At 54.2% G+C, this 57,671-nt stretch carries 53 protein-coding genes, 1 pseudogene and 1 riboswitch; of the genes and pseudogenes, 29 read left to right on the plus strand and 25 right to left on the minus strand.

Annotated features, from left to right (window positions below):
* Window positions 1-351: 351 nt before the first annotated feature.
* On the plus strand, window positions 352-1,590 hold the full coding sequence (locus tag ACW14G_RS09315) for an alginate lyase family protein (RefSeq protein ID WP_249023116.1): 1,239 nt from the start codon (window positions 352-354) through the stop codon (window positions 1,588-1,590).
* On the plus strand, window positions 1,590-3,587 hold the full coding sequence (locus ACW14G_RS09320) for a heparinase II/III domain-containing protein (protein ID WP_249023115.1): 1,998 nt from the start codon (window positions 1,590-1,592) through the stop codon (window positions 3,585-3,587). The genes ACW14G_RS09315 and ACW14G_RS09320 overlap by 1 nt, the downstream gene beginning before the upstream one ends.
* A gap of 30 nt (window positions 3,588-3,617) precedes the next feature.
* Here ACW14G_RS09320 and ACW14G_RS09325 read toward each other — a convergent pair whose 3' ends face one another.
* Together ACW14G_RS09325 and ACW14G_RS09330 are read right to left on the minus strand one after the other, a co-directional pair.
* On the minus strand, window positions 3,618-4,340 hold the full coding sequence (locus ACW14G_RS09325) for a phosphodiester glycosidase family protein (RefSeq protein ID WP_167575595.1): 723 nt from the start codon (window positions 4,338-4,340) through the stop codon (window positions 3,618-3,620).
* A 3-nt stretch (window positions 4,341-4,343) separates the two neighbouring features.
* Entirely contained in the window at window positions 4,344-4,523 is a 180-nt protein-coding gene (locus ACW14G_RS09330; RefSeq protein ID WP_163449278.1) for a YoaH family protein, read from the minus strand.
* A 91-nt stretch (window positions 4,524-4,614) separates the two neighbouring features.
* Here ACW14G_RS09330 and pabB point away from each other — a divergent pair, with 91 nt between their 5' ends.
* The 4 genes from pabB to ACW14G_RS09350 all read left to right on the plus strand — a co-directional run bounded on the left by pabB (window position 4,615) and on the right by ACW14G_RS09350 (window position 9,773).
* A complete protein-coding gene (gene pabB, locus ACW14G_RS09335) occupies window positions 4,615-5,970 on the plus strand; it encodes an aminodeoxychorismate synthase component 1 (RefSeq protein WP_249023114.1) in 1,356 nt (451 codons plus the stop codon).
* 2 nt (window positions 5,971-5,972) lie between these two features.
* Window positions 5,973-6,551: a CoA pyrophosphatase gene (locus ACW14G_RS09340; protein ID WP_163449280.1), complete on the plus strand. Its 579-nt coding sequence runs from the start codon at window positions 5,973-5,975 to the stop codon at window positions 6,549-6,551.
* 164 nt (window positions 6,552-6,715) lie between these two features.
* Window positions 6,716-8,080 carry an L-serine ammonia-lyase gene (gene sdaA, locus ACW14G_RS09345; RefSeq protein ID WP_064544793.1) on the plus strand — a complete coding sequence of 455 codons (1,365 nt, stop codon included), beginning with the start codon at window positions 6,716-6,718 and terminating at the stop codon, window positions 8,078-8,080.
* 136 nt (window positions 8,081-8,216) lie between these two features.
* Window positions 8,217-9,773 carry an EAL domain-containing protein gene (locus ACW14G_RS09350; RefSeq protein ID WP_249023113.1) on the plus strand — a complete coding sequence of 519 codons (1,557 nt, stop codon included), beginning with the start codon at window positions 8,217-8,219 and terminating at the stop codon, window positions 9,771-9,773.
* Between the two features lie 34 nt (window positions 9,774-9,807).
* Here ACW14G_RS09350 and yoaE read toward each other — a convergent pair whose 3' ends face one another.
* The gene (gene yoaE, locus ACW14G_RS09355) at window positions 9,808-11,367 is read right to left on the minus strand and encodes a CNNM family cation transport protein YoaE (protein WP_249023112.1); all 1,560 of its coding nucleotides are present in this window, start codon (window positions 11,365-11,367) and stop codon (window positions 9,808-9,810) included.
* Between the two features lie 455 nt (window positions 11,368-11,822).
* Between yoaE and manX the strand changes: the two genes are divergently transcribed.
* The 5 genes from manX (at window position 11,823) to mntP (ending at window position 15,981) form a co-directional block, all read left to right on the plus strand.
* A complete protein-coding gene (gene manX, locus ACW14G_RS09360; RefSeq protein WP_163449283.1) occupies window positions 11,823-12,791 on the plus strand; it encodes a PTS mannose transporter subunit IIAB in 969 nt (322 codons plus the stop codon).
* Between the two features lie 61 nt (window positions 12,792-12,852).
* A complete protein-coding gene (gene manY, locus ACW14G_RS09365) occupies window positions 12,853-13,653 on the plus strand; it encodes a PTS mannose transporter subunit IIC (protein WP_064544786.1) in 801 nt (266 codons plus the stop codon).
* Between the two features lie 12 nt (window positions 13,654-13,665).
* Complete coding sequence (locus ACW14G_RS09370) at window positions 13,666-14,517, plus strand: PTS mannose transporter subunit IID (protein WP_064544784.1); 852 nt, start codon at window positions 13,666-13,668, stop codon at window positions 14,515-14,517.
* A gap of 54 nt (window positions 14,518-14,571) precedes the next feature.
* Window positions 14,572-15,030, plus strand: a complete 459-nt coding sequence (locus ACW14G_RS09375) for a DUF986 family protein (protein WP_065356793.1) — start codon at window positions 14,572-14,574, stop codon at window positions 15,028-15,030.
* A 198-nt stretch (window positions 15,031-15,228) separates the two neighbouring features.
* A riboswitch (yybP-ykoY riboswitch) is annotated at window positions 15,229-15,391 on the plus strand.
* 17 nt (window positions 15,392-15,408) lie between these two features.
* On the plus strand, window positions 15,409-15,981 hold the full coding sequence (mntP, locus tag ACW14G_RS09380; protein WP_223802813.1) for a manganese efflux pump MntP: 573 nt from the start codon (window positions 15,409-15,411) through the stop codon (window positions 15,979-15,981).
* Here the strand turns inward: mntP and rlmA are convergent.
* The 5 genes and pseudogenes from rlmA to mgrB form a co-directional block, all read right to left on the minus strand.
* A complete protein-coding gene (gene rlmA, locus ACW14G_RS09385) occupies window positions 15,978-16,775 on the minus strand; it encodes a 23S rRNA (guanine(745)-N(1))-methyltransferase (RefSeq protein WP_163448007.1) in 798 nt (265 codons plus the stop codon). The genes mntP and rlmA overlap by 4 nt on opposite strands.
* A gap of 171 nt (window positions 16,776-16,946) precedes the next feature.
* A complete protein-coding gene (gene cspE, locus ACW14G_RS09390) occupies window positions 16,947-17,156 on the minus strand; it encodes a transcription antiterminator/RNA stability regulator CspE (protein ID WP_001062678.1) in 210 nt (69 codons plus the stop codon).
* A 12-nt stretch (window positions 17,157-17,168) separates the two neighbouring features.
* Window positions 17,169-17,313 (minus strand): annotated as a pseudogene (locus ACW14G_RS09395) (DUF2627 domain-containing protein).
* A 756-nt stretch (window positions 17,314-18,069) separates the two neighbouring features.
* A complete protein-coding gene (locus ACW14G_RS09400; protein ID WP_163448006.1) occupies window positions 18,070-18,363 on the minus strand; it encodes a YebO family protein in 294 nt (97 codons plus the stop codon).
* 72 nt (window positions 18,364-18,435) lie between these two features.
* Window positions 18,436-18,579, minus strand: coding sequence for a PhoP/PhoQ regulator MgrB (mgrB, locus tag ACW14G_RS09405; RefSeq protein WP_163448005.1), 144 nt, complete (start codon window positions 18,577-18,579; stop codon window positions 18,436-18,438).
* A 168-nt stretch (window positions 18,580-18,747) separates the two neighbouring features.
* Here mgrB and ACW14G_RS09410 point away from each other — a divergent pair, with 168 nt between their 5' ends.
* Window positions 18,748-18,987, plus strand: a complete 240-nt coding sequence (locus tag ACW14G_RS09410) for a YobH family protein (RefSeq protein WP_064544772.1) — start codon at window positions 18,748-18,750, stop codon at window positions 18,985-18,987.
* 50 nt (window positions 18,988-19,037) lie between these two features.
* Here ACW14G_RS09410 and kdgR read toward each other — a convergent pair whose 3' ends face one another.
* Window positions 19,038-19,829 (minus strand): DNA-binding transcriptional regulator KdgR, encoded by a 792-nt coding sequence (gene kdgR, locus ACW14G_RS09415; RefSeq protein ID WP_064544768.1) that lies wholly within the window; start codon window positions 19,827-19,829, stop codon window positions 19,038-19,040.
* A gap of 176 nt (window positions 19,830-20,005) precedes the next feature.
* Here kdgR and ACW14G_RS09420 point away from each other — a divergent pair, with 176 nt between their 5' ends.
* Complete coding sequence (locus ACW14G_RS09420; protein ID WP_249023111.1) at window positions 20,006-21,379, plus strand: MFS transporter; 1,374 nt, start codon at window positions 20,006-20,008, stop codon at window positions 21,377-21,379.
* On the opposite strand, the gene ACW14G_RS09425 is transcribed toward ACW14G_RS09420, so the two are convergent.
* On the minus strand, window positions 21,376-21,993 hold the full coding sequence (locus ACW14G_RS09425) for a helix-turn-helix transcriptional regulator (protein WP_167575588.1): 618 nt from the start codon (window positions 21,991-21,993) through the stop codon (window positions 21,376-21,378). The genes ACW14G_RS09420 and ACW14G_RS09425 overlap by 4 nt on opposite strands.
* Before the next feature lie 615 nt (window positions 21,994-22,608).
* Between ACW14G_RS09425 and pgaA the strand changes: the two genes are divergently transcribed.
* From pgaA to pgaD, 4 genes are read left to right on the plus strand one after another with little or no spacing between them, the layout of a single operon-like run.
* Complete coding sequence (gene pgaA / locus ACW14G_RS09430; RefSeq protein ID WP_249023110.1) at window positions 22,609-25,056, plus strand: poly-beta-1,6 N-acetyl-D-glucosamine export porin PgaA; 2,448 nt, start codon at window positions 22,609-22,611, stop codon at window positions 25,054-25,056.
* 8 nt (window positions 25,057-25,064) lie between these two features.
* Window positions 25,065-27,080 carry a poly-beta-1,6-N-acetyl-D-glucosamine N-deacetylase PgaB gene (gene pgaB / locus ACW14G_RS09435; RefSeq protein WP_249023109.1) on the plus strand — a complete coding sequence of 672 codons (2,016 nt, stop codon included), beginning with the start codon at window positions 25,065-25,067 and terminating at the stop codon, window positions 27,078-27,080.
* Window positions 27,073-28,401 (plus strand): poly-beta-1,6-N-acetyl-D-glucosamine synthase, encoded by a 1,329-nt coding sequence (gene pgaC, locus ACW14G_RS09440; protein ID WP_347290365.1) that lies wholly within the window; start codon window positions 27,073-27,075, stop codon window positions 28,399-28,401. The genes pgaB and pgaC overlap by 8 nt, the downstream gene beginning before the upstream one ends.
* A complete protein-coding gene (gene pgaD / locus ACW14G_RS09445) occupies window positions 28,401-28,829 on the plus strand; it encodes a poly-beta-1,6-N-acetyl-D-glucosamine biosynthesis protein PgaD (protein WP_223802817.1) in 429 nt (142 codons plus the stop codon). The genes pgaC and pgaD overlap by 1 nt, the downstream gene beginning before the upstream one ends.
* A 51-nt stretch (window positions 28,830-28,880) precedes the next feature.
* On the opposite strand, the gene htpX is transcribed toward pgaD, so the two are convergent.
* The 4 genes from htpX to ACW14G_RS09465 form a co-directional block, all read right to left on the minus strand.
* Window positions 28,881-29,765: a protease HtpX gene (htpX, locus tag ACW14G_RS09450; protein WP_163447998.1), complete on the minus strand. Its 885-nt coding sequence runs from the start codon at window positions 29,763-29,765 to the stop codon at window positions 28,881-28,883.
* Window positions 29,766-29,957: 192 nt separating this feature from the next.
* A complete protein-coding gene (prc, locus tag ACW14G_RS09455) occupies window positions 29,958-32,006 on the minus strand; it encodes a carboxy terminal-processing peptidase (protein WP_455648568.1) in 2,049 nt (682 codons plus the stop codon).
* 19 nt (window positions 32,007-32,025) lie between these two features.
* Window positions 32,026-32,718 (minus strand): RNA chaperone ProQ, encoded by a 693-nt coding sequence (gene proQ / locus ACW14G_RS09460; protein ID WP_249023106.1) that lies wholly within the window; start codon window positions 32,716-32,718, stop codon window positions 32,026-32,028.
* A gap of 97 nt (window positions 32,719-32,815) precedes the next feature.
* Window positions 32,816-33,313, minus strand: a complete 498-nt coding sequence (locus tag ACW14G_RS09465; protein WP_167575585.1) for a GAF domain-containing protein — start codon at window positions 33,311-33,313, stop codon at window positions 32,816-32,818.
* Window positions 33,314-33,456: 143 nt separating this feature from the next.
* Here ACW14G_RS09465 and yebS point away from each other — a divergent pair, with 143 nt between their 5' ends.
* The 4 genes from yebS (at window position 33,457) to ACW14G_RS09485 (ending at window position 39,218) form a co-directional block, all read left to right on the plus strand.
* Window positions 33,457-34,740 (plus strand): membrane integrity lipid transport subunit YebS, encoded by a 1,284-nt coding sequence (gene yebS, locus ACW14G_RS09470; protein ID WP_163447994.1) that lies wholly within the window; start codon window positions 33,457-33,459, stop codon window positions 34,738-34,740.
* Window positions 34,709-37,342 (plus strand): PqiB family protein, encoded by a 2,634-nt coding sequence (locus tag ACW14G_RS09475; protein ID WP_223802818.1) that lies wholly within the window; start codon window positions 34,709-34,711, stop codon window positions 37,340-37,342. Before yebS ends, ACW14G_RS09475 begins: the two co-directional genes overlap by 32 nt.
* Before the next feature lie 84 nt (window positions 37,343-37,426).
* Window positions 37,427-38,866, plus strand: a complete 1,440-nt coding sequence (gene rsmF / locus ACW14G_RS09480; RefSeq protein ID WP_163447992.1) for a 16S rRNA (cytosine(1407)-C(5))-methyltransferase RsmF — start codon at window positions 37,427-37,429, stop codon at window positions 38,864-38,866.
* A 112-nt stretch (window positions 38,867-38,978) separates the two neighbouring features.
* Window positions 38,979-39,218 (plus strand): YebV family protein, encoded by a 240-nt coding sequence (locus tag ACW14G_RS09485; RefSeq protein WP_163447991.1) that lies wholly within the window; start codon window positions 38,979-38,981, stop codon window positions 39,216-39,218.
* Window positions 39,219-39,249: 31 nt separating this feature from the next.
* On the opposite strand, the gene lpxP is transcribed toward ACW14G_RS09485, so the two are convergent.
* Window positions 39,250-40,185, minus strand: a complete 936-nt coding sequence (gene lpxP, locus ACW14G_RS09490; protein ID WP_163447990.1) for a kdo(2)-lipid IV(A) palmitoleoyltransferase — start codon at window positions 40,183-40,185, stop codon at window positions 39,250-39,252.
* A gap of 555 nt (window positions 40,186-40,740) precedes the next feature.
* Between lpxP and ACW14G_RS09495 the strand changes: the two genes are divergently transcribed.
* Entirely contained in the window at window positions 40,741-40,953 is a 213-nt protein-coding gene (locus ACW14G_RS09495) for a KTSC domain-containing protein (protein WP_167575581.1), read from the plus strand.
* Between the two features lie 102 nt (window positions 40,954-41,055).
* On the opposite strand, the gene uraH is transcribed toward ACW14G_RS09495, so the two are convergent.
* Together uraH and ymcF are read right to left on the minus strand one after the other, a co-directional pair.
* A complete protein-coding gene (uraH, locus tag ACW14G_RS09500) occupies window positions 41,056-41,466 on the minus strand; it encodes a hydroxyisourate hydrolase (RefSeq protein ID WP_167575580.1) in 411 nt (136 codons plus the stop codon).
* A gap of 125 nt (window positions 41,467-41,591) precedes the next feature.
* Window positions 41,592-41,774, minus strand: a complete 183-nt coding sequence (ymcF, locus tag ACW14G_RS09505; protein WP_249023105.1) for a cold shock small protein YmcF — start codon at window positions 41,772-41,774, stop codon at window positions 41,592-41,594.
* A gap of 481 nt (window positions 41,775-42,255) precedes the next feature.
* On the opposite strand from ymcF, the gene cspF reads away from it, so the two are divergent.
* Window positions 42,256-42,468 (plus strand): cold shock-like protein CspF, encoded by a 213-nt coding sequence (gene cspF / locus ACW14G_RS09510; protein WP_223802821.1) that lies wholly within the window; start codon window positions 42,256-42,258, stop codon window positions 42,466-42,468.
* Window positions 42,469-42,961: 493 nt separating this feature from the next.
* Here the strand turns inward: cspF and ACW14G_RS09515 are convergent, their stop codons facing one another.
* The 3 genes from ACW14G_RS09515 to yobA are packed head-to-tail and all read right to left on the minus strand — an operon-like array spanning window position 42,962 to window position 44,559.
* Entirely contained in the window at window positions 42,962-43,300 is a 339-nt protein-coding gene (locus ACW14G_RS09515) for a YebY family protein (RefSeq protein WP_163448017.1), read from the minus strand.
* Window positions 43,301-43,312: 12 nt separating this feature from the next.
* Window positions 43,313-44,182: a copper homeostasis membrane protein CopD gene (gene copD, locus ACW14G_RS09520; RefSeq protein WP_249023104.1), complete on the minus strand. Its 870-nt coding sequence runs from the start codon at window positions 44,180-44,182 to the stop codon at window positions 43,313-43,315.
* A gap of 2 nt (window positions 44,183-44,184) precedes the next feature.
* Window positions 44,185-44,559: a CopC domain-containing protein YobA gene (yobA, locus tag ACW14G_RS09525; RefSeq protein WP_167575576.1), complete on the minus strand. Its 375-nt coding sequence runs from the start codon at window positions 44,557-44,559 to the stop codon at window positions 44,185-44,187.
* 137 nt (window positions 44,560-44,696) lie between these two features.
* Here yobA and ACW14G_RS09530 point away from each other — a divergent pair, with 137 nt between their 5' ends.
* The 3 genes from ACW14G_RS09530 to exoX all read left to right on the plus strand — a co-directional run bounded on the left by ACW14G_RS09530 (window position 44,697) and on the right by exoX (window position 46,366).
* A complete protein-coding gene (locus ACW14G_RS09530; protein WP_064544733.1) occupies window positions 44,697-44,927 on the plus strand; it encodes a DNA polymerase III subunit theta in 231 nt (76 codons plus the stop codon).
* A gap of 88 nt (window positions 44,928-45,015) precedes the next feature.
* On the plus strand, window positions 45,016-45,684 hold the full coding sequence (locus ACW14G_RS09535) for a carbon-nitrogen hydrolase family protein (RefSeq protein WP_163447984.1): 669 nt from the start codon (window positions 45,016-45,018) through the stop codon (window positions 45,682-45,684).
* A gap of 22 nt (window positions 45,685-45,706) precedes the next feature.
* Window positions 45,707-46,366, plus strand: coding sequence for an exodeoxyribonuclease X (exoX, locus tag ACW14G_RS09540; protein WP_163447983.1), 660 nt, complete (start codon window positions 45,707-45,709; stop codon window positions 46,364-46,366).
* Here the strand turns inward: exoX and ptrB are convergent, their stop codons facing one another.
* Window positions 46,367-48,418 carry an oligopeptidase B gene (ptrB, locus tag ACW14G_RS09545; RefSeq protein WP_249023103.1) on the minus strand — a complete coding sequence of 684 codons (2,052 nt, stop codon included), beginning with the start codon at window positions 48,416-48,418 and terminating at the stop codon, window positions 46,367-46,369. It lies immediately after the preceding gene.
* Window positions 48,419-48,501: 83 nt separating this feature from the next.
* A complete protein-coding gene (locus ACW14G_RS09550) occupies window positions 48,502-49,143 on the minus strand; it encodes a tellurite resistance TerB family protein (protein ID WP_163447981.1) in 642 nt (213 codons plus the stop codon).
* Between the two features lie 183 nt (window positions 49,144-49,326).
* Here ACW14G_RS09550 and purT point away from each other — a divergent pair, with 183 nt between their 5' ends.
* Window positions 49,327-50,505 (plus strand): formate-dependent phosphoribosylglycinamide formyltransferase, encoded by a 1,179-nt coding sequence (purT, locus tag ACW14G_RS09555; protein ID WP_249023102.1) that lies wholly within the window; start codon window positions 49,327-49,329, stop codon window positions 50,503-50,505.
* A gap of 76 nt (window positions 50,506-50,581) precedes the next feature.
* Here the strand turns inward: purT and ACW14G_RS09560 are convergent, their stop codons facing one another.
* The 3 genes from ACW14G_RS09560 to zwf form a co-directional block, all read right to left on the minus strand.
* Entirely contained in the window at window positions 50,582-51,223 is a 642-nt protein-coding gene (locus tag ACW14G_RS09560) for a bifunctional 4-hydroxy-2-oxoglutarate aldolase/2-dehydro-3-deoxy-phosphogluconate aldolase (protein ID WP_064544721.1), read from the minus strand.
* Between the two features lie 39 nt (window positions 51,224-51,262).
* Window positions 51,263-53,074, minus strand: coding sequence for a phosphogluconate dehydratase (gene edd, locus ACW14G_RS09565; protein ID WP_249023101.1), 1,812 nt, complete (start codon window positions 53,072-53,074; stop codon window positions 51,263-51,265).
* Between the two features lie 234 nt (window positions 53,075-53,308).
* Complete coding sequence (gene zwf, locus ACW14G_RS09570) at window positions 53,309-54,784, minus strand: glucose-6-phosphate dehydrogenase (RefSeq protein WP_064544716.1); 1,476 nt, start codon at window positions 54,782-54,784, stop codon at window positions 53,309-53,311.
* Between the two features lie 397 nt (window positions 54,785-55,181).
* Here zwf and ACW14G_RS09575 point away from each other — a divergent pair, with 397 nt between their 5' ends.
* On the plus strand, window positions 55,182-56,051 hold the full coding sequence (locus ACW14G_RS09575) for a MurR/RpiR family transcriptional regulator (RefSeq protein WP_064544714.1): 870 nt from the start codon (window positions 55,182-55,184) through the stop codon (window positions 56,049-56,051).
* 110 nt (window positions 56,052-56,161) lie between these two features.
* Window positions 56,162-57,604 (plus strand): pyruvate kinase, encoded by a 1,443-nt coding sequence (gene pyk, locus ACW14G_RS09580; protein ID WP_064544712.1) that lies wholly within the window; start codon window positions 56,162-56,164, stop codon window positions 57,602-57,604.
* Window positions 57,605-57,671: the final 67 nt, after the last annotated feature.

Consider the following 57,671-nt stretch of genomic DNA (forward strand, 5'->3'; position numbering starts at 1 on the left):
AACGTAAAAAGTGAATCAGATCACACACAGAAGTGACAGAATAAGTGACAAAAAATATTTATTTATTAATATCAATAAGATATAATTTTACACTTATTATTGATTAAATCAAAAAAAGTAGAAAACCAGCCAAAATCGTGATCGCCATTGCATTAAATGCGTCATTTTTTATCCATCGCAATAAGCATGATGAATATCACAAAAAAATTCACTTTGTCTTTTACACTGCACGCCATCCTATTTACACATTTATTTTTGTTAATTAAAAAGCCTGCCTTTTGCGTGCCGTTAAATACGCAATGGGGTAGTTCTCTTGTTATCTTTTCTCATATTTGCAGAAGGGTTATCACTATGAGTTCAATACCACGCCGAGGAATATTAGGCATTGCCTTACTCTGTTCCGGACTCAGCGCTTCGCTGTACGCTGCCGAACCGTATACGCTGGATGCGAAAGATCTGACCTTCAGCCGTCAGCAGATAGCGGCAAAAGACCCGCTCTTTATGCAGGCCGAAAGCGCGTTGTTAAAAAAGGCAGACCTTGCGCTGAAGCACCCGCTATTTTCGGTGATGGATAAAACGCTCGTCGCCGCCAGCGGCAACAAGCACGATTATTACAGCTTCCCGCCTTACTGGTGGCCGAATCCAGACACCAAAGACGGCCTGCCATACATCCGTAAAGATGGGCAAACCAACCCCGACGCCAACAGTGATGCCACCGATAAAAACCGTCTGGTGAAGATGAGTAACGATGTCTCAACGCTGGCGCTGGCCTGGTACTTCTCGCAGGACGAACGCTACGCGCAAAAAGCGGCGCAGCAGATTAAAACCTGGTTCCTCGACCCGAAAACCCGCATGACGCCTAATCTTCAGCATGCCCAAGCGATACCCGGAATCAACACCGGTCGCGGCATCGGGATTATCGATAGCCGGGCGCTGGTTGATGTGGTTGACGCGATTGCCATTCTGCAATCTTCTGGTGCGCTCAGCGAAAAGGACACTGGCGAGTTGAAGCAGTGGTTCGGCGATTTTTATCACTGGATGACCACCAGCCAGAATGGCTTCGAAGAAGAAAACTGGCATAACAACCACGGCACCTACTTTGATATGCAGGCCGCCACTTTCGCCCTGTTCAGCGGCAAAACCGAGGAAGCTAAAAAACGCCTCTATGTGACTCAGCTGCGGCGTATTGCCGGGCAGTTTGACGTGGAAGGCCGTCAGATGGCCGAGCTGGAGCGCACACGCCCGTGGCACTACAGCAACTTCAATCTCGATGCCTACAGCCGTCTTGGCCGCTTGGGTGAGAAGGCCGGCGTCGATATCTGGAACTTTACCCTCGACGATCACAGCCTGCGCAAGGGTTATCAATACATTGCCGGGTTTATCAATAGCGATACCCCATGGCCGTGGAAAGATCTCGACAAAATGGACGATAAAAAAGCGCTGCGTAACATGGCAACCGCCGCACATGCCTGGCCGGAAGATGCGTTGTTCCGCGAGAAAGCTCAGTGGTTGCGGGCAAAATATCCTGATGACATCACGACGCTCATCGCCCCTCTTAATGTGCCAACAGAGGTCAGGGATAACCAATAATGAAACAATTTTCTGGGCTATGGTCCGATATTGCCAGACGTGCAGCCGGCAATAGCGGCCTGATTGAACGGCTCATCAAGGATGCACAACCGGCGCTGGACGCCGAGGTGCGTATTCCGCAAAGCGGAATTGCCACCTGGAATCTGTACTATTTTTGCCCGCATCATGGGGTGCGGCTTATCTGGCAGCCGGACTCACCGCACCGCCATTGTTGCCCGGTCGACGGTGAAGCCTTCAGCGGCGAGCCGTGGGACGGCGCGTGGTGGCGAGAGATGAATGGCCGTAACGCCAGCGCTTGTCAGCAGCTCGGGCTGCTGTGGCAGCTCACCGGAGAGGAGGCTTATCGCGATAAAGTGCGTACCCTGCTGATGGGCTACGCCGACGTCTATCCCGGCTATGAGATACACGGCGGGATTCCTCACAACGGTCCAGGCAAGATGAACGCCCAGACTCTGTGTGAAGCCAACTGCATTCTGGATATGGCGCTGGGTTACGATTTTATTCAGCACAGCCTGACCGACGACGAGCGGCAACATATCAGCCGCAACCTGCTGCGCTGCGCGGCGACGTTTTTGCAGGCGCACCGCAGCCCGCAAATTCATAACCACGAAGTGAAAATCAGCGCTGCGTTGGGCGTGCTGGGTTTTGTGCTGGAAGATGAAGATCTGCTGGAGTTCGCCGTCAACGCCCCCTACGGGCTGCGCTGGCAGCTCGAGCACGGCCTGCTGGCGGAAGGGCTGTGGTTCGAAGGTTCAGTACACTATCACTACTACGCGCTGCAGGGCTTTTTCGCCTTTGAGAAACTGGCGCGGGGCACCCGCTGGAGCCTGCTCGACGGCCCGTGGTACCCGCAAATGCTCAGCTTCCCGCTCTCGCTGCTGCTGCCGGATGGCACCTTCCCGCGGCTCAACGACTGCATCGCGGGCCAGGAGAAACTGCACCACCGGGATCTCTACGAATTCGCCTGGTTTATCTGGCGCGATCCGCAGTACGCGGCCGTTTTGCACTTCACCGAGGCGCAGCCGGACGAGAGGGAAACCCTGCTATGGCGTGATAGTCCGCTACCGGAAACCACGCCGGACCTGATCCCTCAGCAGTCGCTGTTTGCGCCAGGCGCGGGTCTGACGCTCTGGCGTCGGCCGCAGCAACAGCAGGCGGTGCTGATCAAACACAGTCCGTGGGGCGGCGAGCATGACCATTATGACAGGCTCAGCCTGATGTTGTGGCAGCGCGACGGTTGGCTACTGCCGGATCTCGGCACTACCGGCTACGGCGCCAAAATGCATTATGACTATTACAAGAACAGCGCCACCCATAACACCTTGACGGTTAATCAGACCAATCAGCCTCCCGCCAATGCGGCGGTGCTGGGTTGGCATATGGGCGATGATTATCTGTGGCTGGATACGGAAGTGGATTGGGGGCAACCCCCGCCGCAGCTTGACAGCCATACCCGCGTAGAGTGGGACGAAGAGGCCTGGCGCGAAGTGCGTTTTCGCCGTCGCTTGCTGTGGCTGGACGACGTGCTGATCGATCTCTCCATGGTCGATAACCCGCACCGCCAGCAGCTTGACTGGACGCTGCATCTGGCCGCACAGGCGCTCGATCAAAGCGGTACGCCAATGCCCTTCTCGCTCAGTGGTCCGCTGCGGCATATGACGGAGTCGACCATGACGCCGTTGCATGGCTGTCAGCCGCGCCATTTTGCCCGTGAAGGCGATACCGTGGCGCTATGGCTGGCCGGCGACGGCGAACTGTGGCAGGGGCTGGCGCCGGATAACCCGGCGGTTAGCGACCTCAGCTATCTGGTGATGCGCAACCATCTGCCGCAGGCGCGATTTGTCTGTCTGTGGGATCTGGCGACGAAATCGCCGCTTACCGAGGTCAGCGTGCACCACACCGCTATCGGCACGCAGCTCTCATTCTGGCGCGGTGAACGTGTCGCCCACGTCACCCTCTACGATGACCCGTCGTTGCCACCAGATATTCTTCTCTGACCCGCTGCCTTCCGGCAACGGAAGGCGCGTTTACCGTTGTTCTACGGTTATCATGCTGACGAAAGGATGGTACTGCCAGGGTATCGAACCGCCCTGCTGGTACATTTTAGAGATGGTGCCGTCGAGGTAGAGCATTTGCCGTACGTTAAGGCGCGATTTTGCATAACAGGCGAAGTCATAGAAGTTGGTCTCCCGCTCGCTGAGCATAAAGACCACTTTCCCTTCCGCCGTCAGGCCGACACCGTTGCGCAACTTGCGCGAGCTGGCGGAGGGCTTCAGCCGCCAGTTGATCACCCCGTTTTCGATCAGCATCGGCCCGGATTGTACGGCATAGTCCATACCCTTCGTGGACTTCAGCTTATCAAGGCTGACAATGCCCGCGTGCTGATTGCGTAAATAGAACACACCGCCAGGCTTGATAAAAAAATTACCGCCGCCGGAGGCGCGATTCAGCGCCACCTTTTTCTGCCCATTTTCGATATACAGCCCCAGTGGCGCATAGGCTTTATCGTAGATCCCGCCGTTCATCGCCATCCGCACACGGCCATCACGATTAATCTCACCCAGCAGCCCACGCAATGAGTCATAGGCTTTGCCGTCAGGCTTACGCCAGTACATCATGATACGTTCGTGTTGAGCATCAACCGTGTAGCTTTGCAGCGTGAGTTTGGGGTCGGTGAGTTGGCACGCATCCTGCGCGACCGCTGCCAGCGGCGCTATCGCCAGCAGCAACGGAGTAAAACGAACGGTCATCGTTTACTCGTCTTCATCCTCAAAACGGGCGACGATACGTTCGCCGGTATGCGTCGCGCGCAGCTCGTCAGCCACCAGCGCAATCGCCTGGCCGCTCGCCATTCCCTGTGCCATCAGTTCCTGAATACGCTCGACGGCTTTCTGCTGCTGCTCATGGCTCAGTGAAGGTAATCCTGCAAACATCATTTACTCCTGCTACATTGTGTGCGCTTATTATTTCATGCTGCCCGATTATTAGCCATAGGCAGCGCAGACCTGGCTGGACTGAATAACGATGTTACACCCTTCAATCATGACGCTTCCCTGGCGACAGGACGCGGCCGAATTCTACTTCGCCCCGCTCAGCGCCTCACCGTGGGCAATGATGCTGCACTCCGGCTATGCCGAGCACCCGCACAGCCGCTACGATATCGTGGTCGCCGAACCTCGTACCACGCTGCTCACCTGCGGTGATACCACCACGGTAAGTGGTCAGAGCGGTGCCATGTCATCGACGGACGACCCGTTGGCTCTGCTACAACACGCGCTCGATGACAGCGAATTCTCCCGCCAGCCGCTGGCTGACTTACCGTTTACCGGCGGCGCCGTGGGGCTGTTTGGCTACGATTTGGGGCGACGTTTTGAGAAGCTGCCGACGCGGGCGCAGCACGATATCGCCCTGCCGGACATGGCGGTCGGGATCTATGACTGGGCGCTGATTGTCGACCATCAGCGTCAGGTCGTCACCTTACTGAGCTATGACGATGTGGAAGCTCGTCTGGCGTGGCTGCAGCAGCAGGTTGCGCCGCCGTCGGCCCCCTTCGCTCTCACCTCGGCGTGGCAGTCCAATATGAGCCGCCAGCAGTACGGCGAGAAATTCCGTCAGGTGCAGGCATATCTGCGTAGCGGCGACTGCTATCAGGTGAATCTGGCCCAGCGCTTTCAGGCCACCTATCAGGGCGATGAATGGTCGGCGTTTGTCCGGCTGAACCGCGCCAACCGCGCACCGTTCAGCGCCTTTCTGCGCCTTGCCGACGCCGCGATTTTGAGCCTGTCTCCAGAGCGTTTTATTCAGCTTCATCAGCGACAGATCCAGACTCGGCCAATCAAAGGCACGCTGCCTCGCCTGGACGATCCGCAGGCAGATGCTGCTCAGGCGTCGAAACTGGCCAATTCGCCGAAAGATCGTGCAGAAAACCTGATGATTGTCGATCTGATGCGCAACGACATTGGCCGTGTGGCGACGCCCGGCAGCGTGCGGGTGCCGGAACTGTTCGTGGTGGAGCCATTCCCGGCTGTGCATCACCTGGTGAGCACCATTACCGCGGAACTACCCGACTCGCTGCACGCCAGCGATCTGCTGCGCGCCGCTTTTCCTGGCGGCTCTATCACCGGCGCGCCGAAAGTACGCGCCATGGAGATTATCGACGAACTGGAACCGCATCGACGCAACGCCTGGTGCGGCAGCATCGGCTACCTCAGCGCCTGTGGCAATATGGATACCAGTATCACCATTCGCACCGTTACGGCGACCAACGGCACGCTGTACTGCTCGGCGGGCGGGGGGCTGGTGGCCGATAGCAATGAAGATGCGGAATATCAGGAAACATTTGATAAAGTTAATCGTATCTTACATCAACTGGAGTCCTGAGCATGGCAGACCGTTCGTTGGATCTGGACGATTTTCTCTCCCGCTTTCAGCTACTTCGCCCACAGCCAACCCGCTCGGCGCTCAACGCCCGCCAGGCGGCGGTTCTGATCCCCATCGTCCGTCGCCCGGAACCCGGACTGTTGCTCACGCAGCGCTCCGCACGTTTGCGCAAACACCCAGGACAGGTGGCCTTTCCCGGCGGCGCGGTGGACAGCAGCGACGCCTCGCTGATTGCCGCCGCCCTGCGTGAAGCGCAGGAAGAAGTGGCGATCCCACCAGAATGCGTAGATATCATCGGCGTACTGCCGCCGGTCGATAGCGTCACCGGTTTTCAGGTCACGCCTGTCGTCGGCGTTATTCCGCCGAATCTGCATTATCACGCCAGCGAAGATGAAGTGGCGTCGGTGTTTGAGATGCCGCTGGCCGAAGCGCTGCGTCTGGGGCGCTATCATCCTCTCGACATCCACCGCCGCGGTAATTCGCATCGCGTCTGGCTCTCCTGGTATCAGCACTATTTTGTCTGGGGCATGACCGCTGGCATCATTCGTGAGCTGGCGCTACAAGTGGGCCTCAAGCCCTGACTATACTGATCATATCCACCGGTTTTCAGTATTAGTAAAATCACGGCTATTCATTAGTTAAATTCATGTGAATAGTTAAGCTGAACGCCGGGTTCCCTCATACACTATGCGCAGTAATTACATCGTTGCCGCAACGGCGCGGCAACCCTGTCAGGAGTGTTAAAGTGATTAGTATATTCGACATGTTCAAGGTGGGGATTGGCCCCTCATCTTCCCATACTGTAGGGCCGATGAAGGCTGGCAAACAGTTCGTCGATGACCTGGTCGAAAAGGGACTGATTGATGACGTGACGCGCGTAGCCGTCGACGTCTACGGTTCCCTTTCCCTCACCGGTAAGGGCCACCATACCGATATCGCGATTATTATGGGTCTGGCGGGCAACCAGCCAGATACCGTGGATATCGATGCGATACCCGCGTTTATCCGCGATGTAGAAACCCGTGGGCGTCTGCTGCTGGCCAATGGCCGCGTAGAGGTCGATTTCCCGGCGGACGACGGCATGCGTTTTCGCAGCGAGAACCTGTCGTTGCATGAGAACGCCATGCAGATCCACGCCTGGGCCGGCGATACGCTGGTATACAGCAAAACCTATTACTCTATCGGCGGCGGCTTTATCGTCGATGAAGAACACTTCGGCAAAGAAGCCAGCAACGCGGTAACCGTCCCCTATCCGTTTGCCTCCGCCACAGAAATGCTCGGCTACTGCAAAGAAACCGGCCTGTCGCTGTCCGGCATGGTGATGCAGAACGAACTGGCGCTGCACAGCAAACAAGAAATTGAAGACTACTTTGCCAACGTCTGGCAGACCATGCGCGCCTGTATCGACCGCGGCATGAATACCGAAGGCATTCTGCCTGGGCCACTGCGCGTTCCGCGTCGTGCGTCCGCCCTGCGCCGTATGCTGGTGTCCAGCGACAAACTCTCCCACGATCCGATGAACGTTGTGGACTGGGTGAACATGTTCGCGCTGGCGGTCAACGAAGAAAACGCCGCCGGGGGCCGCGTGGTGACCGCGCCGACCAATGGCGCCTGCGGGATCGTCCCGGCGGTTCTGGCCTATTACGATCACTTTATCGAGCCGGTTACCCCGGATATCTACATCCGCTACTTCCTGGCTTCCGGGGCGATTGGCGCGCTGTATAAAATGAACGCCTCGATTTCCGGTGCGGAAGTCGGCTGTCAGGGTGAAGTAGGTGTCGCCTGCTCGATGGCGGCGGCGGGTCTTGCCGAGTTGCTGGGCGCCAGCCCGGAGCAGGTTTGCGTGGCGGCGGAAATTGGTATGGAGCACAATCTGGGTCTGACCTGTGACCCGGTTGCCGGCCAGGTGCAGGTACCGTGTATCGAGCGTAACGCTATCGCCTCGGTGAAAGCGATCAACGCCGCACGCATGGCCATGCGCCGTACCAGTGAACCGCGCGTGTCGCTCGATAAGGTTATCGAGACGATGTACGAAACCGGTAAAGATATGAACGCCAAATACCGCGAAACCTCCCGCGGCGGCCTGGCGATTAAAGTACAGTGTGACTAATCACACTTTTCACCCACCCCTAATACGGGTGGGTGAATTATTCCCTTCTTTTCCCTCACAATGTTCGCTTGCCACTACACTTGCCTTTGCAGCACTGGTATTTTCAATATCACTCTATTCGCACTGAGCATCGGACATGCAAACAGCACAATGGATTATCAGGAAGTATCTCCGTAAGCGAATCGCTGTTTGTGTGATTATCGCGGTGGGTGCCTTTGCGCTTACCCTGGGGACGCGATTTATTTCGCAGCGTAGCGTAAATCAGCAACAGATCGATGCGCTGACGTTCCATTCCGTCGAACGCCTGAATAAAATATTACAGCCGGTGGAAACCCAGCGACAGGCGATGCTGGCGCTGGTTGGCCAACCCTGTATGGCCATCCACCTTCCGTTGCGCAAGTTGGCGGTTACCCTGCAAACGGTACGCTCAATCGCACTCATAAAATCGGGTCAGCTGTACTGTTCCAGCGCGCTGGGCGCGCGCGATGTTGCCGTCCATTCCCTGCAACCGCAGTTGCCGACCAGCCAGCCGCTGCTTGAGCTAACCACCGACCATTCCCTGCTGAAGGGAACGCCGATACTGATTCAATGGTATCCGGCCTCTATCGACGGCCAGGATGGCGTACTGGTGTCTATCAACATTGATCTCATCAGCAATATTATCCTTGAACCGTCCCCTCCGCTGATTAGCCACGTCAGTCTAAACGTGGGCGAACATCATTTTCAGCATGAGGCCGGCATTACCGATGCGCTGGTCAACGACGGTGACAACGTCTATACCCGAGCCTCCACGGCCTTTCCTTTTAGCGTCACCGCCCACAGCCCCGGCGCCGACCAGTTGGCGTTGCGTAATCTGGTCTCCGAGCTGCCGCTAGCTATCATCATGAGCGTGCTGTTTACCTGGATTGCCTGGCTGGCCACCGCCGGGCGGCTCAGCTTCTCGCGGGAAATTAATATGGGGATCGCGGGCAAGGAATTTAGCCTGTACTGCCAGCCGCAGATGGATGCCCGGATGCAGCGTTGTGTCGGCGTCGAGATCCTGCTGAGGTGGCACAATCCCAGGGTCGGCTGGGTAGAGCCGGACGTATTTATTCCCATTGCCGAAACGCAAAACCTGATTATTCCGCTCACTCGCTATGTGATTAGCGAAACGGCGCAAAAACTGCATCTTTTCCCCAAAGACAGTGACTTCCAGATTGGCATTAACGTTGCCGCGCCGCACTTCAAGAACGGCCGCTTGCTGAAGGACTTACATCAACACTGGTTTAGCTGTCACCCCATTCAGCAGCTAACGGTCGAACTGACCGAGCGCGATGCCCTGCATGACGTGAACTACGAAGTGCGCAGTGACCTGGGGAATCACCAGATCAAGCTGGCGATCGATGACTTTGGCACCGGAAACAGTTCCCTGTCCTGGCTTGAGATGCTGCATCCCGATGTACTGAAGATTGATAAATCGTTCACCAGCGCCATCGGCACCGATGCGGTGAACTCAACGGTCACGGACATTATTATCGCGCTGGGGCAACGGCTGAATATCGAACTGATTGCGGAGGGCGTGGAGACACGCGAGCAGGCGCAGTATTTGCAGCGTCACGGCGTCCACTTATTGCAGGGATATCTGTTTTCGCCGCCGATGCCGCTGGCGGATTTTCCGCAGTGGCTGGCTGAGCAGGAAAGCCGAAAAAACTAGCCCGGCGTCAACATTGACGCCGGGCTACCGGGTATTACTCTTCTTCGTCGTGTGCGGAAACCAGCTTCACGACGCGCACCTGATCGACGCGATAGCTGTTCGCTTCGGTCACGGTGATTTGCAGCGACGGCAGTTCAACCGTCTCGCCCACCGCCGGAATCTGACCGTTTACCGCAATCACCAGACCCGCGACGGTCGCGTAGTCGTTATCTTCATCGACCAAATTATCGAGGTCCAGCGTCTGCTGTAACGCGTGCAGGTCCGTGGTGCCTTTCACTAACCAACCTTCACCATCGGCCACAATTTCCGGCGTTTCATCCGCATCCGGGAACTCACCGGCAATGGCTTCCAGCACGTCCAGCGGCGTCACCAACCCCTGAACCACGCCAAACTCGTTAGTCACGATAACGAAACTCCCTCGCGCCCTGCGCAGTACGCCCAGCAGGTTAATCGGGTCGAGGGTATCCGGCACGATAATCGCCGGCGTCGCCGCGGCAATCGCCAGCACGTCTTCACCCGCTTCCAGCGCCACCAGCAGCTCTTTAGCACGAACAATACCGACAATTTCATCCAGCTCACCGCGGCATACCGGGAAGAGGCTATGCGGCGATGACAGCAGCTGTTCGCGAATTTCGTCCACGCCCAGATCGGCGTCAACCCAGCTGATTTCACCGCGCGGCGTCATGATGCTGCGCAGCGAGCGCGAAGCCAGAGTCAGCACGCCGTTAATCATATAGCGTTCTTCTTCGACAAACGCCCCTTCCGGCACCGGCACGTTCGGCTGGTGTCCTTCTTCCTGGGCCGCGCTCACCGGCTTGCGGTTACCCATCAGGCGCAGAATGGCGTCGGCAGTACGCGCACGCAGCGGCAGCGTCGATTGATGACGGATAAAGTTACGACGCGCAATCTGGTTAAACAGTTCAATGATGATCGAGAAACCAATCGCCGCGTACAGGTAGCCTTTCGGAATATGGAAACCAAAACCTTCCGCGACCAGGCTCAGGCCAATCATCAGCAGGAAGCTCAGACAGAGCACCACCACTGTCGGATGCTGGTTGACGAAGTTCGTCAGCGGTTTCGACGCCAGTAACATCACGCCCATAGCAATCACCACGGCGGCCATCATGACCGGCAGATGGTTCACCATCCCGACCGCCGTAATCACCGCATCCAGCGAGAAGACCGCGTCAAGCACCACAATCTGCAAAACCACGACCCAGAAACTGGAATAGCCTTTGCCGTGGCCCGAATCGTGCTGACGGTTTTCCAGACGCTCGTGCAGTTCCGTGGTCGCTTTAAACAGCAGGAACAGACCACCCACCAGCATGATCAGGTCTCGTCCGGAGAAGGTCTGCCCCCATACGCTGAACAGCGGCGCGGTCAGCGTCACCATCCACGAAATGACGGAAAGCAGTCCCAGACGCATGATCAGCGCCAGCGACAGACCGATAAGACGGGCTTTATCTCGTTGTTTAGGCGGTAGTTTATCGGCAAGGATCGCGATAAAGACCAGGTTATCAATACCGAGAACGATTTCCAGAACGACAAGCGTCAACAATCCGGCCCAAATTGACGGGTCCATTAACAGTTCCATAAACCACTCCAACAAGAGACGTGACGAGTCATCGCTATGTCATGTTTAAGCGAGACGATACCGGATGATAGAAAAGCGTGGCGCGCAAGGCCAGGAAGTGTGCCGCAAGAGCGGTTGATTGCGAAAAGGCGTCGGTGACGATCCATACTACGGGCTGATGCCCTATACTCCTGTGTGATTAAACGGATATACAACATAGCAAAAATAAATGACTTTTTGGCAGAGATTTACGAGTCTTTGCAAAATGTAAGGTAATTTTTTGCAGCCTGAAATAATTGCCGACCTTTAACTAAATTACGGATCTTCATCACATTAATTATTCTTTCACTGTCTAAAATAATTCTCGGTAATTATTGGTTTATCTCTCTAACCCTTGTCTGAATCGATTCGGTAACGACATCGGCTCAAAATGTATCAGACCTACTGATGCACACGATAATAAAAGGAGGTAGCAAGTGACGATTGCTATTGTTATAGGCACACATGGTTGGGCAGCAGAACAACTGCTGAAAACAGCAGAGATGCTGTTGGGTGAGCAGGAGAATGTTGGCTGGATCGATTTCGTGCCTGGCGAGAATGCAGAAACGTTAATCGAAAAATACAACGCGCAGTTGGCCAAGCTTGATACCAGCAAAGGCGTGTTGTTCCTGGTCGACACCTGGGGCGGTAGCCCGTTCAATGCGGCAAGCCGTATTGTTGTCGATAAAGAAAACTATGAAGTGATTGCTGGCGTCAACGTCCCGATGCTGGTCGAAACCTTCATGGCCCGTGATGACAACCCGAGCTTCGACGAACTGGTCGCTCTGGCCGTTGAAACCGGTAGCGAAGGCGTAAAAGCGCTGAAAGCAAAACCGGTTGAAAAAGCCGCTCCGGTCGCAGCACCTGTTGCGCCGAAAGCCGCTGCACCAGCGAAACCAATGGGCCCGAACGATTACATGGTGATCGGTCTGGCGCGTATCGATGACCGTCTGATTCACGGCCAGGTTGCGACCCGTTGGACCAAAGAGACGAACGTGACCCGCATTATTGTCGTCAGCGATGAAGTCGCTGCTGATACCGTGCGTAAAACGCTGCTGACTCAGGTTGCTCCTCCAGGCGTAACGGCACACGTTGTCGATGTCGCTAAAATGATCCGCGTCTACAACAACCCGAAATATGCGGGCGAACGCGTTATGCTGCTGTTCACTAACCCGACAGAAGTGGAACGTGTTGTGGAAGGCGGTGTGAAAATCACCAGCGTCAACATCGGCGGGATGGCTTTCCGTCAAGGTAAAACTCAGGTGAATAACGCCATTTCCGTTGATGAGAAAGATATCGAAGCGTTTAAGAAACTGAACGCGCGCGGTATCGAGCTGGAAGCCCGTAAGGTCTCCACCGATCAGAAACTGAAAATGATGGATCTGATTGCCAAAGCGGAAAAATAACCGTTCTGGCCCGTTTTTTAGCTTTCACACTTAAGTCTGTATAAGCAATAGGAGAAGTACAATGGAGATTACCACTCTTCAGATTGTGCTGGTGTTCATCGTCGCATGTATCGCGGGTATGGAGTCGGTACTTGATGAATTTCAGTTCCACCGTCCGCTGGTGGCCTGTACGCTGATCGGTGCCGTTCTCGGGGACATGAAAACCGGTATTATCATCGGTGGTACCCTTGAAATGATCGCACTGGGTTGGATGAACATCGGTGCGGCAGTTGCACCGGATGCGGCCCTGGCCTCAATTATCTCTACCGTTCTGGTTATCGCCGGTCACCAAAGCATTGGTGCGGGTATCGCGCTGGCGATTCCTCTGGCCGCTGCAGGCCAGGTTCTGACCATCATCGTTCGTACTATCACCGTGGCATTCCAGCACGCGGCGGATAAAGCGGCGGAAAACGGTAACCTGACGGCGCTCTCCTGGCTGCACGTCTCTTCCCTGTTCCTGCAGGCAATGCGTATCGCTATTCCGGCGGTTATCGTCGCTGTTTCTGTCGGCACCAGCGAAGTTCAGGGCATGCTGAACGCGATTCCGGAAGTGGTAACCAGCGGTCTGAACATCGCCGGTGGTATGATCGTCGTAGTCGGTTATGCGATGGTTATCAACATGATGCGCGCAGGCTACCTGATGCCGTTCTTCTACCTCGGTTTCGTCACCGCGGCATTTACTAACTTCAACCTGGTTGCTCTGGGTGTGATTGGCGCAGTAATGGCAATCCTCTACATCCAGCTGAGCCCGAAATACAACCGCGTAGCCGGTGCCCCAGCTCAGGCAGCTGGTAATAACGATCTCGACAACGAACTGGACTAACAGGTGAGCGAAATGGTTGATATGACTAAAACTACCACCGAGAAAAAACTCACTCCGAGTGACATTCGTGGCGTGTTCATTCGTTCTAACCTGTTTCAGGGTTCATGGAACTTCGAACGTATGCAGGCGCTGGGCTTCTGCTTCTCCATGGTTCCGGCGATCAAACGCCTGTACCCAGAGAACAACGATGCGCGTAAACAGGCTATTAAGCGTCACCTGGAATTCTTCAACACCCATCCGTACGTAGCCGCTCCAGTACTGGGCGTTACGCTGGCGATGGAAGAACAGCGTGCAAACGGCGCAGAGATTGACGATGGTGCCATCAACGGTATCAAAGTTGGTCTGATGGGTCCGCTGGCAGGCGTGGGTGACCCGATCTTCTGGGGTACCGTTCGCCCGGTATTTGCTGCACTGGGTGCAGGTATCGCGATGAGCGGCAGCCTGCTGGGTCCTTTGCTGTTCTTTATTCTGTTTAACGCAGTCCGTCTGCTGACCCGTTACTACGGCGTCGCCTACGGTTACCGTAAAGGTATCGATATCGTTAAAGATATGGGCGGCGGCTTCCTGCAGAAACTGACTGAGGGGGCGTCAATCCTCGGCCTGTTTGTCATGGGGGCATTGGTTAACAAGTGGACGCACGTGAACATCCCGCTGGTGGTATCAACCATCACCGGTCAGGATGGCCAGACTCGCGTCACCACCGTGCAGACTATCCTCGACCAGCTGATGCCGGGCCTGGTACCGCTGCTGTTGACCTTCGCTTGTATGTGGCTGCTGCGTAAGAAAGTGAACGCCCTGTGGATTATCGTTGGCTTCTTCGTCATCGGTATCGTGGGCTACGCAATCGGCCTGCTGGGTCTGTAATATCTGCTGTATGCCGGGGGCCTCTGCCCCCGGTTTTTTTTATCTGGAGGCTTAATGACAATAACGGATCTGATACTGGTTCTTTTCATCCTCGCGCTACTGGCATTCGCCATTTACGACCAGTTCATTATGCCCCGCCGTCATGGCGTTACCCTGCTCTCGGTTCCCCTGCTGCGCCCTGGACGCGTGGACAGCGTTATCTTCGTCGTGCTGATTGTCATTCTGGTTTATAACAACGTCACTCATCACGGGGAAATAATCACCACGTGGTTATTATGCACGCTGGCATTGATGGGCTTTTATCTCTTCTGGATCCGTAGCCCGAAGATTATTTTCAAAACGGAAGGCTTTTTCTTCGCCAATGCGTGGATTAAATACAGCCGAATCCAAAAAATGAATTTATCCGAGGATGGTGTGCTGGTGATGCAATTAGAACAGCGCCGTCTTCTTGTCCGGGTCAAAAATATTGATGACCTCGAAAAGATCTACAACCTTCTCATCAATAATCAATAAGTTAAAATATAGCCATCGCTATAACTGCATTATTTTCACACAGCAGAGTTATAGCGTTGGCTATGTTTATTCCCACAAACCCTGCCCTATTTATTAACCTCTTGATTACGCAATAAATCTAAATGAAAATCGTTATCATCAAAAGGCGAAATATACAATAGCAAGAGTTGTTTTATATTCTAAAAATATGTTAAGGTTGCGCCCGTCGTTGGGGAGTAGCTGATTTCCACTAGCTGGAAATGTACGTGTCAACATACTCGTTGCAAAACGTGGTGCGTACGGATTACATCAGTAGTCAAGCGAGACCATAGACGCATTACTGCTGATTACTGGGGGCAGGAATGTGTCGTATGGAAACTTCCCGGTCTGGACACGCTCATGAATTTAACCGCCACTATCCTCCTTGCCTTAGGTATGTCGATGGATGCATTCGCTGCATCGATTGGTAAAGGCGCCACCCTGCATAAACCCAAATTCTCTGAAGCGTTGCGTACCGGTCTGATCTTTGGCGTCATCGAAATGCTCACCCCACTGATTGGCTGGGGGCTGGGCATGCTGGCCAGCCAGTTTGTGATGGAATGGAGTCACTGGGTGGCGTTTGTTCTGCTGGTGTTCCTCGGCGGGCGTATGATTATCGAGGGTATTCGCGGTAATGACGACGACGCCGAAGAAAAAGAAGCGCCACGTCGTCACGGCTTCTGGCTGCTGGTCACGACGGCAATTGCCACCAGCCTTGATGCGATGGCTGTCGGCGTTGGGCTGGCATTCCTGAAGGTCAATATTCTGACCACCGCGTTTGCCATCGGCTGCGCCACATTTATGATGTCGACGCTGGGTATGATGGTTGGCCGCTTTATTGGCCCGCTGCTTGGCAAACGGGCCGAAATTCTGGGCGGGGTGGTGCTTATCGCCATCGGCGCGCAGATCCTCTACGCGCACTATATGGGCTAGTCTTCCTCGCGACGCCAGGCGTGAATGGCAAAATCCGTCTGGCAACCAAACTGCGTCTGCTGCTGCAACGTTTCCCACACTTCCGGCTTCGCTCGCCACGCAAACGGCGTCATCTGCAATAGCGTCACCGCTTCATTGCCGGTCAACTGCATCGGGTACGCCAGCGCGTCGTGGCTCTCGAGCGTAAATCCCTCAATCACTTCTGAGTGTGGCGCATGCAACTGCACTTCGTTGTAGATAAGCCCTTTTAGCTCCACGAGATGACGTGGCCCCGGCGTCACTGTGATGACCCACCCGCCAGGTTTCACCACTCGTTTAAGCTCGGAGGGATTGCAGGGAGCATAAATACGAATCACCACATCCATACTGCTGTCAGCAAAAGGCAGACGCTGGCTGGATGCGACGCAAAAATTCACCTGCGGATAGCGCTTAGCGCCAAATCGGACCGCCGTTTTTGACACGTCCAGCCCCCACGTTTCCTGCGCCAGCGCGGCAAACGCGTGGGTGTAATAACCTTCCCCACAGCCAATATCCAGCAACTGTTGCGGGTTAATGGCTCGCAGCTTTTCGCTCACGGCATCTCGCAGCGGCTGATAGTGTCCGGCATCGAGAAAGGCGCGGCGCGCCTGCATCATCTCGGCGCTATCGCCCGGATCGCGAGAACGTTTGTGCTGCACCGGCAGGAGGTTAACGTAGCCCTCTTTCGCCCGATCAAACTGATGACGCTGTGGGCAAAGGTAACTATTGCCGCTGCGCGTAAGCGGCGCGTGGCAGAGCGGACAACTGTAGGACATAACAACTCCGGCTGGATAACAAAGGGCGAAAGTGTACCGCTATTCTGGCACGGACGGAAGGCGACGTGAGGGTTTAAAGCAGATGGTGCTGAAATGATAAAGCCCCGCAAACGCGAGGCTTTATGTCTGATAATGTTGCGCTTGCGCGCCGCAAGATCAGTGGGTGTCGAATCAGATAGCGGTTACGTTAACAGCCGCTGGGCCTTTCTGGCCGTCCTGAATTTCGAACTCAACGTTCTGACCTTCAGCCAGAGTTTTGAAGCCGTTACCCTGGATTGCAGAGAAATGTACGAATACATCTTTGCTGCCGTCAGCCGGAGTAATGAAGCCAAAACCTTTAGACTCGTTGAACCACTTAACTTGACCTTTAATCTTTGCCATTTGCAAAATTCCTTAGAGTGTTTTCTGCGCCCGCAGGCGTTTTCATAGATAAAACTGAGACATGACTGCATGAGGCACTAATATAAGGTTCGGCAGAGAAGCGGTATTCAACGTCAACGTGTTTACTCAGGACTTCTTTACTGAAAATGCCACACATAAACAGAACTGTACCTCGTTTAACCCAAAACGTGTTATCACATACAACGTAAATAATGGCAAGCCATTTTTAAACGTGACTCGATCGGCCGCACAAATCCCAACAAATCATTTGCTCATGGGCGCTTTTACGCCTAAGAGCAAACGCTGCCGGGCGGCTAGCAGCATGCCGCAAACGTGACCTAGCTTACGGTAACGTAAGACATTTTTAACATAGACCAACTTTTTTTCCGCGTCCAGAATGTCGTTACTATGAGCAAAAAATTTATATCTTTAGATTAATTTCACTATAACTTTTTCAGCTGTCATTTTGATGGCCGGTTATAAGTCCATTCGTACCACATGATGCGCTTCGAAGAGATTCGGTAAATAGCTCGCGTTATTTTGCACCAAAATAATGATCGTTTTGTGACATTGCCTCATAACAACGCAATAAAAACGTTTCGCTATTATGGTGTGGATTATGCAAAGCGAATTCGCATGAATATTAAGCACCGCTACAACATTATTACGAGCGATAATATTTCGACTAGAAATAATACCCATCAATGATTCATGAATAACAATAACATACTGTTATGTAATCTACCGGGATGGAAGAACGACGCTAACGCTGACTGATGTTTGCGCAACACCGCAACCAACGCACGCAATGATAAGAGACTGGCAGAGAAGACACGGATATGCACCAGGACAGTGCATCAGCATTCAGTCCGGCAGCCTGACGCAGGCTGCACGGAGTCATCACATAAAGTTATTATCGTTCGGCAACCAGGCGAATGAAATCGTCTTTGTCGTCTTCTTTTCCGTTTTCTGCCTGCGGCGCCTCTTCTTCCTTTTTCTCTGGCTCATTGGCTTCGCATAAACGACGCAGCAGCGCATTTTGACGCTTTTGCTGATCGAGCAGCGATTCAAGGAGTTCGATTTGCTCGTTAGCGCGAGAACTGGCGCGGTTCACAAAGAACCACAGAACCAGACCGACTAACAGCAGCAGGAAGGATAACGCCAGAGATGCCAGATTTAATGCCCCAGAACTTACAAGATCACTCATTTTACCACCTCAAAAGGAACGATCTATTCTACCACTCACATCACGGAAGGAAATGCTGCCGGCAAAAATGTTTTACCAGGGTATAAACCGGTTAATACTGCAAACCCCGCTGAAAAACTGAACATCCTGATCGCACATCACGTTGATCATTTGTGTCCAGAGCAGCAGGCAGGCAGCAATCACGATTATCAGTAATACCCACCGAAACTTTTTCACTCCACTCTCCGCATGAATTCTTATTCAGATACAACCAGGTTAGCATGCTAACCTTAAACCGCGGCTAACTGTAACGGCATCTTGTGCTTTTAGGAATCATAGACTTGTGTCAATCCGTAATCACGTTACGGTAGTATTCATGAGAGAAATAATAGAAGAGGATTTATTATGCGCCTGTTAATCAGGATCATCGTTTGCCTGGTCATCATTGCGATAGGTGTGCTGCTGAGCGGCTATGGTGTACTGGCGGGTAGCCAGAAGACCGCAGGAGGTCTTGGGCTACAATGTAAGTATCTGACAGCTCAGGGATTTAGCACCGCATTTTACCTCCACGGCGATAACGGCGTGGTCGGGCGACCCAGTTGCCCGCTGCTGCGTAAAACGGCCAGCGTCGTCGACGAAGGTTAACGGCAGACAAAAAAAAGCCCGGTGTAGTACCGGGCTTTTTTATTTCGCGATCAGAACGGGTAGTCGTTATAGCCCATCTGTTCCGAAATTTTACGCGCTGCGGTATGCAGCATCTCCACATACTCATGCAAGCGCTCTTCAGAGAAACGCAGCGTGGGGAAAGAGATACTCAAACCGGCGATCACCACGCCGAAACGGTCAAACACCGGCACGCCGATACAGCGCAGCCCTTCTTCCTGCTCTTCGTTATCTTCGCCGTAGCCCTGCTTGCGCACCTGTTCCAGAACGGTGATCAGCTCATCGGTGTTGGCAATCGTGCGCTCGGTACTGCACTTATACTCAACGCCTTCAAGGATCTGGCGAACTTCGGCGGTATCACGCCAGGCCAGCAGAACCTTACCAATAGCCGTACTGTACAGCGGGTTACGACGCCCTACGCGGGAATACATACGCAGGTTATACATGGAGTCAATTTTATGGATGTAAACAATGCTGTCTTCATCCAGTGCACCCAGGTGAATGGTCTCTTTCGTCAGACGAGAGAGCTCACGCATCTGGATGTCCGCGCTGCGGATCAGGTCAACGTTTTGCAACGCCCGCGCACCCAGTTCAAAAAGCTTCAGGGTCAGCGAATACTTTTCAGATTCCCCTTCCTGGGCAACATAACCCAAAGACTTCATGGTTTGCAAAAAGCGATAAACGGTGCTTTTCGACATCATGACGCGCTGCGAAAGTTCAGTAATGCCAATTTCGCGTTCTTCGCCAAGCGCCTGCAGGATACCAAATACCTTTAGTACCGAAGAGACAGAATCTGGCTGCTTGTCCAAATCTGCTGCTGACATTTATCACCTCATCGCAACTGTTTTATAAATATTAGAACCGGTTTTTATTATAATTTCGCAAAGCCTCCGTAGCAATGAAACTTCTGTGACCTGGTTACAAATCTTAGACATTCAATTGATTAATCAATGCTAGAATCATTCTCTGGTTAATAATTTCCTCAAAAACAACTTCCCACATGACTAGAAACATGATTGATGGCCTGCCACTGCCACAGCGGTACGGGGCCATTTTGACGATTGTGATCGGCATTACCATGGCCGTTCTCGACGGCGCGATCGCCAACGTTGCGCTGCCGACCATCGCCAGCGATTTGCACGCATCACCGGCGGCATCTATTTGGATCGTTAATGCTTACCAGATTGCGATTGTCATCTCCCTGCTGTCTCTCTCTTTCCTCGGCGACATGATTGGCTATCACCGTATCTATAAAGCAGGTCTGGTGGTCTTCACTCTCGCTTCGCTGTTCTGCGCCTTCTCAAACTCGCTGGAGATGCTGACCCTGGCGCGTATTCTGCAAGGCTTCGGCGGAGCGGCATTGATGAGCGTGAATACGGCGCTGATCCGCCTCATTTACCCGCAACGCCAGCTCGGACGCGGTATGGGCATCAACTCCTTTGTGGTAGCCGTCTCCTCAGCGGCCGGCCCGACTATCGCGGCGGCCATTCTTTCGCTGGCCACCTGGCAATGGCTCTTTTTTATCAACGTGCCGCTGGGCGTTATCGCCTGGCTGCTGGCCGTACGTTTCCTGCCGTCAAATGGCACGCGCAGCCAGTCGACGCGCTTCGATCTGCCAAGCGCAGTGATGAATGCCCTGACCTTCGGCCTGCTTATCACGGCACTGAGCAGTTTTGCCCAAGGACAGTCTATTGAGCTGGTGCTGGCTGAAGTCGCCGCGCTACTGGTCATTGGTTTCTTCTTCGTCCGCCGGCAGCTTCGTTTGCCGGTGCCGCTGCTGCCGATTGATCTACTGCGTATCCCGCTGTTTTCGTTGTCCATTTGCACCTCTATCTGCTCGTTCTGCGCGCAAATGCTGGCCATGGTGTCACTGCCCTTCTTCTTGCAAACGATGGTTGGCCGTAGCGAAGTTGAGACCGGCCTATTGCTGACGCCATGGCCGCTGGCAACCATGGTGATGGCGCCGCTGGCTGGCTATTTGATTGAACGGGTTCACGCCGGTCTACTCGGCGCGCTGGGCATGGGGATTATGGCCTGCGGACTGTTTGCTATGGCGATGCTGCCCACCTCACCGAGCGACCTGGATATTATCTGGCGCATGTTGCTGTGCGGCGCCGGTTTTGGGCTGTTCCAGTCGCCCAACAACCACACAATTATTGCCTCCGCTCCGCGTAACCGCAGCGGCGGTGCCAGCGGCATGCTCGGCACGGCGCGCCTTCTTGGGCAGAGCACCGGCGCGGCGCTGGTTGCGCTGATGTTTAATCTCTTTGGCAATGGCGGCACGCACGTGTCCCTACTGTTGGCAGGTACGCTCGCCGTCGTCGCCACGCTCTTTAGCGGCCTGCGGGTAACGCAGCCGCGCGCGCAAAGTTAAGCCCCCTCCTCTGACGATACCCGCCGGTTGCCTAACCCGCGGGTATCGCCGGGCAACTCCAGCAGATTATTTTTGAAAATAAACAAGCAAGCCTCATTAAAATTGTCCACGCCAAGACGTTCGGACAGTTCGGTTCGCTGTCGATAAAGCCCCCTCACTGACATATTCAACATGTCGGCCGCCTCTTCCATGGTCATACCCGTCATCAGCAGATGTAGCATCAGCCGCTCAGCGTCACTGAGAACAAGGTTTTCCAGCCAGACCGATGTTAAGCGACGGCTTTTCATGTTCAACAGCAGCGTAAATAATGCCGTAATATCCGTCGGCTCAAGCAGGTTGCGTAAAAACAACTTCATGTTCAGCATTTCAGCTTCACGATAGCGCATATCCAGCATGATACAGGAAACCGGTTTTTTCGATCGCGACGCATCCAGTATCAGATAGTCATAACAATGAAGCGGTGAGCGACTATCAATCAATACAGAATATTCGTCGGCGCTGCCATCAAACACCTTACGATCAATCGAATCTAACTGAATAATATCCGGGAATAACAGTTCAATGCCTCTGACGAGGTAGCTGTCTTGCGTTACTAAAAGTATAGATGTTGCCACAAATCATCCCTTATACATTTAAAGCAGGAACATCCTTTCAGGAGAAAAGACAACCTCCATTGCATGGCTTATTATAATGGTGACAAACTATGTTGATTTGATTACCTCTCTGCCCGCCATATCACGCCATCACAACAGGCGGCATGATAATGACTCATCGTGATTATAATTAAAAAACAACCACAGAAAAGATGCAGTTTAAGAGATTAAGATTTTTTGTCATAAAACGTCCTAAATATTGCCTGTTCACAAGCCATTTCATGCCACAACCTATTGAGCCTCGCCCTTAATTCATAACCACATGAAATACAACAAAATAGATCATTATCAATAATTTAAAATCAAAACCAAACAATCAGAAAACCCTATTTTTTCATTTATCTACAGATAAATCCTAAAACATAGAGGCCATTTTCGGTATATTTATCGACAATCACATCCGGTGTATATTAGCGATCATACAACTCCGTTTGAGGAAATGCTTTATTACCTAAAAGTAAGTTAGACAGACCAAAAGAACAATCTGCTTCGCGCAATTATTACCTTTCCCTGATTCAGGATTGAAAGGCGGCCATGTTTTGTCACGAACTCTGGATACAGTTATGGTAAATAGATATGGATAGCTCGTCTCATCACAATAAAACACGCTATTATCGCAACTCCAAATTATCGCTTTCATTTAGCCTGATATTACTGATTCCGGGCCTGGTGCAGGGCGCTCAATCCATATATGAACAACAGATTGAGCAAGCGCGGAGCGGTAATTACTCCGCGTTTCTTATCTATGTTGAACGCTATCAGCAGCATAATGCCTTAAATGCCGGGCAGGTCGCGGACTGGCTACAGGTGGCATCGTGGGCCGGGCGCGATCGTGACGTTATTCAGATTTGGCAACGCTATCAGGTATATATGCCGATTCCGCCACGAGGGGTCGCCGCAGCCGCTCAGTCCGCGCGAAATCTTCAACAGTGGCAAACAGCGCTATCGCTTTGGCAACAGGCCCTTATGCTGGCGCCCGATAATGATGACTATCGTATCGGCTACATTAAAACCCTGGCCGACGCGCGTCAGGACTCTGCGGCGTTGAAAGAGGCGCAGCGCTTGCTCACCGAACGACATACCCCTGCCCATCTGCAAACGCTGGCCTATGTGTATCAACAGCAAGGGAAAGACTGGGATCGGTTATTAAACGATACCCTCGCACTCGTCCATGACCCACACGATAGCGCGATGCTCAGCGAGTGGGTTGCGGCCCTGAGCGATAGCCGAGTTGCTACGCCAGCGCAAGCACACGCGTCGTCGGCGACACTCACGCCCGAGCAGCGTCGGCAGTTGGATCTCAATGCGACGGCAGAAATCGTGCGCCTTGCAGTCCTACCGACCCGCACCGAACAAGAACGCTTCTTTCTGGCGCAGCTGGCGCTCAGCCGCTACGACGTGATGTTAACGCGCTGGAAAGACGATCCCGCTGCGCAGCAGGATGTGATACGCGCCCGTCTCGACAGACTTGGCGCCTTCTATGCCAACGCCGACTATTCGTCGGTGACTCATGAATACCAGACGCTACTCGCCGCAAAGCAAACCGTGCCCGACTGGGCTATCGGCTGGGTTATTTCAGCCTATCTGGAACAAGAAAACGTTTCCGCCGCCCAGACGCTCCTCGCCGAGCATCCGGGCTATATCCCGGACGCTGATGATGACCAGAACGCATTATTTTTCGCCCTGCTGGATACCGGTCAGTACCAGGCCGCCAGGCAATACGTTGCCCGGGTAATGCAGAATACGCCCTGGGCCCGGTACGATTATGGCGATCCCATCGCCCTGCCTAACGATCGCTGGCTGACCGGACAATCGCTCTACGTGCAGTACCTCGCGCAGAGTAACGCGTTACCACAGGCGCAGGCACTTTCCCGCCAGTTGGCTGACTCCGCGCCGGGCAATCAAGGGCTACAAATCGATTACGCCACGGTGCTGCAGGCTCGCGGCCAGCCCAGAGCGGCGGAACGTAAGCTCAAAATGGCAGAGGCGCTGGAACCTGCAAATATCGAACTGGAAAGCCAGCAGGCCTACGTCGCCATGGATCTTCATGAATGGCATCAGCTGGATGTACTGACTGACGATATCATCGCCCGCGGGCCTAAGGATCGCAGCGCGCAGAAGCTGGCCAGGCTGCGCGACATTCAGCATTTTTCAGAGTTACGCATTAACGCTGGTAAGGGACTGTATTCCGACAACCCCATCAGCGGCACGCACGATCTCTCCTGGGATGCCACGCTCTACTCTCCCCCGCAGGCGGACAACTGGCGCGTATTTGCCGGTACCCGCTTTGCACAGGGCCATTTTGATGAGGGCAAAGGCTCCGCGCGTCATCTCTTTGGCGGTCTGGAGTGGCGACCACGTGATTTTTGGGGCGAGGCCGAACTGTCCAGCAATCACTATCACGGCACCAGCAAGCCGGGCGCACGCATCGCTGCAAAATATCGACCAGTTGACAGCTGGCAGTTTGGCGGCGAAATAGAGCGAATCTCCCGCACCACGCCCTTACGGGCGCTGCGTAATGGGATCAGCGCCAACCGCGCAGAGGCTTCAGTGCATTGGTATCAGAATGAACGGCGAGACTACCGCCTCAGTGCCGCAGCTAGCGATTTTTCTGACGGCAACCGTCGGCAGGAATATAGCGTAACCGGCCAGGAACGTCTGTGGCAGAGACCATCAATGACGCTCACCCTTGGCCCGGAAATCTCCGCAAGCGCCAACAGCCTCGCCGACACCCAGTATTACAACCCGGCGCGGGATCTCTCCGCGGCGGCTTCATTGACCGTCGACCACCAGATGTACCGACACTACGACACGCTCTGGAGCCAACAGATCGTCGCCGGTGGCGGCGTCTACTGGCAGAAACAACGGTCCCCAGGCGCTATCACCCTCTTAGGTTACGGGCAACGCGTTCAGTGGAACAACGTCCTTGATACCGGGCTGATGCTTAATTGGGATAAGCGCCCCTACGACGGCAAACGCGAAAGCAATCTCGCCGTCACCTTTGATGCCACTTTACGGTTTTAAGGATGATTATGCTGAACACACGTCTCCGTATCAGCCTGGTTACGATAGGCTGGCTGTGCATGAGCGCAGTCGCTTATGCCAAAGCAATGCCCTTTATTGCCCCGCAGGATCGCGCGCCGCTAGTCGCCAGCCAACCGTGGCCAAAAAACCACTTTCTGGTGCTGGGTTATCACGACGTTGAGGATGATATCGCCGACCAGCGCTACCTGACCGTACGCACCAGCGCGCTCAACGAACAGATTAGCTGGCTACTGCACAACGGCTATCACGCCATCAGCGTACAGGATATTATTGATGCGCATCAATCGCGTAAGACGCTGCCGCCAAAGGCATTTTTGCTAAGTTTCGACGATGGCTACAGCAGCTTTTATACCCGTGTCTGGCCGCTGCTGAAAGCCTGGAATGTCCCCGCGCTGTGGGCGCCGGTCGGCAGTTGGGTCGATACGCCCGCCGGACAGACCGTCAATTTTGGCGGCTTGATGACGCCACGTGAACGTTTTGCCACCTGGCAGATGGTGAGAGAAGTCAGCCGTTCGCCGTTGGTGGAAGTGGGAGCCCATACCTGGGCCTCACACTATGGCATTCCGGCTAACCCACAGGGTAGCCTCGAACCGGCGGTCGCCAATCGGTTCTACGATCGGCAAAGCGGCCGTTATGAAACAGACCAGCAGTTCACCCAGCGCATTAGTGAAGACGTGCGTAAAGTGACCGCGAAAATCGGTGAAGTAACCGGGAAACCGCCACGCGCCTGGGTTTGGCCCTATGGAGAAGCCAACGGAGCGACGCTTGCCATCGCCAAAAAGCACGGTTATCAATTAGCCTTTACGCTGGCCGATGGTCTGGGCGATGCCAGCGACATTGAAAATATCCCTCGCCTGCTCATTTCTGGAAACCCTTCGCTAAAAGCCTTCGCCAGCATGGTGACGCAGGTGCAGGAACCGGAAGTCGTGCGTGTGATGCATGTTGATCTCGACTATCTCTACGACCCGGATGTCGCCCAGCAGACCCGTAATATCGACAAGCTGGTGCAGCGGGTCTACGACATGAAGATCAGCCATGTCTTTCTACAGGCGTTTTCCGACCCACAGGGCGACGGCAACATTAAAGCGCTCTATTTCCCCAATCGCTGGCTCCCCGTACGCGCCGATCTGTTTAACTTCGTCTCCTGGCAGTTGCAGACCCGCGCCAGAGTTAAGGTTTATGCCTGGATGCCAGTGCTGGCATTCGACCTCGCCCCCTCCCTTCCCCGCGTACAACGCTGGGATCCACAAACCGGGCGTACGCTGACCGCCACCGAGCCCTACATCAGACTGTCACCGTGGAGCCCGCAGGCGCGTCGTCAGATAACGGATCTCTATGAAGATCTCGCCCGTTATGCCCCATTCAACGGCATTTTATTTCACGATGATGCCGTGCTTAGCGATTTTGAGGATGCGGGCCCGGCGGCCATTAGCGCGTGGCAACAGTCCGGCTCTTCCTACAGCATCGCCGACATGGCCCGCCACCCTACCGAGCGTCGGGCTTGGACGCGTTTCAAGAGCCAGACACTCGTGACGTTCACTCGTCAATTAAGCCACGCTGCCCAGCGTATTCGTGGCCCCCAGGTCAAAACCGCACGCAATATTTTCGCCCTCCCGCTGCTGGAGCCGGAGAGCGAGGCCTGGTTTGCGCAGAATCTCGACGATTTTCTGGCCGCCTATGACTGGACGGTACCAATGGCCATGCCGTTGATGGAATCCGTTACCCCTGCGCAAGCCGATGACTGGCTGGCTCAGCTGGTTCGCGCGGTGGCGGCTCGTCCCGGCGCGTTAAGCAAAACGATTTTCGAGCTTCAGGCCAAAGACTGGAATCACCGGGCGCAAAATGCTGTCCCCGACGCTCAGTTGGTGGAGTGGATGCAGGTGCTCCAGCTCAACGGTGTGAAAAACTACGGCTACTATCCCGACGATTTCATCGAAAACCAGCCCAACATGGCTCGTATTCGGCCCGCATTCTCTTCGTACTGGTACCCCAAAAATGACTGATCGCCTTATCGCATTTTGTATTTTAGGACTGGTGTTCGGGCTGCCGCTGGGCGTCGCAGCCATTTTTACCGGTGAGTTGATTCTCGATTTCGTGTTCTTCTGGCCACTATTTATGTCGGTACTGTGGGTCACCGGCGGACTTTATTTTTGGTTTCAGCTTGAACGCCGCTGGCCGTGGGATCCCAAAATGCCGCCTCCCGTTCTGCCCGGCGAGCCGCTGATATCGATCCTAATCCCCTGTTTTAACGAAGGGAAGAATGCGCGAGAAACCCTCTGCGCGGCACTGGCACAGCGTTATCCGCATATTGAGGTGATCGCCATCAACGACGGCTCAGCAGATGATACCGCCGAGGTACTTGAACAGCTTGCGCGCGAGCAGCCACGCCTGAGGGTGATTCATCTGGCGGAAAATCAGGGCAAAGCCGTGGCGTTAAAAGCGGGAGCCGCTGCGGCAAGGGGCGATCTGCTGGTGTGTATCGACGGCGATGCCCTGCTCGATAGCGATACGGCGGCCTATCTGGTCGCGCCGCTGATTCAGTACCCGCATGTGGGGGCAGTGACGGGCAATCCACGTATTCGCACGCGATCCACGCTGATTGGCCGTATTCAGGTCGGTGAATTTTCCTCGATTATCGGGCTCATCAAACGCACGCAGCGCATTTATGGCCGGGTATTTACCGTCTCCGGAGTGATTGCCGCTTTCCGTCGACAGGCACTGGCCGACGTGGGTTACTGGAGCCCCGATATGATTACCGAGGACATCGACATCAGCTGGAAGTTACAGCTGCACCACTGGGACATCTTTTTTGAACCACGTGCGCTGTGCTGGATCCTGATGCCTGAGACGCTAAAGGGACTGTGGAAGCAGCGCCTGCGCTGGGCACAAGGCGGCGCGGAAGTTTTCCTGGTTAATCTGCGCAAACTGTTTAGCTGGGAACATCACCGAATGTGGCCCCTGTTTGCGGAATATGCACTCTCCACGCTGTGGGCTTTTGCCTATGCGGTGACGGTACTGCTGTTTCTGCTCAGCTCTCTTTTGCCGCTGCCGGAAAATCTGGCCGTCAGAAGCCTGTTTCCCCCGGAGTTTACCGGCCTGCTGCTGGGGGTGATGTGTTTGCTACAGTTCGCCGTCAGCCTGTTTATTGAACGCCGCTATGAAAAGAAGGTCGCCTTTTCACTGTTCTGGGTGATTTGGTTCCCGATGGTGTACTGGATGATAGGCATGTTCACAACCATCGTCGCCTTCCCGAAAGTCATGCTGAAACGCCAGCGCGCACGCGCGCGTTGGGTGAGTCCCGATCGTGGTAAAGGAAGAATGTGATGAACGAAAATAGCATAATTTTAACCGAACACCGCCTGATGCCCCGCTGCTTTGACGCGGCGTTAACGCTGCTCGCCTGGTGCGGTTTTCTGTTTTTTCTCTACGCCAATCTGCTAATGAAGCTGACCGAAGACGGCGGACAACGCTGGGATACGATGGTCGAGGCGTTTAATACTCTGCTGGTGTACCTGATGATTGCCGCGATCAACGGCTGGCTGTTGATTCTCTGGTATCAATACAACCGTCGGCGAACACATTCCCGACGCCATGCCCGCCTGGCGTCGCTGCAGAGGGACGAACTTGCCCGCAGTTTTAACATTGCGCCGCAGATTATTTCGGAGATGAGCCAGTACAATCTGCTGACGGTCTATCACGACAATATTGGTCGTATTATCGATTTAAAAACCGCGTCTCATCATCGCGGCTAAAAAAAAGCCAGCCTGCGGTAAACGGGCTGGCATTCTTTTCGGCAACAACGATTACTTCAGGTATTCACCGCTGCGCAGCGCTTCAATACGCTTATCCAACGGCGGGTGAGTCATAAACAGCTCACTCAACGATTTGGATTTACCGTTGATGCAGAACGCCATCATACTGCTGGCTTCCTGCGGTTCATAGCTGGTTTTCAAACGCTGCAGCGCCGCAATCATCTTCTCGCGGCCCACCAGCTTCGCCGAACCGGCATCAGCGTGGAATTCGCGATAGCGCGAGAACCACATGGTGATAATGCTCGCCAGAATACCAAACACCAGCTCCAGCACCGTCGCCACCGCGAAGTAAATCAGCGGGTTGCCGTTGCTGCTCTCTTCTCCGTCGTCACGGTTGCCGCCGAGGAAGCCCGCCGCAATCTGCGCAATGACGCGTGAGATAAAGATAACGAAGGTGTTCACAATGCCCTGGATCAGCGTCATGGTCACCATATCACCGTTGGCAATGTGGCTGATTTCATGGGCGATGACCGCTTCAGCTTCGTCACGGCTCATGTTCTGCAACAGGCCAGTACTCACGGCAACCAGCGATGCATCACGGCGTGCGCCGGTAGCAAAGGCGTTGATATCCGGCGCGTGGTACAGCGCAACCTGTGGCATGGCAATCCCTACCTGCTGCGCCTGACGAGCGACGGTTTCCAACAGCCAGCGTTCCTGCTCGTTACGCGGTTGCTCAATGACCTCGCCGCCTACCGATTTCAGCGCCATCCATTTCGACATCATCAATGAAACAATGGAACCGCCGAAACCAAATAGCAGCGCCATAATCAGCAGACCGGTCATGCTGCTCGACTGAATTCCTGTCAGGCTTAGCACCAGCCCAAACACAACCATCACGGCCAGGTTGGTCATCAGGAAAAGCGCGATTCGCATCATAATTTACTTTTAACCTCTTCTTAACAAAACGCACTATGCGATTATCCCTATCGTAGGGGTAATCCGCCGATTTTCAACGATCACGTGAGGCTAAGTCACGAGAAAGACACAACTTTACATTTTGTAGCATCATTGTTGACAAGAACTTGAGGGAGATAAAAAAACAGGCACAATTGCTTGTGCCTGTTGGGGTTACTTGCTTGCCGCCGGTTGTTCAGCGGGCGCGGATTTCTCCAGCTTCGAAAGGTCAACGGCGATATTCACCGTTTCGTCCAGATACGGATCTGGCTCTTTATAGTCTTTCGGTAAATCGTCCAGCTTCTTAATCGGCGGCTTGCCTTCACGCTTGTAGCGATCGTTCACGCGCGCCAGACGAGTCGCATCATCCTCTTCGTTCTCTTTTTCACGCTGGGCGTAATTGAGAGACACGATACTGCGCTTATCTTTCATTGCGTTGAAGTGCGCAATATCTTTAGCGATGTACTGGAACTCAGGATCCTTCGCAATACGATCGGCATGCAGCTTCAGCAACTTAGGCTCAAACGGCGCCATGTCGCCAGACTTCACGTAGGTCGCCGCATTGATGCTATCCCACGGCAGCGCGTTGTCTTCGAACTTCTCACCGGTTTCGGTCTCTTCGTTACCGGTCGGCATCATGATGTCCGGCGTAACGCCTTTACGCTGCGTACTGCCGCCGTTAATGCGGTAGAACTTCTGAATGGTGTACTGAACGGAGCCCAGCGCCGGCCATTCAGGGCGCAGCATTTGATCGTAGATACGGTTCAGAGAGCGATACTGCTGTACGGTGCCTTTACCGAAGGTTGGCTCACCCACGATCAGCGCACGACCGTAGTCCTGCATTGCCGCAGCAAAGATTTCCGACGCCGAGGCGCTGAAGCGGTCAACCAGCACCACCAGCGGCCCTTTGTAATAAACCACGCCGTCATTGTCGCTGTCTTCGCGCACCTTACCGTTGTTATCACGTACCTGCACCACAGGGCCGGACGGAATAAACAGACCGGAAAGCGAGACCGCTTCGGTCAGCGCGCCGCCGCCGTTGCTGCGCAGGTCAATAATAACGCTGCTGACGTTCTGTTTTTCCAGCTTCTGCAGCTGAACCTTCACGTCTTCAGTCAGACCAACGTAGAAGCCCGGAATATCGAGTACGCCAACCTTATTGTTGCCCGTGCCTTTCACCGACATTTTCACCGCGCGATCTTCCAGACGGATACGCTCACGGGTCAGGGTAACAATACGGGTTTTTGAGCCTTTCCCGGCAGGAAGAATTTCAAGGCGTACCTTGCTACCCTTCGGCCCTTTGATCAGCGCAACAACATCATCAAGACGCCAGCCGATCACGTCAACCATGCCTTTACCGGCCTGGCCTACGCCGACGATACGATCGCCCACGCTAATCGCCTTACTCTTCGCCGCCGGGCCGCCTGCCACCATGGAGTTGATCACGGTGTAGTCATCATCCATTTGCAGCACAGCGCCAATCCCTTCCAGAGACAGGCTCATCTCGGTATTGAACTGTTCGGTATTACGCGGTGAAAGGTAGTTGGTATGCGGGTCGATTTCACGGGCGAAGGAAGTCATCGCCAGCGAGAACACGTCTTCGCTGTTGGTTTGCGCCAGGCGACGGATCGCGAACTTATAGCGACGCGCCAGGGTATCGTGAATTTCTTTATCGTCTTTACCGGCGAGCTTGAGGCTCAGCTGGTCATATTTGACTTTGCCGTCCCACAGCGCATTCAGCTCGGCTTGATCCTTCGGCCATGGCGCTTTACTGCGATCCAGGTTGAAGGTGTCATTACCGGTGAAATCCATCGGGCGCTCAAGCACCTTCAACGCATACTCATAGCGCTCAAAGCGACGTTTTTGCGCCAGATTGTAGAGATCGTAAAAGACATCCAGTTTGCCGGAACGAAGCTCGTCGCCAATCTGCCCTTTCTTCGCCGCAAACTGCGCAACGTCGCTGGCCAGCAGCACGTTATGGCTGTAGTCCAGGAGGTTCAGATAGCGGTCAAAAATTTTGGCCGAAAAGGCCTGGTCGAGATCGAACTGGCGGTAGTGAGAACGGGTAAAGCGCGAGGTGACGCGCTCGCTTACCGTGGCGTGCTGAGTCTCTTCCTTAAGCACAGGAAGCTGATCAACACGGGTAATATCTTCCACCGCTAAGGCCTGGCCTGTTATTAATAACAGGCCAGCAAGCGCGGAGAGCCTAAAAAGTTTGTTCATGCCTGGCCCGGCCTCCGTTTCAGAACACCAGGTGTTCTGCGCGTACAATCATTGACATACCAGAAGTAAGCTGAACGCGAACGCCATCCTTGGTGATTTCCAGGATTGTGGCATCCATAGCGTTATTGCCCGCTTTAACTTTCAGGGATTGGCCGACCGTCAGTGCGGACAGATCGGAAACCGGCGTCAGTTTTTCTTCGCGCACTTCGCGAGCCGGTTTAGCGGCTGGTTTTACAGTAGCAGCGCGCGGCTTACGCTCAGCCCCTTCTTTACGGCGTACCGGAGGACGTGGTTTACGCTCACGACGCGGCGCATCGCCTTGCTCACCAGCAGCAGCGGCGGCTTCGCGTTTTTTCGCCTGCTGTTCAGCGCGCTGCGCCTGAACGCGAGCTTTGGCTTCTTCAAGCTGCTGACGTGCGTGCGCGACGTGCTGCTCGTCCAGCTCACCGCAAGGGTTGCCGTCGAGGTCGACGCGAACTGCACCGGCTTTGATACCGTACAGGTAGCGCCAGCTTGAAGTATAAAGACGGAGTGCGGAACGCAGTTGGGTTTTGCTGAGGTTCATCTCCCCTTCAACACGCTCGACGAGATCCTGAAAAATACCGACTTTCAGAGGACGAGCTTCACCTTCCGCGCTGAAGCACTGCGGAAAACGTTCGGCTAAAAATGCGATAACTTCTTTACTGCTATTCAACTTAGGTTGATTTTCCATGAAATTTCCTGATTACAACGGACGTAGCCAACAAGCCGCAGGCATGAACAGGCGACATTATAATGACGTCATCCGTAAATGCTACGTTATCCGTTGATTATCCTGCGACGGGTGCAAAGAATTTTTGGTAATCGGTGGCTTCAAGCACTTTTTGCAGGTGGCCAACCAGTTCACGCAACCCCTGTTCATCCTCTTCGCCAAAGCGCGAGAACACGGTGCTATCGATATCCAACACGCCAATAACCTGGTTATTGACCACCAGCGGCAGCACGATTTCGGCGTTACTGGCAGCATCACAGGCAATGTGCCCATCAAAAGCATGAACATCTTCTACGCGCTGAACGCGATTTTCCGCTACCGCGGTACCGCAAACACCGCGGCCCACCGGGATACGCACGCAGGCAATTTTGCCCTGAAACGGCCCGAGAACCAGCGTATCGCCTTCCAGCAGGTAAAAACCGGCCCAGTTAACGTCGGACAGACGCTCGTACAGCAGCGCGCTGGTATTGGAGATTACCGCTAAGAAACTTGTTTCACCTGCCATTAATGCCTGAAAATCGCGGTTAAGATCCGCGTAAAATTCTGTTTTGCTCATTATTCAATCACTATTGTTTACGATGTTACTGATTCGTTACCTTGCCTGGGCCCTTATAAAATACGCATTAAGTGCGTTCGGGCTCAAGATGAATCCATACTTAGGTTAAGATAGAGTTATACATTCATTTATCAATGTAATAAATGGCACTGAAAACATCACGTATAACGCCGACGAAAAAAATACGAATTCACACGGTCAGCGAACCTTTGCCGTGGGCACATTACCAACGTTGCCCGCAGTGCGATATGCTTTTTCGGTTACCGGTCGTAAAATCATCGCAAAGCGCCTATTGCCCACGCTGTAACGCCAAAGTGCGCGACGGCCGCGACTGGTCGTTAACCCGTCTGGGCGCCATGGCGATTGCCATGCTGCTGCTGATGCCCTTCGCCTGGAGCGAACCGCTGCTGCGGCTGTATCTGCTCGGCGTCCGCATTGACGCCAATCTGCTGCATGGGATCTGGCTGATGACCGATAGCGGACACCCCATCACCGCCGCGATGGTGTTTTTCTGCACCGTCGCCGCTCCCGCGGTGCTGGTGACGTCCATCGCCTATTTGTGGCTCGGTAACATTCTAGGGATGAATCTTCGTCCTGTCCTGCTGATGCTCGATAAATTGAAAGAGTGGGTGATGCTCGACATCTACCTGGTCGGTATCGCCGTGGCCTCGATTAAGGTCCAGGACTACGCGTTCCTGCAACCGGGCCTGGGCCTGCTGGCTTATATCTCGCTGGTGGTGCTCAGTATCCTGACGCTGATTCATCTAAACGTCGAACAGCTTTGGGAACGCTTCTATCCCCAGCGCCCCGCTACGCGGCCCGACGGCGCGCTCCAGGTGTGCCGCAGTTGCCATTATACCGGTTTCCCGGATGCGCGCGGTCGCTGCCGCCGCTGTCATACACCGCTTTATCACCGCGGCAAACACAGTCTGCAAAAAAGCTGGGCGGCGCTGATCAGCTCGATTGTTTTTCTGCTCCCCGCCAACCTGCTGCCTATTTCCATTATCTATGTCAATGGCGGCCGCCAGGACGATACGATTCTTTCCGGGATCCTGTCGCTGGCCAATAGCAACGTGGCGGTGGCGGCGGTAGTCTTTTTTGCCAGTATCCTGGTCCCCTTTACCAAAATTATCGTGATGCTGACGTTGCTTATCAGCATCCACTTTAAGTGCGAACAAGGGTTGCGCACGCGCATCCTGCTGCTGCGTTTTGTCACCTGGATTGGCCGCTGGTCAATGCTCGATCTGTTTGTTATTTCGTTAACCATGTCGCTCATCAATCGCGATCAACTTCTCGCCTTTACGATGGGCCCCGCTGCGTTTTATTTTGGCGCTGCGGTAATATTAACTATTCTTGCTGTTGAATGGCTGGACAGCCGCTTACTTTGGGACGCACATGAGTCAGGAAACGCCCGCTTCACAGACTGAGGCGCGAATTAAAACAAAACGTCGCATTTCACCGTTCTGGCTATTACCGGTCATCGCGCTGATGATTGCCGGCTGGCTTATCTGGAACAGCTACGAAGACCGGGGAGCGACCATCACCATCGACTTTATGTCGGCGGATGGTATTGTTCCCGGCCGCACGCCGGTACGCTTCCAGGGCGTTGAGGTGGGAACGGTTCAGGATATCCGTCTGGCCCGTGACCGCAGCAAAATTGAAGTCCGCGCCAGCATCAAAAGCGATATGGAAGACGCACTGCGAGCAGATACCCAATTCTGGCTGGTCACGCCGAAAGCCTCTCTCGCGGGTGTTTCCGGGCTGGATGCGCTGGTCGGCGGTAACTATATCGGCATGATGCCCGGTAAAGGCGAACCGCGTGATCATTTCACCGCCCTCGACACACAGCCGAAATACCGTCTGAACAACGGCGAGCTGATGATCCACCTGCACGCGCCGGACCTCGGTTCGCTCAATACCGGGTCGTTGGTTTACTTCCGCAAAATTCCGGTTGGCCGCGTCTACGACTACACGATCAATCCGAATAATCAGGGCGTCACCATTGACGTGCTGATCGAGCGCCGTTTCACCAATCTGGTGAAAAAAGGCAGCCGCTTCTGGAATGTCTCCGGCGTGAAAGCCGACGTTGGCCTTAGCGGCGCGAAGGTGCAACTGGAGAGTCTGGCCGCGCTGGTTAACGGTGCGATTGCTTTCGACTCGCCATCCGATTCCCAGGCCGCCGGGCAGAACGATGAGTTTGGCCTCTATGAAGATCTGGCCCACAGCCAGCGCGGCGTGCTTATTCAGCTGCAGTTGCCGAACGGCGATGGGCTGAAGGCGGGATCGACGCCGATGCTGTATCAGGGGCTGGAAGTCGGTCAGCTGACAAAAATGACGCTTAATCCGGACAGTTCGGTGACCGGCGAAATGACCGTCGACCCGAGCGTGGTATCGCTGCTGCGCGAAAATACGCGCATTGAACTCCGTCAACCGAAGCTATCGCTGGAAAACACCAATCTAAGTCAGTTGCTCACTGGCAGTACCTTTGAGTTGGTGCCGGGTGAAGGCGCGCCTAAGGATCGCTTTACCGTACTCGCTGCGGATAAAACACTGTTGCAGCAGCCCGGCGTATTGACGCTAACGCTGACCGCGCCTGAGAGCTATGGCATCGACGCCGGGCAACCTATCATGCTGCATGGCGTGCGCATCGGCCAGGTCATGGAGCGTACGCTGAATGCCAAAGGTATCAGTTTCGCCATCGCCATCGATCCGCAATACCGTGACCTGCTGCACGGTGACAGCAAGTTTGTCGTGAACAGCAAAATGGACGTCAAAGTCGGTATCGACGGCGTAGAGTTCCTCGGGGCCAGCGCCAATGAATGGCTGAGCGGCGGCATTCGCATTTTGCCCGGGGAAAAGGGAGCGATGAAAGCCAGCTACCCGCTGTTCGCCAATCTGGAAAAAGCACAGGAAAATAATCTTAGCGATTTCCCGACGACCACGTTGATGCTCACCGCCGACACGCTGCCGGATATTCAGACCGGCTCCGTCGTGCTATACCGTAAGTTTGAGGTGGGTGAAATCACCTCCGTACAACCGCGCGCCAACGCGTTTGATATCGCGGTGCATATTAAGCCGGAATACCGTTCGCTGCTGACCCCGAACAGCGTGTTCTGGGCCGAAGGCGGCGCGAAAGTGCAGTTGAACGGCAGCGGGCTGACGGTGCAGGCTTCCCCGCTTTCACGGGCGTTAAAAGGCGCAGTCAGCTTTGATAACATCAGTGAAGCGAATAATGGAACCCGCAAGGGCGACAAGCGCGTCCTGTTCCCTTCAGAAACCGCCGCGCGCGCCGTTGGTGGGCAGATCACCCTGCATGCCTTTGATGCGGATAAACTGTCTGCGGGTATGCCGATTCGTTATCTCGGCATCGATATCGGGCAGGTACAAAGTCTGGATCTCAATGCCTCGCGCAATGAAGTGCAGGCCAGCGCGGTTCTTTACCCTGAGTATGTGAATACCTTCGCCCGCCGCGGTACCCGTTTCTCCGTGATCACACCGCAAATCTCAGCGGCCGGCGTTGAACACCTGGATACCCTGCTCCAGCCGTACGTCAACGTTGAGCCGGGTCACGGCGAGCTGCGTCGCGATTTTGAACTTCAGGAGGCGACCATTTCCGATTCACGCTACCTCAACGGCCTGAACGTGGTCGTGGAAGCGCCGGAATCCGGTTCGTTGAGTATCGGTACACCGGTGCTGTTCCGGGGAATCGAAGTCGGTACCGTTACCGGCCTGCATCTCGGTAGCCTCTCTGACCGGGTGATGATTGAAATGCGCATCGGCCAGCGCTATCAGCATCTGGTGCGTAACAACTCGGTCTTCTGGCTGGCTTCCGGCTACAGTCTCGACTTTGGCCTGATTGGCGGTGTGGTGAAGACCGGCACCTTCAATCAGTTCATTCGTGGCGGTATCGCTTTCGCCACGCCGCCAGGAACGCCTCTGGCACCGAAGGCGCAGGAAGGCAAACACTTCCTGCTGCTCGAGTCCGAGCCGAAAGAGTGGCGCGAATGGGGTACCGCGCTGCCGCGTTAACGCCCTCCCTCACGCGCCGGTGTCCCGTCACCGGCGCGTTTTATGATAGACTGCGCGCTCTTTATCTCCTTGTGGTATTCGCCAGTGGCTCAAAACTCTGTCTATTTTCCTGATGAATTCCTCGCGCAGATGCGTGAGGCCATGCCGGCTCATCTCTCGTTTGACGCATTCCTTGCCGCCTGCCAGCGCCCGCTGCGTCGCAGTATTCGCGTGAATACGCTGAAAATCACGGTTGATGATTTCCTCACCCTGGTCGCCCCTTATGGCTGGCAACTGACCCCGGTCCCCTGGTGTGCGGAAGGCTTCTGGATTGAGCGTGATGACGAGGACGCACTGCCGCTGGGCAGCACCGCTGAACATCTGAGCGGGCTATTTTATATTCAGGAAGCCAGTTCCATGCTGCCGGTAGCGGCACTGTTTGCCGACGGACTGCAGCCGGTTCGGGTAATGGACGTTGCCGCGGCCCCGGGCTCGAAGACTACACAGATTGCCGCCAGAATGGGCAACCGCGGTATGCTGCTGGCCAACGAATTCTCCGCCAGCCGGGTCAAAGTGCTGCACGCCAATATCAGCCGTTGCGGCATCAGCAATACCGCGCTCACACACTTTGACGGCCGCGTGTTCGGCGCCGCCTTACCCGAGTGCTTTGATGCCATCCTGCTCGATGCCCCCTGTTCCGGCGAAGGCGTGGTGCGTAAAGATCCCGATGCGTTGAAGAACTGGTCGCTGGCGAGTAACCAGGCGATCGCCGAAACCCAACGCGAGCTGATCGACAGCGCTTTCCACGCGCTGCGTCCGGGCGGCACACTGGTCTACTCGACCTGTACGCTGAACCGGGACGAGAACGAGTCGGTCGTCGCCTGGCTGCTGGCGCGTTATCCGCAGGAAGTCGAGGTTATGCCTTTGGGTGAACTCTTCGCTAGCGCTGACCAGGCATTGACGCCTGAAGGCTTCCTGCACGTGTTCCCACAAATTTATGACTGTGAAGGATTCTTCGTCGCGCGACTGCGTAAGACCGCGGCGATTGAAGCGCTGCCAGCGCCGGGCTACAAGGTGGGTAAATTCCCGTTCACCCCGATGAAAACGCGAGAATCCGCTGCCGTTGAGAGTGCAGCGCGCAGCGTGGGCATTGAATGGGATGAGGCGCTAACGCTCTGGCAGCGCGACAAAGAGGTTTGGCTGTTCCCTACCGAAATCGCGCCGCTGCTGGGTAAAGTTCGTTTTTCCCGTATTGGGCTGAAACTTGCCGAAACGCACAACAAAGGTTTTCGCTGGCAGCACGAAGCGGTCGTTGCGCTGGCTAATACGCAAAAGCTGGGGCATGAACTGACGCTGGAAGAAGCGCAGGAATGGTATCGTGGCCGCGACGTCTATCCGCAACAGCCGCCCGCTCACGACGACGTGATTGTCACCTTCCAGGGATTCCCGCTGGGGCTGGCAAAGCGCATTGGTTCACGATTGAAAAACAGTTATCCCCGCGAATTGGTACGAGATGGGAAACTGTTCGCCAGCAGGTCGGAGTAGCGGACAAAAAAAGCGCACTTTTTAACTGGCGTAATTCTCGACGTTGACTACGCTGAAAAGGTACGGCCTAACTGGTCGTACCACAACGGTCAGCAGATTAACGGAGAGCATGATGAGTAAAACCAGCGTACGCATTGGCGCATTCGAAATTGATGACGCCGTGCTGCATGCCGATCAACACGGCGAGCGAACGTTAAGTATCCCTTGTAAGTCCGATCCCGATTTATGTATGCAGTTGGATGCCTGGGACGCCGACACCAGCATCCCGGCCCTTCTTGATGGCGAACGTTCCGTTCTTTATCGCAAGCACTACGATCAACCGTCCGATGCCTGGGTTATGCGGCTTGTCTAACCCAAAAGGAACCCGCCCACAGGCGGGTTATTTATTTAGCGTGCGGCACCACAGTGTACAATGATGCTTGACCATGAGGTCGGGTTTTAAAGCGGCGATGCACCCACAGATATTGCTCCGGTGCCCGTAAAATCTCACGCTCGATAATTTTATTCATATAGCTGGCAGCGGGGATCTCATCCCCACTCGGATAGTCTGTCATCGCTTCGCTGATATGCAGGGTATAACCTTTCTGGCAAGGTTTACGCACCATGGTCACCGTCAGCATGGCTGCGCCGGAAAGACGTGACAGTACGTTTGTTCCATTGGTGGTTGCCGCCTCGTTGACGGAGAAAAACGGCGCAAAAACGCTGCCTTTCGGGCCGTAGTCCTGATCGGGCGCGAACCATACCGCTTCACCGGCCTTCAGCGCCTGCACCAGACCCCGCAAGTTACGACGGTCAATCATCGCTTTATTCGAACGCAGACGCCCGGTAGTCTGCACCCATTCCATTAGCGGATCGTTGTGCGGACGATAGGTCGCCATCATCGGACGACACAGCCCCATCGCACGGCCACCCAGCTCCAGAGACATGAAGTGAACGCCAACCACCATAACGCCGCGCTGTTCTTTCAACGCGTTCATCAGGTTGGCGTACCCTTCCACATCAAACCATTTTTTGACGCGGGCATCGCTCCAGAACCAGGCCATCCCGGTTTCAATCAGCCCCATGCCCAGAGACATAAAGTTTTGCTCGATCAGCTTCTCACGGTCCGCGGCATCCATATGCGGGAAACAAAGTTCAATATTACGTGCCGCAATCTGCTCCCGGCGTTTTAGAAAGCGTCGGGATGCTTTACCCAGCGACGTGCCAAGGAGATGTAAAACGGGGTAAGGTAACTGTACAACCAGCCACAAGGCGGCCAGAGCGAACCACTTCAGCCCGTTGCGCGGGTGAAGTAAAGCGGTATCAAAATTTTTAAACATCATTCTTTCCAGCAACGAAATGCAAGGGTAACACTTAAGGAGAATCGATTCCGTTCATTCATCTTTATGCGTTTGTGTATATGTTGGACCCTGCTGCATTCGACAAATTCACTTCCCGGACGTTTATTTACAAACGGCTGGTATCAGAGGTATGAGGCGGGGGTGGCAGGCTGTGGCTCAACTCGCCGCAAGCATGCGCCTTTTTGCTGCAAAAAAATAGAGAATTTAATTCACATTACAAAATTATTTTTTTAATGCTAACTTTTCATATTATTAGCGGGTTATGAAACTTTTAACGTAATGATTTTAATCATTTTTCTTTTTATCAGTGCGACAACGCGTGATGTTTTGACTCTCGGTTATGTTTGGAACAGCACTTAAAGAAATCGGGTAAGATTCCTGGTTACCCTCACCTTCCCTGCGCACATGAGTGATAAGAAAATTCTTCTTTGCGATCAAATTTTCGCGGATGAATCTTCAGTAAGCGTTAAGATAAGGGTTCAATCGAGTTGGCCCACCTGCAACTCAAAAGATGAAGGGAGTAATCAGAACATAATGCAGCGTCAGAACGTCTCATCATCAAGAATTAAATCAATTGGTTATGATGCAAAGCAAAAAACACTGGAAATAGAGTTCTTCAGTTCAGGCATTTACCAGTATGTCGGCGTCACCTCAAAAACGTACGAAACATTTCTCAGCGTGAAGTCAAAAGGACGCTTTTTTGATGGGGTTATTAAAGACAAATTCCTCTGCCGAAAAATAGGCTGAGCACCCATCAGGATTTGCATACTGCACATCGCCATAATAGAAAACAAAAAGCCAGCGGTTAGGCTGGCTGAGTGGCTAAGATACGTGGTGCTGTGACCAGTATCAACTCCCTTTGTAAGTCGAGTATCCGTACTGACTTAGCAAGAGAGGAATATGAAGCTTTTCGTTTGTCTTCGTCACGGTGAACAACACCGGCACCTCAGGGAAGAATGAGGATAGCTTTTCGCGCTTAAAATAATCGCCTGTTTTGAACGTCACTCTGTACACCCCCGGCTGCATATCCTTGTCTTCAGGGTACAAGGACTTAATACGGCCATCGCTATCTGTTTTCCCTTGCGCAAGCATATCCCAACCTGTCGACTGTTGTTTTTCCAGAGTGACATCAACGTCTTTTGAAGGGATTCCTGTTTGCTGGTTGAGAATATGAACGCTAAGGGTTCCTGCAGGCGCACTAAACGCAGCCGGTGCGAAGACCGCGGTAGACAGCAACATCAGACTCATTATTTTGTTCATTTTTTCTTCCTGTGATTAAAGACACAGGTCAAGCTTAAACATGTTTTTGACAAAGAAAATTCAACTTTTTGTTATGATTTCTTCAGCACACAAAAACAGCTGTTTTTACTCTTTAGCACATCAGACTAGACGGCAACGCTCGGTGCTCTATCGCTGCCCCTGACGGTTGCAGTTTCATTAAACACCATATTGGTTTTGCAAAAAATACACTTTGCGCCAAATGGATTTTTCTCTGAAACATCAAATACTGATGTTCGATATTGGGAGCCATGACAACATGGGCACCGAAAATGAATATTTAAATTCATAAGATATACCTCTTAAGGGTAGAGACTTCACTTTGTGTTTCAACAACATTGCATTCATTGAAATTTTAACTTTATGCAATAAAACACCAGCGATGCTCTGAATAAATGTGTAGGGTGTCAGCCCTTTGAACCAGGAAATATCTGACACAGAAAAATTCTGACGCCAGACCTTGCTAAATGGCAAACTCAACATTGCGCCCTTCAAACAGGGTATTTAAATCATTTCCCTGAAACGCAGATATTGTACGTTGAATTCAAAGAGAGAAGATATCAGCGATAGCGCCAGACGATGAGGACTACTCAGTAGAATGTTTTACGTTGAATGCATTGCAAACTGCCATTACCATTAATGGCATGTTCCGCGATGATTAGCAAATTTTATTTTAGCCGTCCAGCAGTCTTTATTGAAATATGGCGATAAAATTCGCTTTTTATTTTTTTAAGCGTATAGTTTGCCCGAGTTTTTTTAAAAGGAATCTATTTGTCTCGTAAAATGACAGGAATTGTCAAAAGTTTTGATGCCCTCAGCGGCAAAGGTTTTATCACCCCATCAGATGGTCGAAAAGACGTTTTACTCCATATCTCCGCAGTGTATAGCAGTGAATCCGAATCCCTGATACCTGGCGTCCGCGTTGAGTTTTGTCGTATCAACGGTCTGAAAGGACCGACGGCGGCGAACATCTACCTATCCTGATCTTCTACCGTTCATCGCACTTTCGCAGCTTATCAGACTGCCCCTTATACAAAGGCACGTGATGATGACATCCCCCCCGACAGGCAGAACACAAAAATTTAACAATAACGCAAAAAGATCTGGACGGGCGTGGTGCTGAGTATGATATGGTTTAGAGAGCATATGGAGATTGCAGGAGATTTTCATCGGGTGGGGAAAACCCCCGATGTAAATAACCAATAGAATGATACAGATAAAAAGAGACCGAATACGATTCCTGTATTCGGTCCAGGGAAATGGCTCTTGGGAGAGAGCCGTGCGCTAAAAGTTGGCATTAATGCAGGCTAAGTCGCCTTGCTTTATAAGAATAGATGACCGTGACAGCTTTTCCAGTCCACAGGCCTGGTGAGTGGAAAATTTTCGTCGAATAAACGGCATAGCAAAAAAAAAACCGCAACCATTCAGCGAGAATAGTTGCGGTTTTTTATTGAATATTAAAGAGATTTGCTATGTATCAGCAAAGTTTCTCTGCGCGCTCGATAAATGGCGCAAGGCTCATTTTCACCCCGGGCTGATTCGGATCGTCAATCTGAATTACGCTCAACGGCTGCGCCTGAGTCTTACCGGCCTTTACCTGCTGCTCTGCCACATCGTTCAGCGGATACTGCACCAGTGTGCTCGGGTTAATCACATACAGCGCATTATCCGCACGGCAAGTCAGCATGACCTCTTCGCGATTAAATGCCCACTTCTCTTTTCCCACCTCGAAGCGGCTGACGGTAATGACCTGCGCTGCCAGCGCGCTGCTGGCAGTGGTTAACAACAACAAAGAGAGAATAATCTTTTTCATAATTCGCCAGTTCAATTAAAAAGGTTCCCAGGTGGCAAAAAGGCTGACGCACGCCAGCACCAGCGCCGCCAAAACAATTTCCACCTGCGTGGTACGTAAAAAGACGCGCTGCGCCCATCCATTCGCCGCCGTCATCCTCGGCACCAGTAAATAGCGGTTAAACAGCGCCATGATAATCATCAGTGCGACCAATCCCACTTTCACCCACAGCGCAACGCCGTACGGAGTCGAGGCGGTGAAACCACCCTGAATCATCCAGATATTGACCAGCCCCGTTGCTACCGCACCTGCCACGGCAAGATGCCCATAACGGGAGTAACACATCATCGTCGTAATGGCGAGCTTGCGCCAGCGGCCTTTTGCCAACCGCAAACAGTACAAAAAGGGGACCAGCCCGCCGGCCCACGCCGCAGCGCAAAGTAGATGCGCGGCGTGATTAATGCGCTGTGCCACCCCGACGGCGCCTTCATACATCGCCGCATGGCCAACGCCAGCCAGCAGAATAAACTGCGCGACGCACAGAAGCAAAAGTCGCCGCATCATCTGCCGTGGCTGTACACACGCTATACCCAGCGCCACCCACGCCAGCACGATTTCCCACAGCCAGACGCTGCCAAACTGCGTATGCAGTACGGCCTGCCAGACCTCCGGGCGCCAGGTGTCTGACCACCCCTCCCCCATTAGCCCACCTTGCGCCACCAGCATCAGCATAGCCGACAGCACACTCAGCCCTAACGAGCTACGCAACAGCTGGGAAAAACGCTGTATCAACAGTCGGCGTAGTTCAGATGGCGCCCACCAGCCCGCGTAAAGCGTGCAGCCGAAGGCCACCATCAGCGAGGCAAAATGAATAAATCGCAGACCAATATAGAGTGCCGCTAGCATGGTTACTTCACGCTAAACTGGTACTGACCTTTCGTTTTGTGCCCGTCAACCGACACCACGTGCCACTCAACGGTATACAGACCAGGCGTCAGCGTTTGGGATAACGGAACAATCAGCTGCGTTTTGTCATTTTCGCTGCGCGTCGCCTTGCCTGTGTCAACAACCTGTTGCTCCGGGCCGATCAGCTTAACGCCGCTAAAGTTAGCCTCAATACCTTCAGAAAAATTAAGCGTCAGCGTTTGCGGCGTCGACGTGATTTCAGCATTGGCGGCAGGTGTTTGTTGTTGCAGGTGAGCGTGAGCCCATACGGGCGAGGAGCCGAAGGCACTCAGAAGAAGCAGTGTGGCGCAGAGCGTGCGAGGCGCGGTGAATTTCATTTCCATCATTCCCTTTTGTTATCAATATAAGTCAAAGAATAACGCTGTATAATGTTCACGTCGAGATGAGCGCCCTCCGGACTTGCCATTTTGCGAGACTCTTAGTAACTTTTGCGCGTATTCCCAAGGAGAAAACCATGCAAACCAATCTGGCTGCCCTGCCTCAGCAGGAAATGGATAAAGTTAACGTCGATCTTGCCGCAGCGGGCGTTGCCTTCAAAGAGCGATATAACATGCCGGTTGTAGCCGAAGTCGTCGAGCGTGAACAGCCAGCGCACCTGCGCGACTGGTTTCGCGAGCGGCTCATTGCGCATCGTTTAGCATCGGTAAACCTTTCCCGCCTGCCGTACGAACCGAAACAGAAATAATTATTACTGTTAGTTACAATTCCTTACATCAGACTTGTTACTATTGTCCGGAATAAAACTCGCTGACAACGTGTTGAAGGACGCAACGATGCTGACATGGACTATTGCTGCAGCGCAATATGCGCCCCGAAGGGGAGATATCGCAGATAACATCACCCACCATTTGCGCTTTATTGACGCCGCAGCCGAACAGGCGTGTAAAGTGCTCATTTTTCCTGAACTCTCCCTTACCGGCCCCAACGACGAGCACACGCTCCCCGCGCCGCCATGTGATAGCCAGCTGCAACCGCTGCGCGATGCCGCGCAGCGCCACAGGATGACCATCATTGCCGGGCTGCCAATGGAGAACGCGGGCAAACGTATTAAGGGAATCGTGATTTTCGCGCCCGATGCCGACGCGCCGATTAAGCAACAGCAGGGGCACGGTACTTGCCTGGCGCCAGAATCGGATCAGGTCAGCGTCTTTGAGCTAAACCACGAAGGTTGTGAGCTTTCCCCTCAGGCCTCGCTGCTGGCGACCGTCAGCTGCATGGCGGAACCACAGCAGCAGCGTATCACCCAACGTCTGCAGCGGTTTGCGCATAAGTACGCTATCGCGGTATTGAAGTCGAATTACGCCAGCGGAACCTTTTCCGGAGGCAGCGCGCTGTGGGATGAGAATGGCCAGTTGATCGTTCGGGCCGACAGCGGAGAATTGCTGCTCACCGGCAGAAAAAGCGCTCAGGGTTGGCAAGGCGAGATCATTCCATTACGCTAGTCCTTTTGGCCGGGAGTTCGCCATGCTGCGCGTTATTGATACCGAAACCTGTGACCTGCAAGGAGGCGTCGTGGAGATTGCCTCCGTCGATGTTATTGACGGGCAAATCGTCAACCCGATGAGTCACCTGGTTCGCCCCGACCGCCCCATCAGCGCGCAGGCGATGGCGATCCACCGGATTACCGAAGAAATGGTCGCCGATAAACCATGGATTGAAGACGTCGTGCCGTTCTACCAGGGAAGCCCCTGGTATGTCGCCCATAACGCCAGCTTTGACCGCCGCGTGTTGCCGGAGATGGATGGCGAGTGGATTTGCACCATGAAACTGGCGCGTCGCCTGTGGCCGGGAATTAAGTACAGCAATATGGCGTTATACAAATCCCGCAAGCTGAACGTAGCCACACCGCCGGGGCTACATCACCACCGCGCGCTGTATGACTGCTACATCACCGCCGCGCTGCTGATTGACATCATCCAAACCTCTGGCTGGACGCCGGAACAGATGGTTGACGTCACCGGTCGACCCGCGCTGTTGCGCACCTTTACCTTCGGTAAATACCGCGGACAGGAAGTGGCGGAAGTGGCAAAAAACGATCCGGGCTACCTGCGCTGGCTGTTTAACAACCTCGACCGCATGAGCCCGGAACTGCGTTTAACGTTGAAGCACTATCTCGGCCAATAGCTAACGCTCTGATTGTCCTGGCAGGGTTCCCTGCGCCAGGGCAATCAGGAAGGCATACTCCAGCGCGACCCCTTCATAGCTCTTATAGCGCCCGGACTTACCGCCGTGCCCGGCATCCATCTCAGTACACAGTAGCAACAGGTTATCGTCGACCTTAAGTTCGCGTAGTTTGGCCACCCATTTTGCCGGTTCCCAATACTGTACCTGCGAGTCATGCAACCCGCTGGTGACCAACAGGTGCGGGTAAACCTGCGGCTGTACGTTGTCATACGGGCTGTAGGATTTCATATAGCGATAGTAGGTTTCATCCTGCGGATTGCCCCACTCTTCAAACTCGCCGGTAGTGAGCGGAATCGACTCATCCAGCATCGTGGTCAGCACATCCACAAACGGTACCTGAGCGACTACGCCGTGGAACAGTTCGGGTCGCTGGTTGATAACGGTGCCCATCAGCATGCCGCCAGCGCTACCGCCCATGCCATAGCACAAATTCGGCGCGCCATAGCCCTTCGCCAGCAGCGCATCGCAGACATCCAGATAGTCGTTAAAGGTGTTGTGCTTTTTGAGGAATTTGCCGTCTTCATACCACTGCTGCCCCAGTTCGCCGCCACCGCGAATGTGAGCGATAGCAAAGACGAAACCGCGATCGAGCAGGCTCAGACGACTGCTGCTGAAATCGGCGTCCATGCTGGCGCCGTAAGAGCCATAGCCGTAGACCAGCAACGGATTTTTACCCCGACGAAAATGCTCATGGCGATAGACCAGCGAAACCGGCACCTCAGCGCCATCACGCGCAGTTACCCACAAGCGTTCGCTGCGATAACGACTGGCGTCGAAACCTTTCACCTCCTGCTGCTTGAGCACGCGACGCTCGCCGCTGTCCATATCAAGCTCAAACAAGGTATCCGGCGTGGTCATCGACGAGTAGCCGTAGCGCAAACAGGCCGTTTCCGGTTCCGGGTTATAGGCAATCCAGGTGACATAGGCCGGATCGTCAAAGGCGATGGCCGTCTCCTGATGAGTTTGCCGGTGAATCTGCCGCAAGCTGGTTAATCCGCGCTGACGCTCTTCCACGACCAGCCAGTCGCGGAATAACGTGAAATCTTCCAGCATCACCGTATCGCGCGCGGCGATAATTGTCTGCCACTCGCCCTCTTCCCCGTTTACGCCCCGGTAGAGGCCAAAGTTTTTACCTTCGCGGTTTGAGCGAATATAAAAATGTCCCTGGTAGTGATCAAGACTGTATTCATGATCTTTACGGCGAGCTAAAAATGTCTGCGGTTTCGCGTCCGGGGTATCGGCATCCACCAGCAGCATTTCGCTGGTTGTCGCGCTGGACAGCGCAATCACCACGAACTGGCGTGACGATGTCTTATGCAGGCTGACGTAGAACGTGTCATCCTGCTCTTCATAGATAAGCTCGTCCTGGGTACCGGGTTCCCCTATCTGATGACGCCACACCTGCCACGGCAGTAGCGTCGTCGGGTGCTGGCGTACGTAATAGAGCGAGCGAGAATCATTGGCCCACACCACGCCCGGCGAAACATTTTCAATCACCTCCGGTAACCAGGTCTCATTTTCCAGATGACGAATCCGCAGGCCGTACTGGCGGCGCGAGAGGAAATCCTCGGTTACCGCCAGCAGATTATTGTCGGGAGCAACGTTTAGCCCTCCCAGGGTATAGAATTCGCTGTGTGCCGCGCGCTTGTTTTCATCAATCAGCAGCGACCACGACTCTTCTCCCAGCGCCTGGCGTTGATAAAGGGCATATTCACGCCCCGGCTCAAAGACCTGGCGATAGCGATAGCCATTTTTAATGTAAGGGGCGGAAACCTCTCGCGGCGGGATTCGGTCAACAATCTCTTTCAGCACGCGATCCTGTAGGCTTTGCTGGGATGACATCACCTGGCGGCCATAGGCGTTTTCCTGCTGTAAATAGTCGATAACCGCGGGCCTGGCGCGCGTGTCATCGCGCAGCCAGTAGTAGTTATCAATGCGCGTATCGCCATGTAAGGTCATGGCGTGAGGGATCCGTTTTGCTTTTGGCGGCATCTCGTTATTCTTCTGTTTTAGTCACACCCTATAAGGGTGGACAAATTAAACAATGATGCAAGCAAAAGCGGTGATAAAACGCATTAAAGTTGCTGTTTTTGCTGCTGTAAATCGCGTTCTATCCCCTCACGGACCTCCAGAGGCAGTTTCAACGCTTCGCCCAGCGCGTTCAGATAGCTGCGCTCCATAAAATGATCGATATCGATCGCCGCACAGCTGATGAAGTACAGTTCCAGCGCCTCTTCTTCATTATGCACATCTCTTGCCAGACGCTGAGGGTCGAGAGGTTGTTCCATCGCCCGCGCAATCATCGCACGCCCCTGCTCTTCAATACCGGCTTCACGCAGCTGTTGTTCAATGGCCTGCTGCTCTTTGGCATCAATATGTCCATCGCTCTTCGCCGCAAAGACCAACGCCAGAATCAAGCGTTCGGTACGCACATCCAGCGGCGCTGGCGCTTCACCGTACTGGCTGGCGGTTTGCGGGTCTGCGCGTAATTTATCTTTATACTTGTTCCACAGTACGCTGCCAGCGACCGCGCCGCCTCCCACCAGCAACGCGCCGGTGCCGTACTTCGCCAGCATTTTGCGGGACGACTTACTGGCCAATAGTAGCCCAGCAAGGCCGCCTAATGCGCCGGGCACCAGCATTTGGCTGAGGTCGCTTTTACCGCTACCCGATTTTTGCCCCAGCAGAGACTGCAGTTGATTAAGCCAGCCTGACATACGACCTCCAGTAGAAATATGTGAGATGCTCAGCCTAAGCGAGCTGATGTCAGGATATGTCTGTTCCACATAAAGATGCGCAAATATCCAGCGATAGCGCGGCCCGATTGCCGACAACGAGACACACGCAAACGTTTTCGTTTATAATGCGGCAAATTTTAGTGAGACGGTGGAATAGGTAAAATGACGTTATTAGGCACAGCTCTGCGTCCGGCTGCGACGCGCGTAATGCTTCTGGGTTCCGGCGAGTTAGGCAAGGAAGTGGCGATCGAATGCCAGCGGTTGGGTATCGAAACCATTGCCGTTGACCGCTACGCCGACGCCCCGGCGATGCACGTCGCGCATCGTTCTTATGTAATTAACATGCTCGATGGCGCGGCGCTGAAAGCGCTGGTTGAGCAGGAAAAACCGCACTATATCGTGCCGGAGATTGAAGCTATCGCCACCGATATGCTGATTGAACTGGAGCAGGCGGGTCAGCACGTCGTGCCCTGCGCACGGGCCACCCAACTGACCATGAACCGCGAAGGCATTCGCCGCCTGGCGGCCGAACTCCTCAAGCTGCCAACCTCAGCCTATCACTTCGCCGATAGCGAAGCCCAGTTTCGCCAGGCGGTTGCCGACATCGGCTTACCGTGCATCGTGAAACCGGTGATGAGCTCATCCGGCAAGGGCCAGACCTTTATTCGCCGTGAAGACCAGCTCGCTCAGGCGTGGCAGTACGCGCAGGAAGGCGGCCGCGCCGGTGCCGGGCGCGTAATCGTCGAAGGGGTCGTCAATTTTGATTTTGAAATTACCCTATTGACCGTTAACGCCGTAGACGGCGTGCACTTTTGCGCGCCAGTCGGCCACCGTCAGGAAGATGGCGACTACCGTGAGTCCTGGCAACCGCAGCAGATGAGCGCGCTGGCGCTGGAGCGCGCGCAGGCGATCGCGCGCGAGGTGGTGCTGGCACTCGGCGGCTACGGCCTGTTTGGCGTGGAGCTGTTTGTCTGTGGCGACGATGTGGTGTTTAGCGAAGTCTCGCCGCGCCCGCATGATACCGGAATGGTCACGCTGATTTCGCAGGACGTTTCAGAGTTCGCGCTGCATGTGCGCGCTTTCCTTGGCTTGCCAGTTGGCGCCATTCGCCAGTATGGCCCTTCCGCTTCTGCCGTGCTGCTGCCAACGCTCACCAGTGACAACGTGACCTTTGATAACGTGCAGAATGCGCTCGGCGCGGGTGTGCAACTGCGGCTGTTCGGTAAGCCGGATATCGCCGGTTCACGCCGCATGGGGGTAGCGCTGGCCACCGGCGATAGCGTTGAAGATGCCGTTGAACGCGCCAAAATCGCTGCGGCAGCCGTCGTTATTCAGGGATAAGAAAAAAGGCGGGTTGCTCACGCATACCCGCCCTTCTTTTGCTTACCCGATCATCAGACCGGGTACAGCAGACACCTTACAGCTTCGCGCCTTCAACCGCTTCGCGAGCCAGCTTGGTGATACGATCGTAGTCGCCAGCTTCCAGCGCGTCTGCCGGAACCAGCCAGGAACCGCCAATGCACAGCACGCTCTTCAGCGCCAGGTAGTCACGGTAGTTAGCCGGAGAGATACCGCCAGTCGGGCAGAAACGGATGTGAGAGAACGGACCTGCAATCGCCTGCAGCGCTTTCACGCCACCGTTCGCTTCAGCCGGGAAAAATTTGAACTCTTTCAGGCCGTGCTGCATACCCAGCATCAGTTCAGAAACAGAGCTAATACCCGGGATCAGCGGGATAGTGCCTGCGGTAGCCGCTTTCAGCAGTTCGTCGGTCAGGCCCGGGCTGATAGCAAACTGCGCGCCAGCGTCGGTCACTTCTTTCAGCTGCTGTGCGTTAGTCACGGTACCCGCGCCAACGATAGCATCCGGAACTTCTTTCGCAATGGCGCGGATAGCGTCCATCGCGCAGTCGGTACGCAGCGTCACTTCCAGTACGCGAACGCCACCGGCAACCAGCGCTTTTGCCATCGGTACTGCGTGCTCAAGCTTGTTAACCACGATTACCGGGACTACCGGGCCAGTGGTCAGGATTGCTTCAGCCGTTGTTTTCCAGTTTTTCATCAGAAATATTCTCTCGCCAGATCTACAAAACGTGTCATCTTAAAAGGTAATACAGGTTGCGCCCTGTTCCGCACCGGACAGTTTTTCCCGTAATGCGCCAAACAGTTCACGGCCTGTCCCCACGCGCGAAGCGCTCAGATCGGGAATATGCGGTTGGCGTGCGGCCAGTTCAGCGTCATCAACCAGCAGCGTTAGCTCGCCGGTCTGGCCATTCACGCGGATCATGTCGCCATCGCGTACTTTTGCCAGCAGGCCACCGTCATAGGCTTCAGGCGTTACGTGAATCGCTGACGGTACTTTACCGGATGCACCGGACAGTCGTCCATCAGTGACCAACGCAATTTTGAAACAGCGGTCCAATAATACACCAAGTGGCGGCATAAGTTTATGTAATTCTGGCATCCCGTTCGCTTTTGGCCCTTGATGGCGCACAACCACGACGCAATCTTTGTCCAACAGGCCCGCTTCAAAGGCTGGCAGAACATCATGCTGGCTTTCAAAAACTACGGCAGGCGCTTCAATCACCTGGTTTTCAACCGGCACCGCGGAGGTTTTCATCACCGCACGGCCAAGGTTGCCGCTCAGCACTTTAGTGCCGCCGTGTTTTGAGAACGGTTTATCGAAGGTAGCAATGACGTTGTCATCCAGTGACGCGGTGGCGCCTTCACGCCAGTCCAGCTTGCCTTCGTTCAGCCACGGTTCCATGGTGTAGTGAGACAGGCCAAAACCGGCGACGGTGTTCACGTCTTCGTGCAGCAGCCCGCCTTTCAGCAGCTCGCGCACCAGCACCGGCACGCCGCCCGCTGCCTGGAAGTGGTTGATATCGGCCGGGCCGTTCGGATACAGACGCGCCATCAGCGGTACCACTTCTGACAAGTCGGAGAAATCATCCCAGTTAATGATAATGCCCGCCGCGCGCGCCATCGCCACCAGGTGCATGGTGTGGTTGGTCGAACCGCCGGTCGCCAACAGCGCCACGATACCGTTGACCACCACTTTTTCGTCAATCATTTTGCCCAACGGCATCCATTCATTACCGTTGCCGGTCATGCGGGTCACCTGACGTGCCGCAGCGGCGGTCAGTTCGGCGCGCAGCGGCGCATCCGGGTGAACAAAGGAAGAACCCGGCAGCTGCATCCCCATAAATTCAATCACCATCTGGTTGGTGTTGGCGGTGCCGTAGAAGGTGCAGGTACCCGGCGCGTGGTAGGACGCGGCTTCGGACTCCAGCAGCGCGTTACGGTCAACCTTCCCTTCCGCGTACAGCTGGCGGATGCGTACTTTTTCTTTGTTCGGCAGGCCGCTGGCCATGGGGCCTGACGGAATGAAGACAGACGGTAAGTGGCCGAATGACAGCGCAGCCATCGCCAGCCCTGGGACGATTTTGTCGCACACGCCAAGGTACAGCGCGCCGTCAAACATGTTATGAGACAGACCCACCGCAGCGGACATGGCAATCACTTCGCGGCTCAGCAGCGAAAGCTCCATCCCGTCCTGACCCTGCGTCACCCCGTCGCACATCGCCGGCACGCCGCCTGCAACCTGCCCCACCGCATTCACGCTATGCAGCGCTTTGCGGATCACGTCCGGGTAGTGTTCGTAAGGCTGGTGGGCAGAAAGCATGTCGTTATAGGAGGTGATGATCGCGATATTGTTACGCAACATGCTTTTCAGCGACGCTTTATCGTCTGGCTGACAGGCGGCAAAACCGTGCGCCAGGTTGCCACAAGCGAGCTGAGAGCGGTGAACCGTTTCAGTTTTGGCTTGTTCGATACGTGCCAGATAAGCCGCGCGCGTATCGCGAGAGCGTTCAATAATGCGATTTGTTACCCGTAACATTGCAGAGTTCATAAAGGCTCCTTAAATTTTTTCTGTCCAGGCTGCGGCTCACGACGGTGTTTACATAGGTCTGACGAATGAATAAATGCCCGTATAGCGCAGCTCAGAGGCAAAGGTCTACTCGCAGTGTAATAAAAAAAGCCCCGGGGGTGAATCCTCCCGGGGCTTAAATGCGCAAAAATAGCACTACTTGCTGTGTTAGATCATGTTACCGGTAAAATAACACTTCTGGATTACCGTCTGGCCTTACTCAAACTCATTCCAGGAACGGCCATCGCGAGTAATCATGGCGACGGATGCCACCGGTCCCCAGGTTCCCGCCTGATACGGTTTCGGCGCGTCTTTATCGCTAGCCCAGGCTTCGGTAATGGAATCGACCCACTTCCATGCTTCTTCCACTTCATCGCGGCGTACGAACAGCGCCTGGATGCCGCGCATGGTTTCCAGCAGCAGACGTTCGTAGGCATCGGCCAGATGCGTCTGATTGAAGGTCTCGGAGTAGCTCAGATCCAGCTTGGTCACCTGCAGGTTATGCTTGTGCTCCAGACCAGGAACCTTGTTAAGAATCTGAATATCCACGCCTTCATCCGGCTGCAGACGAATAGTCAGCTTGTTCTGCGGCAGCTCGGGCCAGGTTTCTTTGAACAGATTCAGCTCTGGGTTTTTGAAGTACACAACCACTTCTGAACATTTGGTCGGCAGACGTTTACCGGTGCGCAGGTAGAACGGCACCCCCGACCAGCGCCAGTTATCAATGTCCACACGAATGGAAACGAAGGTTTCGGTGTTGCTGGATTTGTTCGCGCCCTCTTCTTCAAGGTAGCCCGGCACCTTCTGCCCTTGCGCAAAACCAGCGGTGTATTGTCCACGGACGGTTTTTTCACGCACGTTGGTATGGTCAATGCGACGCAAAGACTTCAGGACTTTCACTTTCTCATCGCGGATGCTGTCAGCACTTAAATCTGAAGGAGGCGCCATGGCAATCATGCACAGAACCTGTAACAGGTGGTTCTGGATCATGTCGCGCATTTGACCGGCCTGGTCGAAGTACCCCCAACGACCTTCAATACCGACCTCTTCGGCCACGGTAATTTCCACGTGATCGATAGTGCGGTTATCCCAGTTGTTCACAAACAGGGAGTTGGCAAAGCGTAGCGCCAGCAGGTTGAGTACCGTTTCTTTACCCAGATAGTGGTCGATACGGTAAACCTGGCATTCTTCGAAGTATTCACCCACCTGGTCGTTAATCTCGCGGGAGGTTTCCAGCGAGGTGCCCAGCGGTTTTTCCATGACGACGCGCGCCGGTTTGGCGTTCAGCTTCGCTTCGCCCAGACCGCGGCAGATGGCGCCAAAGGTGCTAGGCGGCATCGCGAAATAGTTAATGGTGATGCGATTTTTTTGATCAAGCATCTCGCCAAGACGCGAAAACGCCGGCGCATCATTCACATCAAGATTGCAGAAATCAAGACGCGCGCTGAGGGTATTCCACAAACCTTCATCAATCTTCTCTTTCATGAAGGTTTCAAGCGCTTCGCGGACAACTTTGGTGTATGCCGCTTTATCCCAGTCTGCACGGCCTACGCCGATAATGCGGGTGTCCGGATTAATCTGGCCGGCTTTTTCCAGTTGATACAGGGAAGGCAGCAGTTTTCGGCGGGCCAGGTCTCCCTTCGCGCCGAAAATGACCAGATCGCATGCCTGGGCCGTTTGCGTTACCGCCATGTCATTCTCCTCAGTTTATAATCCCGGTTCTATGCCAGGCTATCTACCCGTCGCCGTTCAGGTTTTCATGAAAACGACGGATATCGTTGTAATTTTCTTACGGTGCACTGTACTGTGTTTACGAAATTGCCGAAACCCTTTAACGGCTTTGACCGCCTTCGATCGCACAATTCGGAACCATCATCGCCGTATAGTCAGGGCAATTGGCCAGTTTTGTTCGTTCTTTCGCCCGAAAGGTGTCAGTTAAAATACGACACCGATCATGTAATGAAAAAAAACAACATATTTTGCTGTTCCTATTCACTTTTCATCCCGCTTCAAGCGTATATTCTTGCTAAAACGCCTGCAGATTTCACCCATTAATGGAATCGTTTCAATCTATGAGCGCCTTGTCACGATGAACATGCTGGAAAGAATCCAGTCCCAACTGGAAAACCTTAGCAAATCCGAGCGAAAAGTCGCAGAAGTGATTCTGGCGGCCCCTGAACAGGCAATTCATTCAAGCATTGCCGCACTCGCCCTTGAAGCTGAGGTCAGTGAACCGACCGTTAACCGCTTCTGCCGCAGTCTGGAAACCCGAGGCTTTCCTGATTTTAAACTGCATCTTGCCCAAAGTCTGGCTAACGGTACACCGTATGTTAATCGTAATGTGGACGAAGATGACAGCGTTGAAGCCTATACGGCCAAAATATTCGAATCGGCGATGGCGAGCCTTGCTCACGTGCGGCAATCGCTCGATATGTCGGCGGTGAATCGCGCGGTAGATCTGCTGACCCAGGCAAAAAAAATCGCCTTCTTTGGTCTGGGGTCTTCTGCCGCCGTGGCGCACGACGCCATGAACAAATTTTTTCGCTTTAACGTCCCTGTCATCTATTCCGATGACATCGTTTTGCAACGAATGAGCTGTATGAATTGCAGCGACGACGACGTCGTGGTGCTGATTTCCCATACCGGGCGAACGAAAAGCCTGGTCGAGGTCGCCCAGGTGGCGAGGGAAAATGACGCGATGGTCATCGCCATCACCTCCGCCGGTACGCCGCTGGCCCGCGAGGCCACGCTCGCCATCACGCTGGACGTCCCTGAAGATACCGATATCTACATGCCGATGGTGTCACGTTTGGCGCAGTTGACCGTGATCGATGTCCTGGCCACCGGCTTTACCTTGCGCCGCGGGGCGAAATTCAGGGATAACTTGAAGCGAGTCAAAGAAGCGTTGAAGGAATCGCGCTTTGATAAAGAGCTATCGACACACAGCGATAATCACTAAAAGCGATAAAAAAAGTGTAACCTATTTAAGCATTCGGTAACCCGTTATTGGCATATTGCCGAATTCCTGTTCACGCAACACCTGAGTTGTATTAGTCAACGGAGTATTACATGTCCAGAAGGCTTCGCAGAACCAAGATCGTCACCACGTTAGGCCCAGCAACCGACCGCGATAATAACCTCGAGAAGGTAATTTCCGCCGGCGCTAACGTCGTACGTATGAATTTCTCTCACGGTACGCCAGAAGATCATCAGTTACGTGCCGACAAAGTACGCGAAATTGCAGCAAAACTGGGGCGCCATGTAGCTATCCTTGGCGATCTGCAAGGACCAAAAATCCGCGTATCGACCTTCAAAGAAGGCAAAGTTTTCCTGAATATTGGCGACAAATTCCTGCTGGACGCCAACCTGGGTAAAGGTGAAGGCGACAAAGAGAAAGTGGGTATCGACTATAAAGGTCTGCCTGCCGATGTGGTACCGGGCGACATCCTGCTGCTGGATGATGGCCGCGTGCAGTTAAAAGTGCTGGAAGTTCAGGGCATGAAGGTGTTCACCGAAGTGACCGTCGGCGGACCACTGTCCAACAATAAAGGCATCAACAAATTAGGCGGCGGCCTGTCCGCTGAAGCGCTGACCGAAAAAGACAAGGCCGACATTCTGACCGCCGCCAAAATCGGCGTCGACTATCTGGCCGTCTCCTTCCCGCGCTGCGGCGAAGATCTGAACTACGCTCGCCGTCTGGCCCGCGAAGCCGGTTGCGATGCGAAAATCGTCTCCAAAGTTGAACGTGCGGAAGCCGTCTGCAGCCAGGATGCGATGGACGATATCATTCTCGCCTCCGACGTGGTGATGGTTGCCCGCGGCGACCTCGGTGTCGAAATTGGCGACCCGGAGCTGGTCGGTATTCAGAAAGCGCTGATTCGTCGCGCGCGTCAGCTGAACCGTGCGGTCATTACCGCAACCCAGATGATGGAATCGATGATCACCAACCCGATGCCGACCCGTGCGGAAGTCATGGACGTGGCGAACGCCGTACTGGATGGTACCGATGCGGTGATGCTGTCTGCGGAAACCGCGGCTGGCCAGTATCCATCCGAAACCGTTGCGGCCATGGCGCGCGTGTGCCTGGGCGCAGAAAAGATCCCAAGCATCAACGTGTCTAAACACCGTCTGGATGTGCAGTTCGACAACGTCGAAGAAGCGATCGCCATGTCGGCAATGTACGCGGCCAACCACCTGAAAGGCATTACCGCGATCATCACCATGACCGAATCCGGCCGTACCGCGCTGATGACCTCACGCATTACCTCCGGTCTGCCGATTTTCGCCATGTCTCGCCATGAACGTACGCTGAACCTGACCGCACTGTACCGTGGCGTCACGCCGGTGTTCTTCGACAGCGCCTGCGACGGCGTTGCGGCAGCCCACGATGCGGTGAACCTGCTGCGTGATAAAGGCTACCTGATGTCCGGTGACCTGGTGATTGTCACCCAGGGTGACGTAATGAGCACCGTGGGTTCAACCAACACCACGCGCATTCTGACCGTCGAGTAACACTCACGTTATTGATGTAAAAAACCGGACGATGTCCGGTTTTTTTTGCACTCAGAACAGGGCGTGA

The sequence above is a fragment of the Kluyvera sp. genome, assembly GCF_965301105.1.

What these genes read in the sequence shown, in the direction of transcription:
- ACW14G_RS09495 (WP_167575581.1), top strand. Translation starts at nt 40,741, where the DNA reads ATGCAGCGTCAGAACGTCTCATCATCAAGAATTAAATCAATTGGTTAT.
- pgaA (WP_249023110.1), top strand. Translation starts at nt 22,609, where the DNA reads ATGGATAGCTCGTCTCATCACAATAAAACACGCTATTATCGCAACTCC.
- pgaB (WP_249023109.1), top strand. Translation starts at nt 25,065, where the DNA reads ATGCTGAACACACGTCTCCGTATCAGCCTGGTTACGATAGGCTGGCTG.
- ACW14G_RS09375 (WP_065356793.1), top strand. Translation starts at nt 14,572, where the DNA reads ATGACAATAACGGATCTGATACTGGTTCTTTTCATCCTCGCGCTACTG.
- rlmA (WP_163448007.1), bottom strand. Translation starts at nt 16,775, where the DNA reads ATGTCCTACAGTTGTCCGCTCTGCCACGCGCCGCTTACGCGCAGCGGC.
- edd (WP_249023101.1), bottom strand. Translation starts at nt 53,074, where the DNA reads ATGAACTCTGCAATGTTACGGGTAACAAATCGCATTATTGAACGCTCT.
- kdgR (WP_064544768.1), bottom strand. Translation starts at nt 19,829, where the DNA reads ATGTCAGCAGCAGATTTGGACAAGCAGCCAGATTCTGTCTCTTCGGTA.
- ACW14G_RS09350 (WP_249023113.1), top strand. Translation starts at nt 8,217, where the DNA reads ATGCAAACAGCACAATGGATTATCAGGAAGTATCTCCGTAAGCGAATC.
- htpX (WP_163447998.1), bottom strand. Translation starts at nt 29,765, where the DNA reads ATGATGCGAATCGCGCTTTTCCTGATGACCAACCTGGCCGTGATGGTT.
- ymcF (WP_249023105.1), bottom strand. Translation starts at nt 41,774, where the DNA reads ATGAATTTAAATATTCATTTTCGGTGCCCATGTTGTCATGGCTCCCAA.
- ACW14G_RS09325 (WP_167575595.1), bottom strand. Translation starts at nt 4,340, where the DNA reads ATGACCGTTCGTTTTACTCCGTTGCTGCTGGCGATAGCGCCGCTGGCA.
- ACW14G_RS09485 (WP_163447991.1), top strand. Translation starts at nt 38,979, where the DNA reads ATGAGTAAAACCAGCGTACGCATTGGCGCATTCGAAATTGATGACGCC.
- yoaE (WP_249023112.1), bottom strand. Translation starts at nt 11,367, where the DNA reads ATGGAACTGTTAATGGACCCGTCAATTTGGGCCGGATTGTTGACGCTT.
- ACW14G_RS09330 (WP_163449278.1), bottom strand. Translation starts at nt 4,523, where the DNA reads ATGTTTGCAGGATTACCTTCACTGAGCCATGAGCAGCAGCAGAAAGCC.
- copD (WP_249023104.1), bottom strand. Translation starts at nt 44,182, where the DNA reads ATGCTAGCGGCACTCTATATTGGTCTGCGATTTATTCATTTTGCCTCG.
- ACW14G_RS09340 (WP_163449280.1), top strand. Translation starts at nt 5,973, where the DNA reads ATGGCAGACCGTTCGTTGGATCTGGACGATTTTCTCTCCCGCTTTCAG.
- uraH (WP_167575580.1), bottom strand. Translation starts at nt 41,466, where the DNA reads ATGAACAAAATAATGAGTCTGATGTTGCTGTCTACCGCGGTCTTCGCA.
- ACW14G_RS09575 (WP_064544714.1), top strand. Translation starts at nt 55,182, where the DNA reads ATGAACATGCTGGAAAGAATCCAGTCCCAACTGGAAAACCTTAGCAAA.
- ACW14G_RS09400 (WP_163448006.1), bottom strand. Translation starts at nt 18,363, where the DNA reads ATGAGTGATCTTGTAAGTTCTGGGGCATTAAATCTGGCATCTCTGGCG.
- cspE (WP_001062678.1), bottom strand. Translation starts at nt 17,156, where the DNA reads ATGGCAAAGATTAAAGGTCAAGTTAAGTGGTTCAACGAGTCTAAAGGT.
- pabB (WP_249023114.1), top strand. Translation starts at nt 4,615, where the DNA reads ATGTTACACCCTTCAATCATGACGCTTCCCTGGCGACAGGACGCGGCC.
- purT (WP_249023102.1), top strand. Translation starts at nt 49,327, where the DNA reads ATGACGTTATTAGGCACAGCTCTGCGTCCGGCTGCGACGCGCGTAATG.
- ACW14G_RS09475 (WP_223802818.1), top strand. Translation starts at nt 34,709, where the DNA reads ATGAGTCAGGAAACGCCCGCTTCACAGACTGAGGCGCGAATTAAAACA.
- manY (WP_064544786.1), top strand. Translation starts at nt 12,853, where the DNA reads ATGGAGATTACCACTCTTCAGATTGTGCTGGTGTTCATCGTCGCATGT.
- exoX (WP_163447983.1), top strand. Translation starts at nt 45,707, where the DNA reads ATGCTGCGCGTTATTGATACCGAAACCTGTGACCTGCAAGGAGGCGTC.
- ACW14G_RS09530 (WP_064544733.1), top strand. Translation starts at nt 44,697, where the DNA reads ATGCAAACCAATCTGGCTGCCCTGCCTCAGCAGGAAATGGATAAAGTT.
- ACW14G_RS09370 (WP_064544784.1), top strand. Translation starts at nt 13,666, where the DNA reads ATGGTTGATATGACTAAAACTACCACCGAGAAAAAACTCACTCCGAGT.
- ACW14G_RS09320 (WP_249023115.1), top strand. Translation starts at nt 1,590, where the DNA reads ATGAAACAATTTTCTGGGCTATGGTCCGATATTGCCAGACGTGCAGCC.
- mntP (WP_223802813.1), top strand. Translation starts at nt 15,409, where the DNA reads ATGAATTTAACCGCCACTATCCTCCTTGCCTTAGGTATGTCGATGGAT.
- ptrB (WP_249023103.1), bottom strand. Translation starts at nt 48,418, where the DNA reads ATGCCGCCAAAAGCAAAACGGATCCCTCACGCCATGACCTTACATGGC.
- yebS (WP_163447994.1), top strand. Translation starts at nt 33,457, where the DNA reads ATGGCACTGAAAACATCACGTATAACGCCGACGAAAAAAATACGAATT.
- ACW14G_RS09535 (WP_163447984.1), top strand. Translation starts at nt 45,016, where the DNA reads ATGCTGACATGGACTATTGCTGCAGCGCAATATGCGCCCCGAAGGGGA.
- pgaC (WP_347290365.1), top strand. Translation starts at nt 27,073, where the DNA reads ATGACTGATCGCCTTATCGCATTTTGTATTTTAGGACTGGTGTTCGGG.
- ACW14G_RS09560 (WP_064544721.1), bottom strand. Translation starts at nt 51,223, where the DNA reads ATGAAAAACTGGAAAACAACGGCTGAAGCAATCCTGACCACTGGCCCG.
- ACW14G_RS09410 (WP_064544772.1), top strand. Translation starts at nt 18,748, where the DNA reads ATGCGCCTGTTAATCAGGATCATCGTTTGCCTGGTCATCATTGCGATA.
- zwf (WP_064544716.1), bottom strand. Translation starts at nt 54,784, where the DNA reads ATGGCGGTAACGCAAACGGCCCAGGCATGCGATCTGGTCATTTTCGGC.
- proQ (WP_249023106.1), bottom strand. Translation starts at nt 32,718, where the DNA reads ATGGAAAATCAACCTAAGTTGAATAGCAGTAAAGAAGTTATCGCATTT.
- ACW14G_RS09420 (WP_249023111.1), top strand. Translation starts at nt 20,006, where the DNA reads ATGACTAGAAACATGATTGATGGCCTGCCACTGCCACAGCGGTACGGG.
- pgaD (WP_223802817.1), top strand. Translation starts at nt 28,401, where the DNA reads ATGAACGAAAATAGCATAATTTTAACCGAACACCGCCTGATGCCCCGC.
- lpxP (WP_163447990.1), bottom strand. Translation starts at nt 40,185, where the DNA reads ATGTTTAAAAATTTTGATACCGCTTTACTTCACCCGCGCAACGGGCTG.
- prc (WP_455648568.1), bottom strand. Translation starts at nt 32,006, where the DNA reads ATGAACAAACTTTTTAGGCTCTCCGCGCTTGCTGGCCTGTTATTAATA.
- ACW14G_RS09465 (WP_167575585.1), bottom strand. Translation starts at nt 33,313, where the DNA reads ATGAGCAAAACAGAATTTTACGCGGATCTTAACCGCGATTTTCAGGCA.
- yobA (WP_167575576.1), bottom strand. Translation starts at nt 44,559, where the DNA reads ATGAAATTCACCGCGCCTCGCACGCTCTGCGCCACACTGCTTCTTCTG.
- ACW14G_RS09550 (WP_163447981.1), bottom strand. Translation starts at nt 49,143, where the DNA reads ATGTCAGGCTGGCTTAATCAACTGCAGTCTCTGCTGGGGCAAAAATCG.
- ACW14G_RS09315 (WP_249023116.1), top strand. Translation starts at nt 352, where the DNA reads ATGAGTTCAATACCACGCCGAGGAATATTAGGCATTGCCTTACTCTGT.
- pyk (WP_064544712.1), top strand. Translation starts at nt 56,162, where the DNA reads ATGTCCAGAAGGCTTCGCAGAACCAAGATCGTCACCACGTTAGGCCCA.